The organism is Vreelandella rituensis, assembly GCF_003336665.1.
GTDB lineage: Bacteria > Pseudomonadota > Gammaproteobacteria > Pseudomonadales > Halomonadaceae > Vreelandella > Vreelandella rituensis.
Genome location: NZ_QPIJ01000020.1, coordinates 1 through 57,671 on the forward strand (window position 1 = coordinate 1; position 57,671 = coordinate 57,671).

52 protein-coding genes, 2 tRNA genes and 1 other RNA gene are annotated in these 57,671 nt (G+C 58.0%); 24 read left to right on the plus strand and 31 right to left on the minus strand.

Annotation, left to right across the window (positions count from 1 at the left end; translation table 11 throughout):
- Window positions 1-283 precede the first annotated feature (283 nt).
- The gene (tyrS, locus tag DU506_RS09915; protein WP_114486784.1) at window positions 284-1,483 is read right to left on the minus strand and encodes a tyrosine--tRNA ligase; all 1,200 of its coding nucleotides are present in this window, start codon (window positions 1,481-1,483) and stop codon (window positions 284-286) included.
- Window positions 1,484-1,603: 120 nt separating this feature from the next.
- Here tyrS and DU506_RS09920 point away from each other — a divergent pair, with 120 nt between their 5' ends.
- The gene (locus tag DU506_RS09920; protein ID WP_235825503.1) at window positions 1,604-2,752 is read left to right on the plus strand and encodes an anhydro-N-acetylmuramic acid kinase; all 1,149 of its coding nucleotides are present in this window, start codon (window positions 1,604-1,606) and stop codon (window positions 2,750-2,752) included.
- A 1-nt stretch (window position 2,753) separates the two neighbouring features.
- On the opposite strand, the gene DU506_RS09925 is transcribed toward DU506_RS09920, so the two are convergent.
- Window positions 2,754-3,920 (minus strand): PilT/PilU family type 4a pilus ATPase, encoded by a 1,167-nt coding sequence (locus tag DU506_RS09925; protein WP_114486786.1) that lies wholly within the window; start codon window positions 3,918-3,920, stop codon window positions 2,754-2,756.
- 42 nt (window positions 3,921-3,962) lie between these two features.
- Entirely contained in the window at window positions 3,963-4,997 is a 1,035-nt protein-coding gene (locus DU506_RS09930) for a type IV pilus twitching motility protein PilT (RefSeq protein WP_114486787.1), read from the minus strand.
- 35 nt (window positions 4,998-5,032) lie between these two features.
- Between DU506_RS09930 and DU506_RS09935 the strand changes: the two genes are divergently transcribed.
- The 6 genes from DU506_RS09935 to DU506_RS09960 all read left to right on the plus strand — a co-directional run bounded on the left by DU506_RS09935 (window position 5,033) and on the right by DU506_RS09960 (window position 9,597).
- The gene (locus DU506_RS09935) at window positions 5,033-5,737 is read left to right on the plus strand and encodes a YggS family pyridoxal phosphate-dependent enzyme (protein WP_114486788.1); all 705 of its coding nucleotides are present in this window, start codon (window positions 5,033-5,035) and stop codon (window positions 5,735-5,737) included.
- A 99-nt stretch (window positions 5,738-5,836) separates the two neighbouring features.
- Window positions 5,837-6,661 (plus strand): pyrroline-5-carboxylate reductase, encoded by an 825-nt coding sequence (gene proC / locus DU506_RS09940; protein WP_114486789.1) that lies wholly within the window; start codon window positions 5,837-5,839, stop codon window positions 6,659-6,661.
- A gap of 48 nt (window positions 6,662-6,709) precedes the next feature.
- On the plus strand, window positions 6,710-7,303 hold the full coding sequence (locus DU506_RS09945; RefSeq protein WP_114486790.1) for a YggT family protein: 594 nt from the start codon (window positions 6,710-6,712) through the stop codon (window positions 7,301-7,303).
- A gap of 30 nt (window positions 7,304-7,333) precedes the next feature.
- A complete protein-coding gene (gene metX, locus DU506_RS09950) occupies window positions 7,334-8,518 on the plus strand; it encodes a homoserine O-succinyltransferase MetX (RefSeq protein WP_114486791.1) in 1,185 nt (394 codons plus the stop codon).
- Entirely contained in the window at window positions 8,518-9,114 is a 597-nt protein-coding gene (metW, locus tag DU506_RS09955) for a methionine biosynthesis protein MetW (RefSeq protein WP_114486833.1), read from the plus strand. The genes metX and metW overlap by 1 nt, the downstream gene beginning before the upstream one ends.
- A gap of 27 nt (window positions 9,115-9,141) precedes the next feature.
- Window positions 9,142-9,597, plus strand: a complete 456-nt coding sequence (locus tag DU506_RS09960) for a DUF4426 domain-containing protein (RefSeq protein ID WP_114486792.1) — start codon at window positions 9,142-9,144, stop codon at window positions 9,595-9,597.
- Here DU506_RS09960 and sfsA read toward each other — a convergent pair.
- Window positions 9,569-10,336: a DNA/RNA nuclease SfsA gene (gene sfsA, locus DU506_RS09965; protein ID WP_181870734.1), complete on the minus strand. Its 768-nt coding sequence runs from the start codon at window positions 10,334-10,336 to the stop codon at window positions 9,569-9,571. The two genes, DU506_RS09960 and sfsA, sit on opposite strands and share 29 nt — an antisense overlap.
- Window positions 10,336-11,496: an aminotransferase class I/II-fold pyridoxal phosphate-dependent enzyme gene (locus tag DU506_RS09970; RefSeq protein ID WP_114486794.1), complete on the minus strand. Its 1,161-nt coding sequence runs from the start codon at window positions 11,494-11,496 to the stop codon at window positions 10,336-10,338. The genes sfsA and DU506_RS09970 overlap by 1 nt, the downstream gene beginning before the upstream one ends.
- A gap of 151 nt (window positions 11,497-11,647) precedes the next feature.
- Here DU506_RS09970 and dksA point away from each other — a divergent pair, with 151 nt between their 5' ends.
- From dksA to DU506_RS09990, 5 genes are all read left to right on the plus strand, one after another.
- Window positions 11,648-12,085, plus strand: a complete 438-nt coding sequence (gene dksA / locus DU506_RS09975; RefSeq protein ID WP_114486795.1) for an RNA polymerase-binding protein DksA — start codon at window positions 11,648-11,650, stop codon at window positions 12,083-12,085.
- Between the two features lie 87 nt (window positions 12,086-12,172).
- A complete protein-coding gene (gene gluQRS, locus DU506_RS09980) occupies window positions 12,173-13,072 on the plus strand; it encodes a tRNA glutamyl-Q(34) synthetase GluQRS (RefSeq protein WP_114486796.1) in 900 nt (299 codons plus the stop codon).
- Between the two features lie 6 nt (window positions 13,073-13,078).
- The gene (locus DU506_RS21625) at window positions 13,079-13,255 is read left to right on the plus strand and encodes a hypothetical protein (protein WP_181870735.1); all 177 of its coding nucleotides are present in this window, start codon (window positions 13,079-13,081) and stop codon (window positions 13,253-13,255) included.
- Complete coding sequence (locus DU506_RS09985; RefSeq protein ID WP_114486797.1) at window positions 13,245-16,196, plus strand: ATP-binding protein; 2,952 nt, start codon at window positions 13,245-13,247, stop codon at window positions 16,194-16,196. The genes DU506_RS21625 and DU506_RS09985 overlap by 11 nt, the downstream gene beginning before the upstream one ends.
- Window positions 16,174-17,550, plus strand: a complete 1,377-nt coding sequence (locus DU506_RS09990) for a sigma-54-dependent transcriptional regulator (RefSeq protein WP_114486798.1) — start codon at window positions 16,174-16,176, stop codon at window positions 17,548-17,550. Before DU506_RS09985 ends, DU506_RS09990 begins: the two co-directional genes overlap by 23 nt.
- Before the next feature lie 574 nt (window positions 17,551-18,124).
- Here DU506_RS09990 and DU506_RS21455 read toward each other — a convergent pair.
- Entirely contained in the window at window positions 18,125-18,304 is a 180-nt protein-coding gene (locus tag DU506_RS21455; protein WP_147273747.1) for a hypothetical protein, read from the minus strand.
- A gap of 96 nt (window positions 18,305-18,400) precedes the next feature.
- Between DU506_RS21455 and pcnB the strand changes: the two genes are divergently transcribed.
- The 6 genes from pcnB to DU506_RS10020 all read left to right on the plus strand — a co-directional run bounded on the left by pcnB (window position 18,401) and on the right by DU506_RS10020 (window position 23,947).
- The gene (pcnB, locus tag DU506_RS09995) at window positions 18,401-19,795 is read left to right on the plus strand and encodes a polynucleotide adenylyltransferase PcnB (RefSeq protein ID WP_114486799.1); all 1,395 of its coding nucleotides are present in this window, start codon (window positions 18,401-18,403) and stop codon (window positions 19,793-19,795) included.
- Between the two features lie 14 nt (window positions 19,796-19,809).
- Complete coding sequence (gene folK, locus DU506_RS10000) at window positions 19,810-20,331, plus strand: 2-amino-4-hydroxy-6-hydroxymethyldihydropteridine diphosphokinase (protein WP_114486834.1); 522 nt, start codon at window positions 19,810-19,812, stop codon at window positions 20,329-20,331.
- A gap of 97 nt (window positions 20,332-20,428) precedes the next feature.
- Window positions 20,429-21,220 carry a 3-methyl-2-oxobutanoate hydroxymethyltransferase gene (gene panB / locus DU506_RS10005; protein WP_114486800.1) on the plus strand — a complete coding sequence of 264 codons (792 nt, stop codon included), beginning with the start codon at window positions 20,429-20,431 and terminating at the stop codon, window positions 21,218-21,220.
- 76 nt (window positions 21,221-21,296) lie between these two features.
- Window positions 21,297-22,199 (plus strand): pantoate--beta-alanine ligase, encoded by a 903-nt coding sequence (panC, locus tag DU506_RS10010; protein WP_114486801.1) that lies wholly within the window; start codon window positions 21,297-21,299, stop codon window positions 22,197-22,199.
- An 11-nt stretch (window positions 22,200-22,210) separates the two neighbouring features.
- Window positions 22,211-22,591: an aspartate 1-decarboxylase gene (panD, locus tag DU506_RS10015; RefSeq protein WP_114486802.1), complete on the plus strand. Its 381-nt coding sequence runs from the start codon at window positions 22,211-22,213 to the stop codon at window positions 22,589-22,591.
- Window positions 22,592-22,768: 177 nt separating this feature from the next.
- Window positions 22,769-23,947: an acetyl-CoA C-acetyltransferase gene (locus DU506_RS10020; RefSeq protein ID WP_114486803.1), complete on the plus strand. Its 1,179-nt coding sequence runs from the start codon at window positions 22,769-22,771 to the stop codon at window positions 23,945-23,947.
- Window positions 23,948-24,220: 273 nt separating this feature from the next.
- Here DU506_RS10020 and pnp read toward each other — a convergent pair whose 3' ends face one another.
- The 15 genes from pnp to rlmE all read right to left on the minus strand — a co-directional run bounded on the left by pnp (window position 24,221) and on the right by rlmE (window position 39,928).
- A complete protein-coding gene (gene pnp, locus DU506_RS10025; protein ID WP_114486804.1) occupies window positions 24,221-26,368 on the minus strand; it encodes a polyribonucleotide nucleotidyltransferase in 2,148 nt (715 codons plus the stop codon).
- Window positions 26,369-26,524: 156 nt separating this feature from the next.
- On the minus strand, window positions 26,525-26,794 hold the full coding sequence (gene rpsO, locus DU506_RS10030; RefSeq protein WP_114486805.1) for a 30S ribosomal protein S15: 270 nt from the start codon (window positions 26,792-26,794) through the stop codon (window positions 26,525-26,527).
- 106 nt (window positions 26,795-26,900) lie between these two features.
- Window positions 26,901-27,821, minus strand: a complete 921-nt coding sequence (gene truB, locus DU506_RS10035; RefSeq protein WP_114486806.1) for a tRNA pseudouridine(55) synthase TruB — start codon at window positions 27,819-27,821, stop codon at window positions 26,901-26,903.
- Complete coding sequence (gene rbfA / locus DU506_RS10040) at window positions 27,821-28,237, minus strand: 30S ribosome-binding factor RbfA (protein WP_114486807.1); 417 nt, start codon at window positions 28,235-28,237, stop codon at window positions 27,821-27,823. Before rbfA ends, truB begins: the two co-directional genes overlap by 1 nt.
- A gap of 19 nt (window positions 28,238-28,256) precedes the next feature.
- Window positions 28,257-30,806 (minus strand): translation initiation factor IF-2, encoded by a 2,550-nt coding sequence (gene infB, locus DU506_RS10045; RefSeq protein ID WP_114486808.1) that lies wholly within the window; start codon window positions 30,804-30,806, stop codon window positions 28,257-28,259.
- Window positions 30,807-30,833: 27 nt separating this feature from the next.
- Window positions 30,834-32,348 carry a transcription termination factor NusA gene (gene nusA / locus DU506_RS10050; RefSeq protein ID WP_114486809.1) on the minus strand — a complete coding sequence of 505 codons (1,515 nt, stop codon included), beginning with the start codon at window positions 32,346-32,348 and terminating at the stop codon, window positions 30,834-30,836.
- Between the two features lie 76 nt (window positions 32,349-32,424).
- A complete protein-coding gene (rimP, locus tag DU506_RS10055) occupies window positions 32,425-32,883 on the minus strand; it encodes a ribosome maturation factor RimP (protein ID WP_114486810.1) in 459 nt (152 codons plus the stop codon).
- Window positions 32,884-33,126: 243 nt separating this feature from the next.
- Window positions 33,127-33,203 (minus strand) — tRNA-Met (locus DU506_RS10060).
- A 118-nt stretch (window positions 33,204-33,321) separates the two neighbouring features.
- Window positions 33,322-33,408: transfer RNA gene (locus DU506_RS10065), tRNA-Leu, on the minus strand.
- 21 nt (window positions 33,409-33,429) lie between these two features.
- The gene (gene secG, locus DU506_RS10070) at window positions 33,430-33,789 is read right to left on the minus strand and encodes a preprotein translocase subunit SecG (RefSeq protein WP_114486811.1); all 360 of its coding nucleotides are present in this window, start codon (window positions 33,787-33,789) and stop codon (window positions 33,430-33,432) included.
- Between the two features lie 4 nt (window positions 33,790-33,793).
- Entirely contained in the window at window positions 33,794-34,543 is a 750-nt protein-coding gene (gene tpiA / locus DU506_RS10075) for a triose-phosphate isomerase (protein ID WP_114486812.1), read from the minus strand.
- 81 nt (window positions 34,544-34,624) lie between these two features.
- A complete protein-coding gene (glmM, locus tag DU506_RS10080; RefSeq protein ID WP_114486813.1) occupies window positions 34,625-35,974 on the minus strand; it encodes a phosphoglucosamine mutase in 1,350 nt (449 codons plus the stop codon).
- The gene (folP, locus tag DU506_RS10085; protein ID WP_114486814.1) at window positions 35,971-36,873 is read right to left on the minus strand and encodes a dihydropteroate synthase; all 903 of its coding nucleotides are present in this window, start codon (window positions 36,871-36,873) and stop codon (window positions 35,971-35,973) included. Before folP ends, glmM begins: the two co-directional genes overlap by 4 nt.
- A 115-nt stretch (window positions 36,874-36,988) precedes the next feature.
- Entirely contained in the window at window positions 36,989-38,974 is a 1,986-nt protein-coding gene (ftsH, locus tag DU506_RS10090; protein ID WP_114486815.1) for an ATP-dependent zinc metalloprotease FtsH, read from the minus strand.
- 249 nt (window positions 38,975-39,223) lie between these two features.
- Entirely contained in the window at window positions 39,224-39,928 is a 705-nt protein-coding gene (gene rlmE / locus DU506_RS10095; protein WP_114486816.1) for a 23S rRNA (uridine(2552)-2'-O)-methyltransferase RlmE, read from the minus strand.
- 100 nt (window positions 39,929-40,028) lie between these two features.
- Between rlmE and yhbY the strand changes: the two genes are divergently transcribed.
- Entirely contained in the window at window positions 40,029-40,355 is a 327-nt protein-coding gene (yhbY, locus tag DU506_RS10100) for a ribosome assembly RNA-binding protein YhbY (RefSeq protein WP_114486817.1), read from the plus strand.
- A 111-nt stretch (window positions 40,356-40,466) separates the two neighbouring features.
- On the opposite strand, the gene greA is transcribed toward yhbY, so the two are convergent.
- From greA to dapB, 4 genes are all read right to left on the minus strand, one after another.
- Window positions 40,467-40,943, minus strand: a complete 477-nt coding sequence (greA, locus tag DU506_RS10105; protein WP_114486818.1) for a transcription elongation factor GreA — start codon at window positions 40,941-40,943, stop codon at window positions 40,467-40,469.
- On the minus strand, window positions 40,940-44,170 hold the full coding sequence (carB, locus tag DU506_RS10110) for a carbamoyl-phosphate synthase large subunit (RefSeq protein WP_114486819.1): 3,231 nt from the start codon (window positions 44,168-44,170) through the stop codon (window positions 40,940-40,942). The genes greA and carB overlap by 4 nt, the downstream gene beginning before the upstream one ends.
- 49 nt (window positions 44,171-44,219) lie before the next feature.
- Window positions 44,220-45,365: a glutamine-hydrolyzing carbamoyl-phosphate synthase small subunit gene (gene carA / locus DU506_RS10115; RefSeq protein WP_181870737.1), complete on the minus strand. Its 1,146-nt coding sequence runs from the start codon at window positions 45,363-45,365 to the stop codon at window positions 44,220-44,222.
- Between the two features lie 318 nt (window positions 45,366-45,683).
- Window positions 45,684-46,502, minus strand: coding sequence for a 4-hydroxy-tetrahydrodipicolinate reductase (dapB, locus tag DU506_RS10120; protein WP_114486821.1), 819 nt, complete (start codon window positions 46,500-46,502; stop codon window positions 45,684-45,686).
- A gap of 144 nt (window positions 46,503-46,646) precedes the next feature.
- Between dapB and DU506_RS10125 the strand changes: the two genes are divergently transcribed.
- Window positions 46,647-48,602 carry an MBL fold metallo-hydrolase gene (locus tag DU506_RS10125; protein WP_114486822.1) on the plus strand — a complete coding sequence of 652 codons (1,956 nt, stop codon included), beginning with the start codon at window positions 46,647-46,649 and terminating at the stop codon, window positions 48,600-48,602.
- A gap of 103 nt (window positions 48,603-48,705) precedes the next feature.
- On the opposite strand, the gene dnaJ is transcribed toward DU506_RS10125, so the two are convergent.
- From dnaJ to grpE, 3 genes are all read right to left on the minus strand, one after another.
- A complete protein-coding gene (dnaJ, locus tag DU506_RS10130) occupies window positions 48,706-49,854 on the minus strand; it encodes a molecular chaperone DnaJ (protein ID WP_114486823.1) in 1,149 nt (382 codons plus the stop codon).
- A gap of 108 nt (window positions 49,855-49,962) precedes the next feature.
- The gene (gene dnaK / locus DU506_RS10135) at window positions 49,963-51,885 is read right to left on the minus strand and encodes a molecular chaperone DnaK (protein WP_114486824.1); all 1,923 of its coding nucleotides are present in this window, start codon (window positions 51,883-51,885) and stop codon (window positions 49,963-49,965) included.
- A gap of 137 nt (window positions 51,886-52,022) precedes the next feature.
- Window positions 52,023-52,658 (minus strand): nucleotide exchange factor GrpE, encoded by a 636-nt coding sequence (gene grpE / locus DU506_RS10140; RefSeq protein ID WP_114486825.1) that lies wholly within the window; start codon window positions 52,656-52,658, stop codon window positions 52,023-52,025.
- A 229-nt stretch (window positions 52,659-52,887) separates the two neighbouring features.
- Here grpE and recN point away from each other — a divergent pair, with 229 nt between their 5' ends.
- A complete protein-coding gene (gene recN / locus DU506_RS10145) occupies window positions 52,888-54,561 on the plus strand; it encodes a DNA repair protein RecN (RefSeq protein WP_114486826.1) in 1,674 nt (557 codons plus the stop codon).
- A gap of 124 nt (window positions 54,562-54,685) precedes the next feature.
- Here recN and fur read toward each other — a convergent pair whose 3' ends face one another.
- A complete protein-coding gene (fur, locus tag DU506_RS10150; RefSeq protein ID WP_114486827.1) occupies window positions 54,686-55,138 on the minus strand; it encodes a ferric iron uptake transcriptional regulator in 453 nt (150 codons plus the stop codon).
- A 72-nt stretch (window positions 55,139-55,210) separates the two neighbouring features.
- Between fur and DU506_RS10155 the strand changes: the two genes are divergently transcribed.
- Complete coding sequence (locus DU506_RS10155) at window positions 55,211-55,687, plus strand: outer membrane protein assembly factor BamE (RefSeq protein WP_181870736.1); 477 nt, start codon at window positions 55,211-55,213, stop codon at window positions 55,685-55,687.
- On the opposite strand, the gene DU506_RS10160 is transcribed toward DU506_RS10155, so the two are convergent.
- Window positions 55,666-55,989 carry an RnfH family protein gene (locus DU506_RS10160; RefSeq protein ID WP_114486829.1) on the minus strand — a complete coding sequence of 108 codons (324 nt, stop codon included), beginning with the start codon at window positions 55,987-55,989 and terminating at the stop codon, window positions 55,666-55,668. The genes DU506_RS10155 and DU506_RS10160 overlap by 22 nt on opposite strands.
- Entirely contained in the window at window positions 55,979-56,413 is a 435-nt protein-coding gene (locus DU506_RS10165) for a type II toxin-antitoxin system RatA family toxin (protein ID WP_114486830.1), read from the minus strand. The genes DU506_RS10160 and DU506_RS10165 overlap by 11 nt, the downstream gene beginning before the upstream one ends.
- A gap of 125 nt (window positions 56,414-56,538) precedes the next feature.
- Between DU506_RS10165 and smpB the strand changes: the two genes are divergently transcribed.
- Both smpB and ssrA read left to right on the plus strand, forming a co-directional pair.
- Entirely contained in the window at window positions 56,539-57,030 is a 492-nt protein-coding gene (smpB, locus tag DU506_RS10170; RefSeq protein ID WP_114486831.1) for an SsrA-binding protein SmpB, read from the plus strand.
- A 139-nt stretch (window positions 57,031-57,169) separates the two neighbouring features.
- Window positions 57,170-57,550: a transfer-messenger RNA gene (ssrA, locus tag DU506_RS10175) on the plus strand.
- Window positions 57,551-57,671: the final 121 nt, after the last annotated feature.

A 57,671-nucleotide genomic window follows, 5' to 3' on the forward strand; every position in this document is an offset into this window, starting at 1 on the left:
CCTCATCGGCAAGCGCCCACATGAATTACCTGATCAATTGTTAAAGAGCTGTCGCGAGACCGTAACCGTTTGGCCTCAGCGAGGAAGCGTATTCTACGCCTTCCTGGGTGGTTGTCAATGGTCAATTTCGATGCCGTCTGGCCTGACCTCGAAACCGCTAACCCTATGACAAACCGAGGTTTTTCAACCTCATTCACCGCTGGAAACGCCTAGCGTTCCCGGCAGCGGATGCGTACTCTACCGCCTGGCCGGGACACTGGCAAGCCCTGGGTGTAAAAAAATTTCAGCGGACACTGACACGGGCATAGCGCTTCTTGCCTGCCTGGATCACATAACTGCTTCCCACCTCAAGCATATGATCACGCTCGACCACCTCGCCCTCCACCTTGACTCGGCCATTGCCCAGCATATCCTTGGCTTGAGCACTGTTGTTGGCAAGACCGGCACGGTTGAGTACGGCAGCAATCGGCACCCGATCGATACCCTCGAAGTCCACCTCGACTTCCGGCAAATCTTCCGGCAGCTCACCTTCGGCCAGCTGATTGCCGGAAGACTTATGCGCATTCGCTGCGGCCTCTTCACCGTGATAGCGACCAATCAATTCACGTGCCAGCGTCATCTTGATATCTCGCGGATTCGCTCCGACCTCGACATCACGCTTGAGCCCTTCGATTTCCTCGTTGGATTTCAGCGAAAGCAATTCGAAATAACGCCAGATCAAGCTGTCAGGCATCGACACGAGCTTGTTGAACATAGAGCCCGGCGATTCATCGACGCCCACATAATTGCCCAACGACTTGGACATTTTCTGCACACCGTCGAGACCTTCAAGCAACGGCATGGTAATGACCACCTGCGGCTCTTGACCAAAATGCTTCTGGATCTCGCGTCCCATCAACAAATTGAATTTCTGATCGGTGCCCCCCAGCTCCACATCGGCTTTCAACGCCACGGAGTCGTAGCCCTGGACCAGCGGGTAGAGAAACTCATGGATTGAAATGGATTGCCCCGATTTATAGCGCTTCTCGAAATCATCTCGCTCAAGCATACGCGCCACGGTGGTCTGGCCGGCAAGCTCGATCATATCCGCCGCACTCATCGCCGAGAACCACTCAGCATTGAATCGCACTTCGGTCTTTTCCGGGTCGAGAATCTTGAACACTTGTTCTTTATAGGTCTGGGCGTTGACCTTGACTTCTTCTTCGGTGAGCGGCTTGCGGGTGACGTTCTTGCCGGTGGGGTCGCCGATACGCCCGGTGAAATCCCCAATCAGGAAAATCACTTCATGCCCCAACTCCTGAAACTGGCGCATTTTGGTCAGCAACACACTATGCCCCAGGTGCAGATCGGGTGCCGTAGGATCGAATCCCGCCTTGATACGCAGCTTACGCCCGGACTCAAGCTTTTTTCTTAACTCATCTTCCAGCAAGATTTCTTGCGTACCGCGCTGCAATAGCGCCAAGGCCTGTGCCACCTCACTCATTAGATGCTCTCCAGTTTGACCACGTCGCCCGCCAGGGCGGCTCAAGGGATAAATAGCGCATGATGTTACCATGTCAGACCCCCATGGTTGAGCCTACGGACAGCAGGGATGACACCACCGATGCCACAAGATCCAACTCGCTACTATATAGGACTGATGTCCGGCACCAGTATGGATGGAATTGATGCCGCCCTCGTGGCGATTCGCAACAATGCACCTCCTAAGCTGATTGCCACCCATGACGAAGTTATGCCGGACGCCTTGCGACAATCATTGCTTGAACTCTGCCATGCCGACCAGGCAAGCTTTGCCCAGCTGGCCGAGGCTGAAACCGCTTTTTGCGAGCTTCAAGGCCAGGCGGTACACGGCGTGCTGACCAAAGCCAACATGAAGAGCCAACGCATTACCGCCATCGGCAGCCATGGGCAGACGATCGAACATGCGCCTTACGGTCATGGCGAGGGGCCGCCTTACACCTTGCAGCTGGACAACCCCAGCCTGCTGGCCGAATTGACGCATTGCACGGTAGTCGCCGACTTTCGCCGGCGCGATCTCGCCGCAGGCGGGCAAGCCGCACCCCTGGCTCCCGCCTTTCATCAAGCGGTCTTTGCCGCAAACGAGAAGCATCACCTGGTGCTCAATCTGGGCGGCTTTGCCAACATCACCTGGCTTGCCCCCCGAGACAGCAACATTGCTCCCTTGGGATTTGATACCGGCCCGGCCAACGCCTTGATGGATGCCTGGCACGCCTATCATCACCCTGGCGAGCGCTTCGACAAGGATGGCGCCTGGGCGGCGTCGGGCAGGCTCGATGAAACGCTGCTGGAACGCCTGCTGAGCGAGCCTTTCTTCCATCGGCCACCGCCACGCAGTACCGGCCGCGAAGTGTTCAATATGGACTGGTTGACGACACACCTCAGCGGTAACGAAGCACCGCAAGATGTCCAGGCCACCCTGGCTGAACTGACCGCTGTCAGTGTGGCGCTCGGCGTGGAAATGGCAAGAGAAGAACTGGCCGCCCCGTCGCCTGCAGCCTTAATTGTATGTGGCGGGGGTGCTCACAATTCTCACTTGCTCACTCGCCTGAGCCGGCGAATGCCCGAAACAGCACTGGTCGAGAGCACCGATTGGGGTTGGCCCGCAGACTGGATAGAAGCCGGTGCTTTTGCCTGGCTGGCTCATCAGCGGCTTGCCCAATTGCCCGGAAACCTGCCGTCGGTAACCGGCGCCAAGGGCTTACGCGTATTGGGAGGAATTTATTCAGCCTGAGTCAGAAATCGTCTTCATCACGCAGCGCCAGGCCACTGGGGGCATTATCCACCGAGGAATCCCCTCCTTTCCCCGCTTCGCCATACTTGATCATCATGCGCAGTTCATTGACGGAGTCGGCATGCGATAGCGCAACCTCTGCACTGACTTTTTGCTCGCGGTACAAGTCATACAAGGCTTGGTCGAAGGTCTGCATACCCATATCTCGCGCACCGGCCATGGCTGGCTTGATGTCTCCGGCATTGCCCTTGCTGATCAGATCGGCGATGCGTGGCGATTGCAGCATGATTTCGATTGCTGCACAGCGCCCACCGTCTCGGGAAGGCAACAACTGTTGAGCGATGATCGCACGCAGGTTCAACGACAGATCCATCCAGATCTGCTGGTGACGTTCGTGGGGAAAGAAATTGATAATCCGGTCCAGCGCCTGATTGGCATTGTTGGCATGCAGCGTGGCCAGGCACAGATGCCCTGTCTCGGCAAAGGTCAGCGCATGTTCCATGGTTTCACGGGTACGAATCTCGCCGATCAGAATCACGTCGGGTGCCTGACGCAGGGTATTTTTCAGCGCCACTTCAAAAGACTCGGTATCAATCCCGACTTCACGCTGATTGACGATGGCCTTCTTGTGCGGATGAAGGTATTCGATCGGGTCTTCCACACTGATGATGTGGCCACCTATTGTTTCGTTACGCTGCTGAATCATCGATGCCAGCGTGGTCGATTTACCCGTACCGGTTCCCCCCACGACCAGCACCAGCCCGCGCTTGGCCTGCGCCAGCTCAGCCAATTGCGGCGGCACGCCCAGGGCCTCAAGCTTCGGGATCTCCAGCGAGATACGCCGGACCACCATCGCCAGCTGATTGCGCTGCTGAAAGGCACTGACGCGAAAACGTCCTTTTTCTCCAAAACTCAGCGCAAAATTGGCCTCGCGCTCCTGTTTGAAGCGTTCACGCAACCCTTCGGGAACGGTGACATTGACCAGCTCGTTCACTTGATGACTGGACAAACGCTGCTTGCCCAGCGGCACCACCCCTTCGGCCATCTTGAGACTCGGTGGCGCATCCACCGAAATCAACAGGTCCGAGGCCTGCTGCGTCACCATGATATCCAGCAATTGGTGCAGCCATTGCGTTGGCGTCACACGGCCAGCTTGCGATTCACTCATGCCCTCTCCCTCGCGTTTTCATCGCAGTCAATCAACAGGAATTTACAGCGCAAGCTCACCTTTGGCTCGCGCCTGGGCGGCTTCCACACTCACCAGTCCCTCTTTAGCCAAACGCGCAAGAGACGCATCCAGGGTCTGCATGCCCAAGTTCCCCCCGGTTTGAATGGCGGAATAAATCTGTGCCACCTTGTCTTCACGGATCAAGTTACGCACTGCCGCAGTGGCTATCAGAATTTCGTGAGCCGCCACCCGGCCACCGCCCTGACGCTTGAGCAGCGATTGCGACACTACCGCCTGCAAGGATTCCGAGAGCATCGAGCGCACCATGGCTTTTTCCTCGCCGGGAAACACGTCGATGATTCGGTCAATGGTCTTGGCTGCCGAGGTAGTATGCAGCGTGCCCAGTACCAGGTGGCCGGTTTCGGCTGCGGTCAGCGCCAGACGGATTGTTTCCAGGTCACGTAGCTCACCCACCAGAATCACATCGGGGTCTTCGCGCAAGGCGCTGCGCAGAGCTTCGGCAAACCCATGGGTATCGCGATGCACTTCGCGCTGGTTGATCAAGCAGCGCTTGCTGGTATGCACGAATTCCACCGGGTCTTCGATGGTGAGAATATGCTCGTAGCGATTGTCATTGATGTAGTCGAGCATTGCCGCCAAGGTGGTACTTTTGCCCGAACCGGTAGGGCCGGTTACCAGCACCAGCCCGCGTGGCAGCATGGCGAGCTGTTCAAACGTGGTACCCAGCCCCAACTCCTCCATGCTCAAGACCTTGCTGGGAATGGTACGAAAGACAGCGCCAGCGCCCCGGGCCTGGTTGAAGGCATTGACACGGAAACGCGCCACCCCTGGCACTTCGAAGGAGAAATCGACTTCCAGGTGTTCTTCGTAGTCACGGCGCTGTCGATCGCCCATGATGTCGTAGATCAGTTTCCGGACCTCGGTATTGTCCATGGCGGGCACATTGAGACGGCGAATATCGCCATCAACGCGTATCATCGGAGGCAAACCTGCCGAAAGATGCAAGTCCGAGGCATTCTGCTTTGCCGAGAACGCCAGCAGTTCGGTAATATCCATGTCACTTTCCCAGCTGCGGTAAGGTTGCCTTGAGTATGACAGACATCACACTCCCAGCGTCACTCGCCAGTACCCGCGAACGCCTTCACCTTGCTCTGGAGCAAGCCGGGCGCCCTCTCAATGCAGCGCGACTTCTGGCGGTGAGCAAGACCAAGCCTGCCGAGCTGATCCGCCAGGCCTGGCAACTCGGCCAACGGGAATTCGGTGAGAACTATCTTCAGGAAGCCCTGGAGAAGCAGACGCAACTTGCCGACTTCGACGACATCGTCTGGCATTTTATCGGTCCCTTGCAGTCCAACAAAACGCGTGCCGTGGCCGAAAATTTTGCCTGGGTGCACAGCGTCGACCGTGAAAAGATCGCTCGGCGTCTCAATGAGCAACGCCCGGAAAATCTGCCCCCTCTGAATGTATGCTTACAGGTCAACATCAGTGCGGAGCCCTCGAAGTCCGGGGTCAGCCTTGAGGCGCTTCCCGCCTTGGCTCGGGAAGTCGCTCACTTGCCTAACCTGCGGCTACGCGGCCTGATGGCCATTCCCGCTCCGGCAGACTCCTTGGCGGAACAGCGCCGACCTTTTGCAAGGTTGCGCCATGCTCTGGAGCAGCTACAGCAAGAGCTTCCCGAAACACCCCTGGACACGCTCTCCATGGGCATGAGTGACGACCTGGAAGCTGCGGTTCAAGAAGGTGCCACGCTGGTTCGGCTGGGAACCGCGATTTTCGGAGCGCGCGCGACGCATTAACATAGTTCTTCAAGATCACAACATAGTTCGTCAAGACCACAGCCAAACGCTCGGCTTTGCGCCGACTCGCTAACGACTCGACACAGGACACAGCACTTCATGGCGACCCAGATTACCTTTATCGGTGCCGGCAACATGGCCGGTGCCATCATCGGCGGCTTGATCGACAGCGGCATGGCCCCCACCTCGATTACCGCCACCTCTCCCAGCGATGCTGCGCTGGAACCGGTCAATGAACGCTTCGGCATCAACACCCAGACCGACAACTCAACCGCCGTGGCCAACGCCGATGTGGTGGTGCTGGCGGTCAAGCCGCAAATCATGCGCGACGTATGCGAGAACATGCGCGACAGCATCCAGCATCAGCGGCCCTTGATCATCTCGATTGCCGCCGGGCTCGACGCCACCACCATCGACACCTGGCTGGGCGGCGGCCTGGCCGTGGTACGCTGCATGCCCAACACCCCCTCACTGGTGGGGTGCGGCGCCAGCGGCCTCTACGCCAACGCAGCGGTCAGCGAACAACAGCGTCAGACCGCCACCCAACTGATGGAAGCCGTGGGCCTGGTGGAGTGGGTAGAAGAAGAACGCTTGCTCGACGCCGTCACCGCGGTTTCCGGCAGCGCACCGGCGTATTTTTTCTTGATGTTCGAAGCCATGGAAGCCGCCGGGGTCAAGCTCGGTTTGCCTGCCGCCACGGCTCGCCGGTTAGCGATTCAGACCGCCCTGGGTGCTGCCCGCATGGCACAGCAAAGTGAGCACGACCCCGCCACGCTGAAGAAAAACGTCATGTCCCCCGGTGGCACCACCGAACGGGCCATCGAACATATGGAAAATGCCCAGTTGCGCAAAACCATTCAAGACGCCATGGATGCCTGCGCTCATCGCGCTCAGGAAATGGGCAAAGAGCTTGCTGGTAAATAAGCATCTGGTGCCAAATAAGCCAACGGACGACTGTAACGGAGGAGCCTCATGGGCAACCAATTGGGAAGCGCCGGGTTGATGCTGGTCAATACCCTGATCAATATTTACCTGTTCTTGTTGATGCTGCGCTTTTTGCTGCAAGCCTCACACGCCGATTATTACAACCCGATAAGCCAATCGGTGGTCAAGCTCACACAGCCGGTGGTCGGGCTCTTTCAGGGCTTTCTCGGCCCGGTAGCCGGGCGCTTCGATCTGGCCACGCTTGCCGCCGGTTTCGTACTCAAGGTCATCAGTATCGTGGTGATCTTTCAAGTGATCGGCGTGGGATTTCCGCCAATCGGCGGACTCGCCATCGCCGGTGTGGCAGCCTTGGCCAATGCTATTTTGAAGATCTATTTCTTCGCCTTGATCGTGATGATAATCCTGAGCTGGGTGGCGCCCAATGCCAGTCATCCCGGCGCATTGCTGGTCATGCAATTGGTCGAACCCATCATGGCGCCGGTACGCAAGGTGATTCCACCGCTGGGCATGATCGATCTCTCCCCCATCGTGGTGTTCATCCTCATCAACTTGATTGATGGCCTGGTGGTTGGATCCTTGATTCGCGCCGCTGGCATTTCCGGCTCCTTGGTGGGCCTGTGATTCGACTTATCAGTGGGACATACATTTTCGATGCCTGATTCACACCCAAGCGCCGTCACTGAACCGATACCGGCCGATTCCGTCGGTCTGATAACCCCAGAGGTGGCACACTTCGACACGCCTCTGGCGCTAGCCTGTGGCAAGGTGCTACCGGCTTATGACCTGGTTTATGAGACCTACGGCACCTTGAATGCCCAGCGCAACAATGCGGTATTGATCTGTCACGCGCTGTCCGGCCATCACCATGCCGCCGGCTATCACTCCCTGGAAGACCCTAAACCAGGTTGGTGGGATGCGCATATCGGCCCCGGAAAATCGATCGACACCAACCGATTTTTCGTGGTGTCGCTCAACAACCTGGGCGGTTGCCACGGCAGTACCGGCCCGGTCAGCCATAACCCGGAAACCGGGCGCCAGTGGGGGCCGGACTTTCCCATGGTCACGGTCAGCGACTGGGTAAACAGCCAGGTACGCCTGGCCGACTACCTGGGTATCGAGCGCTTCGCCGCGGCGGTGGGCGGAAGCCTGGGCGGCATGCAGGTCATGCAATGGACCACGGCCTACCCGGAACGGGTAGCCAATGCGGTGGTCATTGCCGCCACACCACGCCTTTCGGCCCAGAACATTGCCTTCAACGAAGTGGCTCGCCAAGCCATTCGCTCGGACCCTGAATTTCACGACGGCTGGTATGCCGAGCATGACACCGTACCCAGGCGCGGCCTCAAACTGGCGCGCATGGTGGGGCATATCACCTACCTTTCCGAAGATGCCATGGGCACCAAGTTCGGGCGTGACTTACGCACCAATGACCTGAACTTCGGCTATGAGGTGGAATTTCAGGTGGAGTCCTACCTGCGCTATCAGGGTGACACTTTTTCCAATTCCTTCGATGCCAACACCTACCTGCTGATGACCAAGGCACTGGATTATTTCGACCCTGCGGCGATCCACGGCGGTGATCTGGCGCGCGCTTTGGCCCCGGCACAGTGCCCGTTTCTAGTGGTCAGTTTCACTACTGACTGGCGCTTCCCCCCTCCGCGTTCGCGCGAGCTGGTCGATGCCATGGTGAGTGCCGGCAAACCCGTGAGTTACGTCAACATCGACTCGCCTCACGGCCATGACGCCTTCCTGCTGCCGGAAGCGCGTTATCAGGCGATTTTCAGTGGCTACATGTCACGTGTGGCCCGTGATCTCGGCATTAGGGAGGCAAGATGATGCGTGCGGACCTGGAATTGATCTACGACTGGGTACCGCAAGGGGCTCATGTTCTCGACCTGGCTTGCGGCGACGGCACACTGCTGGAGACGCTCTCACAACAGAAAAACGTTTCGGGTTACGGTCTGGAGATTGCGCCAGATGGCATTACCGCCTGCATCGCCCGGGGGGTTAGCGTCATCGAGCACAACCTGGACGATGGCCTTGGCGCTTTCGCCGACCAAAGCTACGACCTGGTGATCATGACGCAAGCGCTCCAGGCCCTGCGCCGCCCGGATAAGATGCTCGATGAAATGCTGCGCGTCGGCAAAGAAGGCATTATCACTTTCCCCAACTTCGCCTACTGGCGGCATCGCGTCCATTTGGGAATTCGCGGCTACATGCCGGTGTCCAAATCGCTGCCCCACGCCTGGTACGACACACCCAACATCCATCTCTCCACCTTCAATGATTTTGAACACCTGTGCCGTGACAAGGGTCTGATGATTGTCGATCGCGCCGTGGGAGTGGGAGACCACCGCGGACACTGGACATCGCGACTGTGGCCCAACCTGTTTGGTGAAATCGCCATCTTCCGGGTCTGCCAGCGCACCTAACTCAATCCTTACAGGAGCAATACCACCATGCTGCGACGTTTCATGGCCTACGCCAGCCTTGCCGTTGGCTTGGCACTTGGGCTAGGCAGTCACGCCCTTGCCCAGCAATACACTCAGGTAGGCGATTACGAGATTCATTACAGCGCCGTCAATACCAGTTTCCTGACGCCAGAAGTCGCCCAGGCTAACAACATTCAGCGTAGCCAAGGCATCGCCTTGCTCAATGTCAGCGTACTTGAAACACAACCTGACGGGAGTAGCCGCCCGGTCAACGCTAGCGTTCAAGGCAGTGTCAGCGGCTTGACCGACACACCGCGCAACCTGGCATTTCGCACGGTTCACGACGGCGATTCCACTTATCAGCTGGCAACGTTCCGTATTCAGGAAGACGAACCCATGCGCTTCGACCTGGACGTACGTTACGATCGCAATCAGGCCCCGGCGGAAGTCAGCTTCATTCAGCGATTTTACCTGGATCGCTGAACCCCGGCCCGGCGATCCGCACCGGCAAGGCCCGTTCCAGTGAAATACTGATGGGCCTTGGCCCCTCTCGTGTCACGCTGATGCCATAAGCCAGTATCTCCACGCCGCTGGCTGCCGCCTCGCGTAAAGCCACCGCGTAGGCGGCATCCAGATGCGCTGCCGGCGCCACGTCCTCGATGCCTTCATGGGCCACGCAAAACACCAATACCGCCCGCTCCCCCTGGCGTGCCAGAGCGCTCAATGCCTTTAAGTGTTTGGTGCCGCGCACACTGATGGAATCCGGAAAATAGCCATGATCATCGGTTTCCTTGAGGGTTACCTGCTTGACCTCCACGTAGGCGCTACCGCGCTGCGGATCATCCAGTTTGAAATCCAGCCGTGAATCCGCCACTTTCACTTCCCGATACAAGCTGGCATAGCCACGTAACGGCGCCAAATGTCCGGCAAGCAAGGCTGCTTCGACGATACGATTGGCGCGTCCGGTATGCACCGAGGCGAGCGCCAGGCTGCCGCCGGTTTGCGGCAGCTCGATCAATTCCCAGGTCCAGGCCAGCTTGCGTTTGGGGTTATCGCTGGGCGAGAGCCATACCCGACAACCCGGCACATTGACCGCACGCATCGAGCCGGTATTGGGACAGTGTGCCACCACCTCGCGTCCATCATCCAGGCGCACATCGGCCAGAAACCGCTTATAGCGCTTGAGCAGCACGCCCGGAACCAGTTCAGGATAGACCAGCATTATAGCCGGCCCACGAAGCGGCTTAGACGCGAGACGGCTTCTTCCAGGCGCGCCACCTCATTGGTGAAGGCGATTCGCACATGGTGCTCACCACCCCGCACGGCGAAATCAATGCCCGGGGTAATCGCCACGTTTTCTTCTTCCAGCAAGCGTTCACAGAAAGCTTGGCTGTCGCGGCTGTAACGCGAGATATCCAGCCATAGATAAAACGCCCCCTGAGGCGGCAAGGACGGCGCCAACCCCAGCGGCACCAAACCAGCCAGTAGCGCATCACGGCGAGCTTTCAGCGTTTCTCGGCGGGTTTCGAGAATCGCGCGACACTCTGGGGTAAACGCAGCCAAAGCGGCATACTGCGCCGGTGTGGAAGCTGCCAGGAAGACATTCTGCGCCAGCCGGGTCAACGGCTCGACGGCAGCTTGCGGCGCCACCAACCACCCCAGGCGCCAACCGGTCATGCCGAAATATTTGGAGAAACTGTTGACCACGAAGGCATCCGGCGTCAACGCCGTGGCCGAAAGCGGGGCGTCATCATAATTCAGCCCCTGATAAATCTCGTCGACCACCAACTCCCCACCCTTGGCGAAGACGCCTTCGGCCACGGCGTTGAGCTTAGCGACATCCAGGGTGTGACCGGTGGGGTTGGAGGGGGTGGCCAGCATCGCCAAACGGGTGGAGGTTTGCCAGTGCCGTTGGATAAGCTCGGCATCCAGCTGCCAGCCGCTTTCCGGCCCTACCGAGACGGCATCCACCTCGGCACCGGCCAGTGCCATGAAATGCCGGTTGCAAGGGTAATTGGGGTCGGCCATCAACACCCGGTCGCCAGGACCCGCGAGCAACTGGCTCGCCAGCAGCAAGGCGCCGGAAGCCCCCGGAGTCACCAGGATTCGCTCGGGAGCCACTGTGGCAGCGAAATGCTCGGCATAGTGGTGCGAAATCGCCTCACGCAGGGCAGGAAGGCCGGCTGCCGGCGTGTAACGCGTGCGCCCCTGCGCCAGTGCCTGCTGTCCGGCAGCCATCACCGGTGCCGGTGTGGCGAAATCCGGCTCGCCGACTTCAAGGTGAATCACATCATGCCCCGCCGCTTCTCTGGCCTGGGCTAATTCCAGTAAGTGCATGACCCGAAAAGGGGCGACGAGATTGACGCGGGGGTTCCAGGCCATCACAGCCTCCTTTTTGATAGTAAACTAACGTATTAAATACATCATTAGGCTTGCAAAGCCTGTGTTTTTCAGATAAACAAGCATCCCTTTGGCGTGAGATCATTGACGCGTCGATGATTGATCAGCAGTCACTTACGTAAGAGGCAGTCCCATGCCAGTAGCGGAAAAGCAACAGGAAGCGTCCAAGCCATTCACCCCTTACCAGCCGGCACCGGGTGAAGAATACATGAACGAGCAGCAGCTGGAACACTTCCGGCAGCTCTTGTTGGATTGGAAGCAGGACCTCATGGAAGAAGTGGATCGCACCGTGCGCCACTTGCAGGAAGATGCCAACAATTACGCCGACCCGGCAGACCGCGCGACTCAGGAAGAAGGTTTCAGCCTGGAATTGCGTACCCGGGATCGAGAACGCAAACTACTCAAGAAGATCAACGAAACGCTGGATAAGATCGACGAAGACGATTACGGCTTCTGCGAGGCGTGTGGCGTGGAAATTGGTATTCGACGCTTGGAAGCAAGGCCCACAGCCACGCTGTGTGTCGATTGCAAAACCTTGGCCGAACTCAAGGAAAAGCAGCTAGGCAGCTAAGCTTATCCTTGAATGCTGATCGCTTGCACGGGCACCTCAGGGTGCCCGTTTGCATGTTACCCCGAACACATCAAACGAGGACAGCGCATGCCTCACACCGCCGGTTATCGCGGCCGCTTTGCGCCCACGCCTTCCGGCCCGCTGCACTTCGGTTCGCTGGTAGCCGCCCTTGGCAGTTATCTCGATGCTCGCGCCGTGGGAGGGAAATGGTTTCTGCGTATCGAGGATATCGACCCACCCCGCTGCCCGCCAGGGGCCGCCGACACGATCCTGCGCCAGCTCGAAGCGTTCGGCCTGCACTGGGATGGCGAGGTGAGCTATCAAAGCCTTCATGGCGCGGCGTATGCCGCGTCACTCCTGCGCCTTGAACAGCTTGGTTTGGCCTATCCTTGCAGCTGTTCACGCAAGCAATGGCGCCAGCACGCCATCTACCCCGGCTGGTGCCGTGACGGCGTTCGTGACGTTGGCAAACCGGTGGCCTGGCGCCTGCGCAGTGACCTGGGGTTGCGCCCCGTAGCGTGGCACGACCGCTTATTCGGCCCTCAGTCCTTCGACCCCGAAACCCTGGGCGATGTGGTCCTCAAACGAAAAGACGGCCTCTGGGCTTATCAGCTGGCCGTGGTGGTCGACGATGCCGAGCAGCACATTACCCATGTGGTGCGGGGGCTGGATCTACTCGACAACACGCCCTGGCAGCGTCAGTTGCAAGAGGCGCTGGGGTTTGCCGAACCCCGTTACCTACACTTGCCCTTGATCGTGAGCACCGAGGGACAAAAGCTTTCCAAACAGACCCTGGCGCCGGCATTACCCGAAGAAGGTGACGCCGTTCGCAGCCTGCTGTTTCAAGCCTTGCAGGCCCTGGATCAGGCGCCGCCCAGGGTACTTGCCGGGGCATCGGTTGAAGCCCAGCTTGAATGGGCGATCTCCCATTGGTCGGTCTCTCGCCTAAACGCGACGCCTTCCCGCCCATGGAAACAATCGGAGTAAGCGGCCATGTATGTGTATCGCATCATGTTGTTTCTGGTATTCGGCGGCTATCTGCTCTCGCCGCTGCTGATGAATGGCTGGGGCGACCCGGATATTGCCTGGTACCGCCCCTTTGTTATCTGGGGGGGGTTGATCGCCTTGACGCTGTGGCTGGAACAAAAAAGGAAGCTGGATGAGCGTTGAGTTAGTCGGCCTTTTGTTGCTCGGTTTCGGATACCTTGTCTTACTGTTCGGCTGTGGCTTTATCATCGAACGTGGCTGGGTACCGGTGCGTATTGTCCGTCACCCGATGGTCTACATCCTGGCAGTGGGGGTGTATGCCAGTGCCTGGGCGATTTACGGCAGTCTCGAGCTGGCCGCTCATGCCGGCTTCGGCTACCTGGCGTATTACCTGGGTGCCGCGGGTGCCTTTCTGTTGGCTCCGGTGTTGCTGGTACCCATTCAGCGCATCACTCGCACCTATCAGTTAGCGTCCCTCGCCGACCTCTTTGCCTTTCGCTTTCGCTCACGCTGGGCGGGCTCCCTGGTAACGTTGGTCAGCCTGCTGGCGGTACTGCCCCTTCTGGCCTTGCAGGTGAAAATCCTGGGTGAAGCGACCCACCTCATGACGGGAAGCGACTCACCGGCCCTCGTTGCCCTGTTATTCTGTGCCGCTATCGCTTTGTTCGCCGTGATTTTCGGCGCACGTCACAGCCAGCTTCATGCACGTCACGACACGCTTCTGGCAACGATCGCGCTTGAATCCATCGTCAAGCTTCTGGCCATGTCAGCGTTGGGCGGCATTGCCCTGTTTGGGGTATTCGACGGCCCAGGCGATCTGCAACAGTGGCTGGAAGGGCCGGGGCTGGCCTATCAAGCTGCCACACCTCAGCTGGAACCGGCTCAGTGGCGCACCTTGCTGTTATTGTTCTTTGCCGCAGCCTTTCTGATGCCGCACCTGTTTCACATCACCTTTGCCGAAACGCTTTCCCGGCGCACTTTGCTGCAGGCGAGCTGGACTCTGCCGCTGTTCTTGCTGCTGATGGCGCTGCCGATTCCGCTGATTTTATGGGCCACTCAGGCACGTGGCACTTTCGATGTTTCCATCGCGGCCTATTCAGCTTTCGCCTTGTCGGAAAGTTGGTGGGTGGGAGCGCTGGTGTTCATTGCCGGTCTGGCCGCCGCCAGCGGCACCATGATCATTATTTCCCTGGCACTTTCAGGCATGATTCTCAACCATGTGGTGCTGGTAGCTCACCCGCCTGAAGCCCGTGCCGATCTCTACGGCTGGCTGCGCTGGCTGCGTCGCGCCCTGATCGGTGCGGTGATTTTCGGTGGCTGGCTATTCTATCGCACCGTGGGAATGCACAATGACCTGACCACGCTGGGCCTGGCCGCCTTTGTGGGAATGGCCCAGTGCCTGCCCGGCATGCTGGCGTTGCTGTACTGGCCGGGAGCCAACCGTAAAGGCATGGTCAGTGGATTATTGATAGGCGTAATGATATGGCTGTGGGGGCTGTGGTTACCCTTATTGTTTCCGACAGTCATTCCGGCCTTTCCTCTCACGCCGCTGGCACCTGCCGATGCGCCCCTCTGGTATCACGTCACCTTGCTCGCCCTAGGCTTGAATATCATGGCATTGATCATGGTGTCGCTATTCACCCGGACCTCCACCGGCGAAAAATCCGCCGCGGAAGCCTGTTCGGTGGACGCGGTGATTCGCTCCAAACGATTGCCACTGGATGCCGCCACGGCCGAAGATTTTCCCCGACACCTGGCTCAAGCCCTGGGTGACGAGGCCGCCCAGCGCGAAGTCACCCGTGCATTGAAAGATCTGGGGTTAGCCGTTAATGAGCGCCGCCCTTATGCACTGCGACGCCTGAGGGATCGAATTCAGGCCAATCTCTCCGGGTTGATGGGGCCGTCCGTGGCCCGTGATATCGTCGACCGCTACCTGCCTTATCGCCATGACGACCAACCCGCGACCGACGATATACATTTCGTTGAAAGCCGCCTGGAAGCCTATCGTTCCCGGCTAACCGGCCTGGCTCGGGAACTCGACGGCTTGCGCCGCCACCATCGCCGCACCCTTGCCTACCTGCCTATCGGGCTTTGCGTGTTCGGCGATGATGAGGAATTGCTGATGTGGAACCAGGCCTTGACCGCCCTTTCCGCAATCGAGGGCGACAGTGTCATCGGCGCACGGCGAGATAGTCTCCCTGCCCCCTGGCCGGCGTTGCTGGGTCAGGCCCTGGCACTGGATCATACCCCTCTCTACAAACAGGCCGTCACGCTGCATGGAAAAACCTATTTCCTGACCCTGCATAAAGCCGTACTCAGCGACCATGACAGCCGCGGTGGCAGCGTGATACTCATCGAAGACCATACCGAGATGAAGTGGCTTGAAGATGAACTGGTTCATGCCGCGCGGCTGGCATCAATCGGCCAGTTGGCCGCCGGCGTAGCCCACGAGATCGGCAACCCCATCACCGGGATTTCCTCACTGGCACAGAACCTGCGCTATGACACCGACGACCCGGCATTGCTCGAGACCGCCGATCAGATCCAGCAACTTACTCGGCGAGTGACGCGAATCGTCAATTCCCTGGTAGGATTTGCCCATGGCGGGCGCCAGGCGACGCCCCTGCCGGCAGAACCGGTCACCCTGTCGAACATCACCGAAGACGCCTTGCACTTGATCCATCTGGCCCGGGCAGGCGAGGATGTCACATTCGAAAACAGTTGCCCTGACCAGCTGGTGGTGCGCGGTGATGCACAGCGCCTGACTCAGGTAATGGTCAATTTATTGAGCAATGCCCGTGACGCCTGCCAGACACAAGGCCATATTCATATTGAGGCTGGCACTCAACACGCTCAAGCTTGGTGGCGAGTGACCGATAATGGCCAGGGCATCGACCCCAAGGTACGTGATCGTTTGTTCGAACCGTTCATTACCACCAAGGCCGCCGGCCAAGGCACTGGTTTGGGTCTCGCGCTGGCTTATCAGATCGTGACCGAACACCAAGGCAAGATCGAGATCACCTCACCGCCCCTCGGCCATTCCCGTGGCACCGCCATTACGCTCTGGTTGCCGCTCTACTCACAGGATGATCAGCTCAGCGATGCGTCGAATACTGATTGTTGAAGATGAAGCGATTATTCGCAGTGCGCTCAAGCGATTACTTGAGCGCCACGACTATCATGTCCAGGAAGTGGAAAGCGCGGAGGACGCCCAGGCCCTGGCGCTAAGCCAATTTGACCTGATCATCAGCGACCTGCGCCTGCCCGGCGAACCGGGTACCAGCCTGATTGCAGCCGCCGCTCCCGCACCGGTATTGATAATGACCAGCTACGCCAGCATGCGCTCGGCGGTGGACGCCCTGAAGCAAGGCGCGGTGGATTATATCGCCAAGCCGTTCGATCACGACGAGCTGCTCGAGACGGTTTCACGCATCCTGCGCCAGCAGGCTATCCAGCACAGCGAGCCACCGGACGTGACCGACAAGGGTGGCAGCCGCCAGTCCATGATCGGTGAATGCGTGGCCATGCAGCAGGTATATACCCGTATTCGCAAGACCGCTCCCGCCGATGTCACGGTATTGATCCAGGGCGAATCGGGTACCGGCAAGGAACTGGTGGCTCGGGCGTTACACCAACAAAGCAAACGCGCCCGCGCGGCGCTGATCTGCGTCAATTGCGCTGCGATTCCGGAAACCCTGATCGAATCCGAGCTTTTCGGCCATGAAAAAGGCGCCTTTACCGGGGCCAGCGCCTCCCGTACCGGCCTGGTCGAAGCGGCCGATGGCGGCACCTTGTTTCTGGATGAAATCGGCGAATTGCCACTGGATGCCCAGGCGCGTCTGCTGCGCGTGCTCCAGGAAGGCGAGATCCGCAAGATCGGTTCGGTGGAAACCCGGCATGTGGATGTCCGCCTGATTGCTGCCACCCATCGTGACCTGCGAGCCCTGTCGAAAAGCGGTGAGTTTCGCCTCGACCTCTATTACCGCTTGAACGTCATGCAAATCGACCTCCCCCCCTTGAGGGAACGCGAGGACGACGTCTTGCAGATTGCCGACATCCTGCTGGAAAAAGCGTGCAAGCGCCATTCTCGCGAGGGGCTGCGGCTGTCCAAATCCGCACGCAGTGAACTCAAGGACTACCCTTGGCCGGGTAATGTTCGGGAACTGGAAAACGCCCTGGAGCGGGGTGTCATTCTTGCCGAAGGCCATCTGATTCACACCGATGACCTGGGGCTTGCACCCACCGGGCTAACCATGCGCCCGGCACCGGTTAATGCGACATCCCCCAGCGTAGCTGAGCCTCCCAACGAGGATGACCTCTCGCTGGAGGATTACTTCCAGCATTTTGTGCTGGAACATCAGGACCAAATGAGCGAAACGGAGCTCGCCCAAAAACTGGGGATTAGCCGCAAGAACTTGTGGGAACGCCGCCAACGCCTGGGCATTCCCCGCAAGAAGACAGCTCGAAGGCCCTTGTGATGCTTGTCGTAACAATTTTTGCAATGAAATGCTTAACATTCTTTTATACTAACGTCTAAGCCATTGATCTATAAACGTACTTTTCCTTCGGTGTTACTTTGTAATTGTTACCTTCTCACACATCGATTGGCGAAAAGCAGCGTATCAGCGGTAACACTATCCCCCCTCCTCCTCGCTCGGACTGAACGAAAAAAATTTAAGCCGTTGAAATATATTGACAAAAAAATACATGGCACAGGGTCTGCAGTATTACTAGGTAAGAAAAGCAACCCGGGCATAGCGGCAGTCCTCTCACAATAACAACAGGACGACATCCGCCGGTTTGAACACCAACAATAACAATGCTTCAAGCCTTTTGAGATAGCGGCGCCAACAATAACAACCGCCAATGCCATCTCGACGATCACTTGCCCGCGCCAATGTGTGCGGCTAATAACAACAACAAGCTCAACAAGTGAATGGCCCGATAATCAGAATACGATGTACAACGAGACGTCCAATAACAACAAGCGTCTCAATCAGTACCTCCCGGTAACAAAAACAACTCGCCGGGGAGAAATGCATCGTAGTTGGTTTATTGTTTTGAATACGAGACGGTCGGATCAATAGCAATAATGACCTTTCCTGACTGTGGTGCGTATTCAGGGCGATGCCCATCACAAAGAAAAACACCGGCATGGATGCCGAGCAACCACTTGATAGGGGAGGCCCAAAAGCCTCCCTTTTGTGCGTTTGGCGCCCAGGTTTTTGTCACTGCATGTCTCCTGCACTTTGCAAGGCATTGGGGGTCGGCTACACTCAGCGCCCTGCATCGTTTACTTTTCTGCACTCTGCGAGTCGATAACGCCGCATGTTCAAAGGATTTACCCGTTTCCTACAAAGCCCGAGTGGGCGCCTAAAGTCGCTATTCGAGCCTCAGGAGAGCCCATCCGGCCCCATGGTTCCCCAAGTGATTCCTCGTGACGAGCACCCCGTCTCACGTCAACATTTCAGTGAGGCCGCGCTCAAGGTGCTTTATCGCCTGGATAGCGCAGGCTTCGGCGCCTATTTGGTGGGCGGCTGCATTCGTGACGCCCTCCTAGGTAAAATGCCGAAGGATTTTGATGTTGCCACTAATGCCACACCTGAACAGGTACGGGATTTATTTCGCAACTCACGCTTGATCGGCCGTCGCTTTCGTATTGTGCATGTGCGCTTCGGTCGTGAAGTGATCGAGGTCACTACCTTCCGTGGCAAGCCGAGCGATGATCACGGCAACCACATCGCCCACCAATCCGAGAATGGCTTGCTACTGCGAGACAACGTCTGGGGCGATATCCAGGAAGATGCCATACGGCGCGACTTCACCATAAACGCCCTGTACTACAACATCGCCGATTTCTCGATTCACGATTTCGCTGGCGGCGTGCATGACATCGAGACCCGCACGCTGCGATTGATTGGCGATCCGGCCACACGCTATCGCGAAGATCCGGTACGCATGCTGCGCGCCGTCCGCTTTGCCGCCAAGCTCGACTTTCATATCGCTGCCGATAGTGAAGCGCCTATTCATGAGCTGGCGCCGCTGTTGTTGCAGATTCCCCCGGCACGCTTGTTCGATGAAGTGCTCAAGTTATTCATGGCGGGCCATGGTTTGACCACGTTCCGGTTGCTCAGCCATTACGGCCTGTTTGCCATGCTTTTCCCCGAAGCTGAAGAAGCCATGGTCGACTTGCCTTGGGCGGAGCCCTTGATCGAACAGGCGCTCCAGAACACTGACAAGCGCATTGCCGAAGGCCGACCGGTCACACCGGCGTTTCTGCTTGCCGCCTTTTTATGGGCGCCGGTAGTACAACGTCTCGCCGAGCTGGAAAATAGCGGCATGCCGCCGATCCCGGCCCTGCAAGCGGCCGCGCAACAGGTTATCTCGCGTCAACTGCATCACACTTCGATTCCCAAACGTTTCGGCATGCCGATGCGCGATATCTGGGAGTTGCAACAACGTCTCCCCCTACGCCGGGGCAAGCGCGCCTTTCAGACTCGCGAGCATCCACGCTTTCGTGCCGCCTATGACCTCTTGCTGCTGCGTGAACAAGCCGGCGAGCTGGAACCGGGGCTAGGTGATTGGTGGACGGCATTTCAGCAAGGCGACGAGCATGAGCAGCGCCGGTTACTGCAAAAGGTGGGAGGCGATCCTGCCAGCCAAGGCTCGGGCCAACGTAAACGTCGGCGACGTCGTAAGCCACGCCCCACGCAAGACAGTTGATCGCGGTGAGCCCTATTACTCCTCATCGCGCCTATATCGGCCTGGGCAGCAACCTGGATAACCCTCGCGCTCGGGTTATCCAGGCCTTGGCGGCGTTGAATCGGTTACCCCTCACTTCCCTGGCAAAAGCCTCACAGCTTTACCTCAGCCGCCCGGTTGGCCCACAGGATCAGCCAGATTTCATCAATGCCGTAGCGGCCCTTCACACGCGGCTTTCCCCCTTGGCATTACTGGATCAACTACAGGCGCTGGAGCAACAACATCGGCGTCGGCGTGCGCGCCACTGGGGGCCTCGCACCCTGGATCTCGACCTTTTACTGTTTGATACACAGCAATTAGCCTTGCCGCGGCTTTGCGTCCCCCATCCCCACATCCAGCAGCGCGGTTTTGTTCTGTTACCTCTGCAGGAAATCGCCCCCGGCTTGTTGATCGGCCAGCGCCCTTTACACGCTTGGCTGGCAGCACTCCCTCCCGAAGCGATACCTCAAGCGCTACCCCTGGACACACATCTCGACAGCGGTGGTGAATTCAGGTAACAATTACCGGTTACGCTCCGAGTGTCATATACATTCGGCCGGCGACTTCCATCACGCTCGGCTCCTTGCGCCGGCCTCAGAAAAACGAGAGCACGCCATGAAAACCGTCACCCTGAGCACATTGCAAGCGTTCAAACGCGCTGGCGAGACGTTCAGCTGCCTGACCGCCTACGATGCCTCCTTTGCTCACGCTGCCAGTCATGCCGGCATAGAAGTGCTGCTGGTGGGCGATTCCCTGGGCATGGTGCTGCAGGGCCATACCAGCACCCTGCCGGTCACCCTGGACGATATCTGTTATCACAGCCGTTGCGCCGCCCGTGGCAAAGGGGCGAGCCTGTTGATGGTGGATTTACCGTTCATGAGCAACTCGAGTACCGAACGCTTGCTACAAGATGCGGGCGCATTGATGCGCGCGGGTGCCGAGCTGGTCAAGGTGGAAGGCGAAGCCTGGATGGCCGATGGCATTCGCGAATTGACTCGCCGCGGCGTTCCCGTCTGTGCCCACTTGGGACTGACACCGCAGTCAGTCTATCAACTGGGTGGCTACAAGGTTCAGGGCCGAGAAACCGAGCAAGCCGAGCAAATTCTTGCCGATGCCCGCACCCTGGTAGAGGCCGGTGCTTCGGTGATTCTTCTGGAATGCGTCCCCGCGAGCCTGGGCAAGGCAATCACTGAGGCGCTGGATGTGCCGGTCATCGGTATCGGTGCCGGTCCTGATGTCGACGGCCAGATCCTGGTGATGCACGACGTTCTGGGGGTAACCCACGGCAAGACCCCGCGTTTCGTAAAAAACTTCCTCCAGGAAGGCGGGTCTATTCAGCAAGCGTTCAAGGCCTATCATGAGTCCGTCAAGGCACGAACCTTTCCGGCGCCTGAACATTGTTTTTAAGAGCGTTTTTGAGACTGCTTGCAAGAACGTTGCTGAGCATATGCCTTTTCAAGGTTTTCACTCTTAGGAGCCTTTGATGCGTACCTTGCGAGACATTCAGGCCTTGCGTGACGCCCTCGGCGAATACCGACGCCGCGGGCAACGCATCGCTTTGGTGCCTACCATGGGCAACTTGCATGCTGGACACCTCGCTTTGGTGGAAAGCGCCCGCCAGAATGCGGATGTGGTGGTTTCCAGCCTGTTCGTCAACCCCATGCAGTTTGGGCCGGGCGAAGACCTCGATGCCTACCCGCGTACTTTCGAGGCCGACCAGATTCAACTCGAAGCCGCCAGTTGTGATGTGTTGTTTGCTCCGACGACCACGACTCTCTACCCTGATGGGTTAGAAAATCAGACGCGCGTGCATGTGCCCGATGTTAGCCAAGGGTTGTGCGGCGGTTCACGCCCCGGTCATTTTGACGGTGTCTCGACGGTGGTCACGATGCTTTTCAATCTGGTGCAACCGGATGTGGCTTGCTTCGGTGAAAAGGATTATCAACAGCTTGCGGTGATTCGCAAACTGGTGCGCGACCTGCATCTGCCTATCGAGATTATCGGGGTGCCGATCGTTCGTGCTGAAGACGGCTTGGCATTATCGTCGCGCAATGGTTATTTGAGCCTCGAACAGCGTGAGATCGCCACCCGGCTTTACCGCACCCTGTGCGATATGCGTTCGGCGCTGGAAGCGGGCGAATCATTAAAAAAGGTACTACACCAAGGCTATTGCGCCCTGTATGATGCCGGCCTCACTCCCGATTATCTTGAGCTGCGCGATACCTTGCTCGGCCCTGTCGACGCCGAAACCCGGGAGGCCGTCTTGCTGGCGGCAGTACAGCTGGGGCCCACGCGCCTGATCGACAACCTCAGCCTGCGTTTACCCGAAACGCCTGTCGACACCACTGATACCACCCCAGGCGCAAACCCGCCCGGGTCGCAATAAAGGATATTTTCATGCATACCATTATGCTCAAGGCCAAGCTTCACATGGCCCGCGTAACGCACGCGGTACTCAATTACGAAGGCTCTTGTGCCGTTGACGGCGAGCTGCTCGATATGGCTGGCATTCGTGAAAACGAACAGATCCAGATCTACAACGTGGAAAACGGCGAACGCTTCACCACCTATGCCATTCGCGGTGAAGAAGGCTCACGGATGATTTCCATCAATGGCGCCGCCGCCCACCTGGCCAGCCCCGGCCACCGGGTAATTATTTGCAGTTACGCTCACTACAGTGAAGCGGAGCTGGATGCTCATCAACCTGCATTGGTGTATTTGCAGGAAGGCAATGTGGTCAGCCATACCAGTAACGCAATCCCCATACAGTTAGCATAATACCCCGGTTTTACTCCCCTTTACGGGCCGACATCGTCGGCCCGTTTTGCGTTACCCGATGTAAACGAAAAGCTTATTGTCGCAGCGCACTACCCTCCCCTATGCTGACAGGGTAATGTCATTAATCGGACAGCTGCCCACCGGCTTGTCCAATCTACCCTGTTGAGGAGTTATGTTATGCAAGAAGTGGTAATTGTAGCCGCCCGCCGTACCGCTATCGGCACTTTCGGCGGCTCTCTCGCCGGCATTCCTGCTAGTGACCTGGGTGCCCTCGTAATCAAGGATATCCTGGCTTCTACCGGTGTTGCTCCCGACCAAGTGGATGAGGTCCTGCTGGGCCAGGTATTGACGGCGGGTGTCGGCCAAAACCCGGCACGCCAGGCATCTATCAAGGGCGGTTTGCCTGACGGCGTTCCGGCCATGACCATCAACAAGGTATGCGGCTCCGGCTTGAAAGCATTGCACTTGGCGACTCAGGCGATTCGTTGTGGCGATGCCGAGTTGATTCTAGCGGGGGGTCAGGAAAACATGAGTCTATCGCCCCATGTCCTGCCCAACTCACGCACCGGTCAGCGCATGGGCGACTGGAAAGCCCTCGACACCATGGTGCATGACGGCCTGTGGGATGCTTTCAATAATTACCATATGGGCATTACCGCCGAAAATCTGGCAGAGAAATACGAGATTACCCGTGAGCAGATGGATGAATTTGCCGCGGCGTCTCAACACAAGGCGTCTCAGGCGATCAAGGATGGTCGGTTCAAGAGCCAGATCGTGCCGGTGGAGATTCCCCAGCGCAAAGGCGACCCGATCGTGTTCGATACCGATGAAGGGCCACGCGAAGTAACGGCGGAAAAACTCGGCGGCATGCGCCCGGCTTTCAAGAAAGACGGCACGGTGACTGCAGGTAACGCTTCTTCGATCAATGATGGCGCTGCCGTGGTCATGCTCTGCTCGGCCGAGAAAGCCAAGCAACTGGGCCTTGAGCCGCTGGCGCGCATCGTCGCCTATTCCAATGCCGGCGTCGACCCGGCGATCATGGGCCTGGGACCGGCACCCGCTACCCGCCTGTGCCTGAAAAAAGCCGGCTGGAGCCTGGACGACCTGGACTTGGTCGAAGCCAACGAAGCCTTCGCCGCTCAAGCTCTTTCCGTCAACAAGGAGCTGGGCTGGAATACCGATAAGATCAACGTCAATGGCGGCGCGATTGCCTTGGGTCACCCGATCGGCGCTTCCGGCTGCCGGGTACTGGTCAGCCTGCTGCATGAAATGATTGCACGTGATGCCAAGAAGGGTCTGGCGACACTCTGTATCGGCGGTGGCCAAGGCGTGGCACTCGCCATCGAGCGCAACTGAAGTCCGGCAACTAACTAAAAGCCTCGTATCAGAGCCGGGCTTCACGGCCCGGTTCTAGCATCACACTCAGGCTCGAATAAAACGAAACGCCCGCGACAAGGTTAGTGAAACCTCATCGCGGGCGTTTTCTTATGGCACTTTCTTAAAACGCTTTCATGAACTACCACGCCTAAGCGGCTGCGCCGTTAGACGTGGTTTCACTCGCTCGTTGGCGAGCTTCCAATGTCAACGGGTGTTAAAAGCTGGCTACATCCTAATCCTAACCATTTACAGTTATTCAGTCGTCGCCACGCCTTCCGCTTCGAAAGCCGCCTTCTCTTCTTCGGTAATTTCCTTGATCGAGAGCTTCACCCGGTTACGGTTGTCGATGTCGAGCACCTTGACCACGACATTATCACCCTCGTTAAGGTATTCACGCACATCATTGACCCGTTCCGGCACGATCTGGGAGATATGCACCAAGCCATCGGTACCCGGCATGATGTTGATGAAAGCACCAAAGTCGGCGATACGAACGACCTTGCCCATATAGAGCTTGCCGATTTCCGCTTCCGCGGTGATTTCCAATACCGTGTCGATGGCACGTTGCGCAGCGGCCTTGTCTTCCGCGTAAATACGCACGCTGCCGTCATCGTCGAGGTCGATGGAAGCACCGGTATCTTCACAGATCTTGCGAATGGTCGCGCCACCCTTGCCGATCACATCGCGGATCTTGTCCGGTGCGATCTTGATCGTGGCCATCGAGGGAGCATTGTCGGACACGTCGGTACGGCTCTGGCCGATGACAAGGTTCATCTGGTCGAGAATCTGCAAACGCGCCGTATTAGCCTGTTGCAGCGCGGTTTCCATGATTTCTTCGTTGATGCCTTCGATCTTGATGTCCATCTGCAACGCGGTCACGCCTTCAGCGGAGCCGGCCACCTTGAAGTCCATGTCACCCAGATGGTCTTCATCACCCAGGATATCGGTGAGTACCGCAAAGCCATCGGCATCTTTCACCAACCCCATGGCAATACCGGCTACCGGCGCCTTGAGCGGCACCCCGGCATCCATCAGCGCCAGAGAGGTGCCACACACCGAGGCCATCGAGCTTGAGCCGTTGGATTCGGTGATTTCCGACACTACACGAATGGTATAGGGGAAAGCCTCTTCCGAGGGCAGCATCGCCTGTATGCCCCGACGAGCCAGACGGCCGTGACCGATTTCACGCCGCTTGGGGCCTCCCATGAAGCCCGCTTCGCCCACGCAATAAGGGGGGAAGTTGTAGTGCAGCATGAAGCGATCCTTGCGCTCGCCTTCCAGTGATTCGATCAACTGAGAATCGCGCAAGGTGCCTAGCGTGGCAATCGCAATCGCCTGAGTTTCACCCCGGGTGAAAATGGCTGAGCCATGTGCCTTGGGCAGCGCACCGACTTCAATGGCCAACGGACGAACGGTAACGTTATCACGGCCATCGATGCGCGGTTCGCCTTTGACGACACGCGAGCGCACCACACGCTTTTCCAAGGCGGAGAAGGCGGAGGCAACGTCTTCCGCACTGAAAGCGTTTTCTTCTCCAGCCAGGACTTCGATAGCCTCGGCCTTGAAAGCACTTAACGCATCCTGGCGCGCCATCTTGTCGATAATGCGATAGGCTTCGCCGACCTTGGCTTCAAAGGCATCGGCAACGGCGGCTCTCAGAGCGACGTTCTCTTCCGCCGGCTGCCAATCCCACTTGGGCTTACCCGCTTCAGCGGTCAGTTCCTTGATCGCACTGATAGCAGTCTGCATTTCCTGGTGAGCGTACAGCACGGCGCCCAACATCTCGTCTTCCAGCAGCTCCTGGGCTTCCGACTCCACCATCAGGACGGCTTTTTCAGTACCCGCCACCACCATGTTCAGCTCGGAGGAGGCCAGTTCTTCCACGGTCGGGTTGAGAAAATAACCCTGTTCTTCGTTGAAGCCCACGCGTGCCGCACCGATCGGCCCGTTGAACGGCACACCGGCAATCATCAATGCCGCTGAAGTGCCCAGCAGCGCGGCAATATCGGGATCGTGGTTACGATCCGTCGAAAGTACCGTACAGATTACCTGGACTTCGTTCATGAAACCTTTGGGAAACAACGGACGAATCGGGCGGTCGATCAATCGCGATGTCAGGGTTTCTTTCTCGGTCGGGCGGCCTTCACGCTTGAAGAAACCGCCAGGAATCTTGCCTACCGCGTAGGTTTTTTCCTGATAGTGGACCGACAGGGGAAAGAACGGCTGAGAGGGCTTGGCTTCTTTCTTGGCCACGACCGTACACAACACCACGGTATCATCCATGGTGACCATGACGGCGCCAGTGGCTTGACGGGCGATACGCCCGGTTTCGAGAGTAACGGTGCTACGACCGTACTGGAACGTTTTCTTGACCGGATTCACGGCGACTTCCTTCAGCATTATCGATATCTACTTGTCTATTCTGTTTGGTCGTTTTTGACTCTCGTCATTCTAGGCGCTGTGGCGCCCGAGGGCTACCATCGTTGCTCACCACCCCCACAGCAAAACGGGCAACCCCTTGGGGTTGCCCGTTTCGGTACCTCGACTGCGTGCTGCTTAGCGACGCAGACCCAGACGCTGGATCAACGCTTGATAACGCGCCAGGTCCTTACGCTTGAGGTAATCCAGCAGCTTACGACGCTGGTTAACCATGCGGATCAGGCCACGACGAGAGTGGTGATCCTGCTTGTTGGTCTTGAAGTGATCCTGCAGGCCATTGATGTTGGCGCTCAGGAGTGCGACTTGCACTTCAGGGGAGCCGGTATCGTTGTCGCCGCGCGCGAAATCGTTGACGATTCCGGCTTTCTGTTCAGCGGTCAGTGCCATCTGTTTCTCCAGTAAGCAATATGCCTAATAAATGAATGTGTGAGACCACGCATATTTGCAGTCTCAAGCGTGCTATTCCATTTTACGCTCGTTGCCTGGGCCCATTTCAAGAAATGGCGACCGTACTCAACAAACGCTTGGGCGCTACTTCCTGTGCGCCCTTCACCACACCGAGACCGATAAAGGCCGCATCATGGTAAAGTCTTGCCAGCTCACCCGAGCCTAACGACAAGGCATCAAGCTGGGCACTCTGGCCATGGCTCAATCGAGCCGAGGCTTGAGCATCCACCGTCAATATTGGCAAATGCTCAACCAAGGCATCCACCGAAAGCAGCTGCGCTTCACGCGCGGCCTGATCCGGTAGCGCCTCAAGAGCTTCAAGTGTCCACATGTGTTGCGCCGTGAAGGGGCCTGTCTTGAGCCTGCGCAGTGCGCTGATGTGCGCCCCGCAGCCCAAGGCATGCCCGATATCTTCAGCCAGGGTACGGATGTAAGTGCCCTTGCTGCAGTTGACTTCCAGCTCGAAAGCCAGCGCTTCACATGCCAGCAGCCGCGCATCATACACGCTTACGCGACGCGCTGCACGCTCGACTGTCTTGCCCTCACGGGCCAGTTCGTACAACTTGCGACCCTGGTGCTTCAACGCCGAATACATCGGGGGAACTTGCTCGATTTCACCACGAAAACGCTCAAGCACCGCCTCTATTTCGGCATTTGCCAAGGGAGGCACCTCACACCGTTCGATGACCTCACCTTCGGCATCTCCGGTCTCGGTTATCACCCCTAGCTCGACACGGGTGCGGTAAACCTTGTCGGCTTCCAGCAAGTGTGCAGAAAACTTGGTCGCCTCCCCCAGGCACACCGGCAGCAAGCCAGTCGCCATGGGGTCGAGCGTGCCGGTATGCCCCGCCTTTTGCGCCTGAAACAGACGCCGAACACGTTGCAAGGCATGGTTGCTGGAAAGCCCTTTAGGCTTATCCAGCAGCAGTACGCCATTCACTGGCAAACCGCGACGTTGACGCGCCACTAGCGAGTTTCCTCACTTTGCTCGGCGTCAGTGTCATCCTCATCGCCTTGATAGCGTGCACGGTCAGTGGTGACGGCCTCATCAATCAGCGAAGAGAGATGCTGACCGCGTACCACGCTCTCGTCGTAATGAAAGCGCAATTCCGGCACATGGCGCAACTTGATGCGTTTAGCGACCTGGCTTCTCAGAAATCCGCCGGCACGCTTGAGTGCCTTCAGGTTTTCCTTGATGTCCTCGTCGCTATTCTCACCTAGCAGCGTGATATAGACATCGGCGTAGCCCAGATCGCGGCTTACCGTCACACCACTGACAGTCACCATGCCCAGACGTGGATCTTTCACTTCACGCTGGATGAGTACCGCCAGCTCCTTCTGGAGCTGATCGGCGACTCTGTCGGTACGCTTGAATTCACGCATCGTTATCTCCCGCTAGGCGTTACAGGCTACGCTCGACTCTGATCTGGTCGAAGACTTCGATCTTGTCGCCGGCCTGAACATCGTTGTAGTTCTTCACCCCGATGCCGCACTCCATGCCGCTGCGCACTTCCTGGACATCGTCCTTGAAGCGACGTAGGGATTCGAGCTCGCCTTCGTAGATGACGACGTTTTCACGCAACACGCGGATCTTCTTGTTGCGATGCACGCTGCCTTCGACAACCATGCAGCCTGCCACGGCGCCAATCTTGGGTGCGCGGAACACATCGCGCACTTCGGCGATGCCGACGATATCTTCCCTCCACTCGGGCGCAAGCATACCGCTCATCGCCTGCTTGACCTCGTCGATCAGCTGATAGATGACGCTGTAGTAGCGCAGATCCAGGCCTTCACGTTCGATGATCTCACGGGCCGCGACATCGGCACGCACGTTGAAGCCGACCACGATAGCGTCACTGGCCAAGGCCAGGTTGGCATCGGTACCTGTGATACCACCCACGCCGGATGACACCACCGCCACTTCGACTTCATCGGTGGACAACTCTTCAAGCGCACCCTTGATAGCTTCCAGCGAGCCTTGAACGTCAGCCTTGAGCACGATGTTGACCTTGGCCACTTCATCCTGACCCATCTGGCTGAACATGTTCTCCAGCTTGGATTTCTGCTGGCGTGCCAGGCGTACTTCGCGGTACTTGCCTTGACGGAAGTTGGCGACTTCACGCGCCTTTCTTTCGTCCGCGACGACCATGAAGTCATCACCGGCATCCGGTGTGCCGTCAAGCCCTTGAATTTCCACCGGCATTGCCGGGCCGACTTCCGCAACTTGCTTGCCAAGTTCGTTGGTCAGAGCACGCACGCGGCCGTAATGCAGGCCGGCCAGGACGATATCACCCTTCTTCAAGGTGCCGTTCTGTACCAGTACCGTGGCGACCGGGCCACGGCCCTTGTCCAGGCGTGATTCAACCACCACACCCTTACCCGGCGCTTCCGGCACGGCCTTGAGTTCAAGCACTTCCGAGACCAGCTGAATGGCTTCCAGCAGCTCTTCGATACCCTCACCGGTCTTGGCGGAAACATGCACGAACTGCGTATCGCCGCCCCATTCTTCGGAAATGACGCCGTGTTGCGACAATTCATTACGAATACGATCGAAATCGGCACCCGGCTTATCGATCTTGTTGACCGCCACTACGATCGGGACTTCGGCCGCCTTGGAGTGCTCGATCGCCTCGATCGTTTGCGGCATGACGCCGTCATCGGCCGCGACGACCAGGATGACCACATCGGTCGCCTTGGCACCGCGAGCACGCATGGCGGTAAAGGCCGCGTGGCCGGGCGTATCCAGGAAGGTGACACCACCGTGCTGATCTTCAACATGGTAGGCGCCGATATGCTGGGTAATCCCGCCGGCTTCACCGGTCGCCACCTTGGCGCGACGAATATGATCCAGCAAGGAGGTCTTGCCGTGATCAACGTGACCCATCACCGTGACGACCGGTGAACGGGTGATTTCTTCGCCTTCGTAGGAGATGCCTGCGAGCATTTCGGTCTCGAGCGCATCGTCCTTGACCAGCTTGGCCTTGTGGCCCATCTCTTCGACAACGATCGCAGCAGTGTCCTGATCGATAGTCTGGTTGATGGTGACCGCGGCGCCCATGTTGAACATCGCCTTGATCACTTCATTGGACTTGATCGACATCTTGTCCGCCAGCTCAGCGACGCTGATCGATTCGGGAATCGACACTTCACGCACGATCGGCTGGGTAGGCTTCTGGAAGCCGTGCTTGCCGCCGCCCTGGCTACCACCACCACTGCGACGACCGCCACGACGCTCGGCGCGCTTGACTTTCTTAGCGCCACCGCCACGTTTACGCTCTTCGCGATCGCCACGATCTTCATCATCCCGACGCCCTTTCTTGGCTTTCGCCGCGGTCTTCTTGGGCGGTGCGGTACGACGGTCGCTACGACCTTCCTTGGGCGGTGCCGGGGGCTGCTCTTCGGAAGGCTGATTGTCGTCAAGCTCGGGGACCGGCACTTCAGGTACTTCCTGAGTTTTGGCAGTGGCGAGTCTGACGGCGGCTTCACGCGCTTCTTTCTCAGCGGCACGAACCTTGGCTTGCTCGGCTTCACGCACGCGAGCTTCTTCAGCGTCACGGACGTCCTTTTCAGCCTTGGCTTGCTGGGAGTCCGCCATATCACCGACCAGCTGACGCGGCCCGCTATGCTTGGGTTCCGGTGCCTTGGGCTTCTCTTCCTCGTCACTCTTGACGTAGGTACGCTTCTTGCGCACCTGAACTTCAATCGTCTTGCCACGCTCACCGGTCTTTATCCGGCTGCGCGTCTTGCGCGTCAGTGTGATCCGATTCTTGCTGGCGTCATCTTCATCACCATGGCTCTTCTTCAGAAAACTCAGCAGCTTATGCTTGTCTTCCTCGGATACCACGGCGTTTTCAGACGCATGGTCCAATCCGGCTTCTTTCATTTGTTCCAGCAGGCGGGGCACATCGCGGCCCACCTTTGCTGCAAAATCTTTTACTGTCATATCTGACATCTCGACCCTCCTCAGCCCGTGACCTGTTTACTGTGTGTTTGATTCCGACATGGCATCGTCTTCAAACCAGGGCGCACGGGCAGTCATGATCAGTGCCGCTGCGCGCGCTTCGTCCAACTCCTCGATATCGACCAGATCATCGACAGCCTGCTCGGCAAGATCTTCCATTGTGACAATACCGCGACTGGCAAGAATGAACGCCAGATGACGTTCCATGCCTTCCATTCCCAGCAAGTCTTCTGCCGGCTGAGCCCCGTCGAGTGCTTCTTCCGAAGCAATCGCCATGGTCAGCAGTTCATCTTTGGCGCGCGCTCTGAGCTCTTCCACCGAGTCTTCGTCCAGCTCCTCGATTTCAAGCATTTCTTCCAGCGGCACGTAGGCAATTTCTTCCAGGGTAGTGAAGCCTTCTTCCACCAGCAGCCGAGCAATATCGTCATCGATGCCCAGATGCTGAATAAAGGAATCCACTAGCGTATCAATTTCCTGATCACGCTTTGACTCGGCTTCACCCTCGGTCATGACGTTGATCCGCCAACCGGTAAGCTCCGACGCCAAGCGCACGTTCTGACCACTGCGACCAATCGCTTGAGCCAGGTTATCTTCCGCCACCGCGACGTCCATGGCGTGGGCATCTTCATCCACCAGGATGGAGCCGACATCCGCCGGGGCCATGGCATTGATCACCAGTTGCGCCGGGTTGTCGTCCCACAGCACGATGTCCACACGCTCATTTTGCAGCTCACTGGACACCGCCTGCACCCGCGAACCACGCATGCCGACGCAGGCGCCGACCGGATCGATGCGGCGGTCGTTGGTCTTGACCGCGATCTTGGCTCTTGAGCCTGGGTCGCGGGCAGCACCCTTGATTTCGATAAGTTGCTCGGCAATTTCCGGCACTTCGATCTTGAATAGTTCAATGATCAATTCAGGGCAAGTGCGTGACAGCAGTAATTGTGCACCACGTGCCTCCGGATCCACCTTGACCAGCAGCGCCCGCACCCGCTCATTCATGCGGTAGCGTTCGCCGTGGATCATTTCCTGGCGCGGCAGGAACGCTTCCGCGTTATCGCCAAGATCGATGATCAAACCATCACGGGTCGTCTTCTTGACGATACCCGCCACCAGTTCGCCTTCGCGATCGGTATATTGCCGCACGACTTCAGCTCGCTCGGCTTCACGCACTTTCTGCACGATGACCTGCTTCGCGGTTTGCGCCGCAATGCGTCCGAACACAGCATTGTCGATCAGTTTTTCAACCACATCGCCACGCTTGAGCGGCGGATCACGCTGCTCGGCAATGCTTTCCTTGATTTCGTAATCCGGGGTTTCGAACTCATCGTCTTCCACCACCGTCCAGAAACGGAACGTTTGATAGTCGCCAGTGCGACGATCGATATGGACGCGCACGCTGGCTTCTTCACTCTCGAACCGCTTACGCGACGCGCTAGCCAATGCCGCCTCAACCGCTTCGAAGATTACATCTCGCGGGACGCCTTTTTCATTGGAGATCGCGTCGACGACCATTAAAATTTCTTTACTCATGCGTTTGCCTCGCCAGAAAACCTGTCCTTATGTGCATCAGCCCGGCTGCCTGCCGACGGCGTCACCCCATCGAGTGCTACTCGAACTGCGGTACGATATGCGCCTGGTCAATGCTTTCTATGGGAAAACAGTACTCTTCACCTTCGAACTGGAGCAGCACGTCATCCCCTTCAACACCGGCTAGCAGCCCTTGAAACTTGCGTCGCCCATCGAAAGGAAGACGTAGTTTCAAGGCTATCTGGTGTCCCTGAAAGCGGATGTAATGGTCCAAGGTGTAAAGTGGGCGCGCCATGCCCGGAGAAGAGACTTCAAGCCGATACTCACCGGCGATGGGGTCTTCCACATCGAAGACAGCGCTTACTTGACGACTGACATCGGCGCAGTCTTCTACGCTGACGCCGCTATCGCGCTCAATGTAAACTACCAGTCGCGAGTGCTTGCCTTGGGACAGATGGTCGATACCCCATAGTTCAAACCCCATGGCAGCAACGACAGGCTCGATCAGCGCGTAAAGCGCAGCGTGTTTAATGGCCACAGACAAAGCTCCTATAGCCGTTGCATCAGGCACCTGGCCAGGAGTTGAAAGAGAAGCTAGGTGGCTGATTGGCGTTACCCGGAAACGTGTCTCCGGCAAACCGGTAGACATCCGCTATTGAGACGGCTTGCTAACAAAAAGCCCCTTCACAGGAAGGGGCTTTTTGAAAGAAACCTGTTGTACCACTTAGGCTTTTCTCACATGTTTCCACTTAAGAGGACTAACAAGTGACTGCCTAAAAAATGGTAGCGGGGACCGGATTTGAACCGATGACCTTCGGGTTATGAGCCCGACGAGCTACCAGACTGCTCCACCCCGCATCAATCTAGGTTGACGATAATAGACCTACTTGCCACTTACGTCAAGTTAATCTTTTTTCGTCTCAGGTACCAAACCTGAATTCTGGAACACTGACGATAGGGCTGCCAGTAAATCAGATGGTGCCGAAGGCGGGACTTGAACCCGCACGACCATACGGTCACTACCCCCTCAAGATAGCGTGTCTACCAATTCCACCACTTCGGCATCAGGGGAGGCTCAAGAAAGCTAGTCGCTGCTTTCCTCAAGCACTGGCGCGGTATTATCCACACTTGGGGCATCGTCGTCAAGCGTTGGCAAACTGCGCTGTTGATCGATCAAACGTGCGTCCGGCACACCGGCATCCGGCGCCTGGCCGGCCTGGGTGGCGAAATACGCCAAGGTCATTGACGTCACGAAGAACGCCGCTGCCAGGAAGGCGGTAAAACGCGCAAGAAAACTTCCGCTACCGCGTGAGCCAAATACGGTTTGCGAGGCACCACCACCAAAAGCGGCACCAGCTTCTGCGCCCTTGCCCTGCTGTAACAGGATCAAGACGACCAGGGCGATCGCGATCACCACATGAATCATGAGAATTGCAACTTGCATGGAATTATCCTGCTGACTGACAAATGGCGTAAAAGTCTTCGGCCTTGAGCGAGGCTCCCCCCACCAGACCGCCGTCGATATCCGGCTGAGCAAGCAGCTCAGCCGCATTTTTGGCGTTCATGCTACCGCCATAAAGCAAGCGCAACTGCTGCGCCAGTTCTTCATCATAACCCGCTTGATAGTGGCGAATTCCAGCCATGACCTCCTGAGCCTGCTCAGGCGTTGCCGTACGACCGGTACCAATGGCCCATACCGGCTCATAGGCAATTGCCAACCGGGCACGCTGCGCGGGTTCCAGAGGCGCCATCACGTGCCCCACCTGCTGCAACACCACTTCCATGGTACGCCCGGCATCACGCTCTTCAAGCGTTTCTCCGACACACAAGATAGGCTTTATACCCGCGCTCAAGGCGGCCAATACACGGTCGCAAACGTGGTCATCACTTTCACGATACAGCTTGCGTCGCTCGGAATGGCCGATGAGTACATATTCGACACCCAGCTCCTTGAGCATGCCGCCGCTCACTTCGCCAGTATGCGCTCCGGAGTGCAACGGGTTCAGCGTTTGCGCGCCCAGAGTGAGCCGTGTATCGGCGAAGGCTCGCCGCGCCGCTTCAAGATAAGGAAAAGGCGGATGAATCGTAACGTCCACGTTCACCGGCAACCCTGGCTGTGAGAATACCTTACCAAAAGCTTCCACCAACGCAGTGGAGCCATTCATTTTCCAATTGCCGGCAATCAAGGGCGTACGCATCGTACTTTCCTAACTCAAGGTGGAGCGAAATGGTATAGGAGCGGCCTTGTCAAGACAACCGCTGACGCAAGCACAGCTGGACTAATCGAGCAAGGCTTGTACCTTTCGGGCCAGTGTCTGCGCCAGCGCCTCGACATCCAGATGCGCCCTGCCTTCGACCATCACGCGGATCAAAGGCTCGGTGCCCGAGGCCCGCAGCAAGACACGCCCCTGTTCGCCGAGCTCGGTTTCCAGCGCTATCACCGCCTGCTGCAACGGCTCCGATGCCATTACCGTCTTGGCATGAGTGCCGGTCGGCAAACGTACATTAACCAGCACCTGAGGCACTTTCTCCAAACCGGCGAGCAGTTTCGACAAGGGTTTGCCCTCGCGCATCATTATCGCCACCACCTGCAGCGCAGAGACGATCCCGTCACCGGTAGACTGTACATGGCCGCAAACAATGTGCCCGGAGGATTCCCCACCCAAATACCAGCCATTGGCCGCCATGCGCTCCACCACATAGCGGTCGCCAACCTTGGCCCTCTCGAAAGGAATGTCCAACTGCTCCATGGCCATGGCCAATCCAAAGTTGGACATCAGGGTGCCCACCACCCCGCCGTTGAGATTGCCTTGCGCGTGACGGTCCGTGGCAATCAGATACAGAATGTCGTCGCCATCGATCTCACGGCCTTCGGCATCCACCAGCAAGACACGATCGCCATCGCCGTCAAAGGCGATACCTAACTGCGCGCCCTGCTGAATCACTGCGGCGCGCAAAGCCGCCGGATGAGTGGTTCCCACTTCGTGATTGATGTTCAGGCCATCCGGACTGGCCCCGATGACACTGACATCGGCACCCAACTCCCTGAATACATTAGGAGCGATGTGATACGTCGCCCCATGCGCGCAATCGAGCACGATCTTCAACCCGTGCAGGCTCAAGCGATCCGCTAGCGTTGATTTACAAAACTCGATATAGCGCCCGGCCGCATCGTCGATACGCGCCACCTTGCCCAGCTGTGATGCAGCCACCGTGGTCAATGGCTTTTCGAGCTCGGCTTCGATCTGCTCTTCTATCCCGTCGGCAAGTTTGGTGCCTTCCGAAGAGAAAAACTTGATGCCATTATCGGCAAAGGGATTATGCGAAGCGGAAATCACGATGCCGGCATCGGCACGAAATGTACGCGTCAGATAGGCAATCCCCGGCGTCGGCATTGGCCCAAGCAGAGACACATCCACACCCGCCGCCGACAACCCTGCCTCCAGCGCGGATTCGAACATATACCCCGATATCCGCGTATCCTTGCCGATCAAGACCCGGGCACGACCACGTTCGCGATTCAACACGCGGCCTGTCGCCCAGCCCAGCTTGAGCATGAAGTCAGCGGTGATCGGGGCTTGCCCGACCGTCCCTCGAATACCATCGGTACCAAAATAACGTCGTGTCATGAGCCGATTCCCTCTGTTGCCCGTTGTTCATTTCCTTCCTGGAGCACCGCCCACGCCATGTTGATGGCATCCATCGTCGGGGCGACGTCATGTACCCGCAGAATTCTGGCGCCGCGCTCCACCGCCATGGCGCTTAACACCAATCCACCGGCCAAGCGCTCTTCGACGGGACGTCCGAGCACTTTTCCGATCATGCTTTTGCGTGACATACCCACCAACAGCGGCAATCCTAGCCGGGTCAACCCCTGCATACGGTTGAGCAGGCGCAGATTGTGTTCCACGCTCTTGCCAAAACCAAAGCCTGGGTCAAGAAGCAAGCGCTCCCGACGCAGTCCGGCGGCTTCGCATTGTGCGACTCGCCGGGCCAGGTAGTCCGCCACTTCTTCTTCAATCGGTAAGGTGTAGTGCGGCGCCTGCTGCATGTCCTGCGGCTCACCCTGGCGATGCATCAAGCATACCGGCAAGCCACTTCCCATGGCCGCCGCCAAAGCCCCTTCACGCTCCAGCGCTCGCACATCATTGATCATGCCACCCCCCAGGGCGGCAACCTCACGCATCACTTCCGGGCAACTGGTATCCACGGATACCAACGCATCCAGCTCGCATACCAACCGCTCGACAATCGGCGCAACGCGGTCCAGCTCCTCCTGGGCACTGACGGGTGAGGCACCCGGGCGGGTCGACTCCCCGCCTACATCGATAATCGCCGCCCCTTCGGCCAACATCGTCTCGGCATGGCGCAGGGCATCCTCCTGAGCCAGATGCTTGCCGCCATCGGAAAAGGAGTCTGGCGTTACATTAAGAATTCCCATCACGCGAGGAAAGGAGAGATCCAGAAGGTGTCGCCCACAGCGCAAATGGGGCTCGTGGTCGGTATGGGTATCAACCGTGGATTGCATGTTGTCGCCTGGTTAAAAAAGAAGAAATGTTACTGACTCTCTCCAGAATAGCAAAAAAAGGCGCCCCGCTAGGGACGCCCATCAGTATAAAAGCAGACATCGAGTAAATCAGCGACTAGGAGCCTGCCGGCCCACCCAAGGGGTCAGAGGGACGACGACTCGGTTCGTCATCTCCTTCCCCATCGCTATCGTCACTTGGCTCGGATGCTTTTGTATCATTTCGAACATCGTCCTCGACCTTGGCACCTCCACTGGAATCACCTTCATCCCAGTCCTTGGGTGGCCGAGGAGCACGCCCTTCCATAATATCCTTGAGCTGGTCGGCATCGATGGTTTCATACTTCATCAACGCTTCGGCCATGGCATCAAGTTTGTCACGGTTATCTTCCAGGATCTGCTTGGCCTGGTGGTAACAACCATCGATGATCTTGCGCACTTCCTTGTCGAGCCGTGTGGTCGTGTCACCGGACTTCATCTTGGAGCCACCCTGACCCGGGCCGCCGAGAAACTGATGTGACTCGTCCTCGTCGTACATGATCGGGCCCATCTCGTCGGAGAGTCCCCACTTGGCCACCATGTTATGGGCCAATTCGGTAGCACGCTTGATGTCGTTGGAGGCCCCGGTGGTCACGCCATTCGGCCCCAAGGTCATCTCTTCGGCAATGCGACCGCCGAACAGTGAACATATCTGGCTGATGATCTGCTGACGCGACAGGCTATAGCGATCCTCTTCCGGCAAGAACATGGTCACACCCAGCGCTCGACCGCGTGGAATGATAGTCACCTTGTAGACCGGATCGTGCTCCGGCATCACCAGACCGATCACCGCATGACCGGATTCATGATAGGCGGTATTGAGCTTTTCCTTGTCGGTCATGACCATGGATTTGCGCTCGGCGCCCATCATGATCTTGTCCTTGGCAAGCTCCAGCTCTTCCATACCCACCAGACGCCGATTACGCCGTGCGGCGAACAGTGCCGCCTCGTTGACCAGGTTGGCCAGGTCGGCACCGGAAAAGCCCGGCGTACCCCGTGCGATAAGCTGCGGCTTGACGTCATCCGCCAGCGGCACCTTGCGCAGGTGAACGCCCAGAATATGCTCACGACCACGAATATCGGGCAGACCCACCGTTACCTGGCGATCGAAACGGCCCGGACGCATCAGTGCCGGATCCAGAACATCGGGACGGTTGGTGGCAGCGATGACGATAACGCCTTCATTGGCCTCGAAACCGTCCATTTCCACCAGCAGCTGGTTCAGCGTCTGCTCACGCTCATCATTGCCGCCACCCATGCCTGCACCACGCGAACGGCCCACCGCATCGATCTCATCGATGAAAATGATACAGGGCGCTTGCTTTTTAGCCTGTTCGAACATGTCGCGCACACGTGATGCACCGACACCCACGAACATCTCGACGAAATCGGAACCCGAGATCGAGAAGAACGGCACCTTGGCCTCACCGGCAATGGATTTGGCCAGCAGCGTCTTACCGGTACCCGGCGGCCCCACCATCAACACGCCACGGGGAATGGTACCGCCGAGGCGCTGAAACTTGGTGGGTTCGCGCAGGAAGTCGACCAGTTCTTCAACTTCTTCCTTGGCTTCATCGCAACCGGCTACATCGGCAAACGTCGTCTTTATCTGGTCCTGGGAAAGCAGCTTGGCCTTGGACTTGCCAAAGCTCATGGGGCCACCCTTGCCGCCCCCAGCACCGCCCTGCATCTGGCGCATGAAGAACATGAAGATCGCCAGGATCAGCAGGATCGGGAAGCTCGCGATCAAGAGTCGCGTCCAGATACTTTGCTGCTCGGGTTCCTTGCCTACCACGGTGACGTCGTTGGCCAGCAAATCATCCATCAGTTTGGGATCTTCCGCCGCTGGACGGATGGTCTGGAACTGCGAGCCGTCCGCACGCTCACCGCTGATGGTGTAACCATCGATGGTGACGCTGCGTACCTGCTGATTCTGCACCTGTTCCACGAACTGGGAATAGTTCATGGTCTGAGGAGCGGTTTCAGTCGTGAAATTATTGAACACTGTCAGCAGAACGGCCGCGATGACCAACCACAGAATCAGGTTCTTCGCCATATCATTCAAGGGAGTACCCTCATTGCAAGAATCTGTCAGTTAAACGTTGATGGTTTGACCTACTCCAACATCAAGCGTTCAACCATTACCGAAACCATCCGGCTTCGGGCCATCTGTGTCACGCCTATCAATTAGGTCTAATGTGACACATTTTGCGTCTGCCTGTCCGGCAATCGCTTCGATTGATTCAGTCTATTACAGCTTCAATCCATTCAAGAGAAAACACCCACCTTGGCATTGATACAGCTAATATCGAGTTTAGCCACGAAAGCCTTCCGCCAATAGATAAACTTCACGCGAACGAGCACGAGAGGCCTCCGGCTTGCGCGTCACCACACGTTTGAAGTGGACACGCAACATTTTCAGGTAGGCATCGAATCCTTCCCCCTGAAACACCTTAGCCAAAAAACGGCTTTGCGGAGAAAGCGTTTCTTTCGCCAATTCCAGCGCCAACTCGACCAAGTACATCGCTTGAGGCTGATCAATGGCCGCCATACCACTCATATTGGGGGCCATATCCGACAACACAAGGTCAACCGGCCGATTTCCCAACGTTGCGAGGATAGCTTCCAGCACCTTCTGCTCGGTAAAGTCGCCTTGTATGAACTCAACACCTGCCAAGGCATCCATTTCCAGAATATCCGAGGCAATCACAACCCCTTCGGGCCCTACCTTTTCCGCGGCCACTTGACTCCAGCCACCGGGTGCCGCCCCCAGGTCGATTACCGTCATGCCGGGACGAAACAGCATATCCTTGGCATCCAGCTCCAACAGTTTGTAACTGGCCCGCGAGCGGTAACCATCTTCCCAACTGCGCTGTACATAGTGGTCGTCAAAATGCTCTTTCATCCAGGTGGAACTGGTTTTGGTCTTGCTGGTTTTTTTGTGGCTACCAGCAGCCTCATTGCTACCGGGCTTTTTACTGACATTGGAACGCTTGCGACTTGAAGGCTTTTGTTGCATGAGGGATCTAGGCACGTCGGAAAGATAAGAGCGCTTTCACCTCAAGGCGTTTCACCGTAAGATGGAGCGTTAAGCGCTAACTGGGATACCGCAAGATACCATGAGCTTGTCACAGGCACAAAAGAAAGCATTTCGCAGCATCGGCCACCACCTCAGCCCCGTCGTCACCGTTTCCGAGAATGGTGTTTCGGAGAATCTGCTGGCGGAACTCGATCGCGCCCTCAACGATCACGAGCTCATCAAGGTCAAGCTAGCCTTGCCGGAGCGCGATGATCGGGCAGTGATGATCAGCGAGCTTCTGGCTGATAGTCGCGCCGAACTGATCCAGACCATCGGCAAGATGGCGCTGCTGTATCGTCACAACCCTCAGGTCAATCCGAAGCTTTCCAACATCAAACGCTTCGAGAATCATCACGGCCGTCACTGAACGCACTGCTTGCGCTCCTCAACCGGGGCTAGCCGTACGCAAAAGCCCGCGACCTGGTCGCGGGCTTTTTTATGCCGGCAAGTTTATGCCGACAGTTTTACAGACAAGACGCTAGATATGTTCGACGTTGCCAATCTCGTACTCGACTTCACCGCCCGGGGTTTTCACCACGACGACGTCACCTTCTTCCTTACCGATCATGGCTCGCGCAATGGGTGACGTCACGGAAATACGTCCTTCTTTGATATTGGCTTCGTCTTCACCCACGATCCGATAGGTGACTTCCTCATCGGTATTCAGGTTGATCAACTCGACGGTGACCCCGAAGATCACCTTGCCCGTCCTGGGCAGCTTGGTCACGTCGATCACCTGAGCGGTGGAAAGTTTGCTTTCGATCTCCTGAATCCGCCCTTCGATGAATCCTTGCTGCTCACGGGCGGCATGGTATTCAGCATTTTCCTTGAGGTCGCCATGTTCGCGGGCTTCGGCAATCGCGGCGATCACCCGAGGGCGCGCTTCACTCTTGAGATGATTCAGCTCATCGCGCAGATTTTTCTCACCAGCGACGGTCATTGGGACCTTATTCATTGCGTTGCTCCTGCATGCAGTTCCTGTAATCGCCGTACGGTAATGTCATTGCCGTATTCCAGTGCCATGCACACCGCATTAGCGCCCGCCAAGGTGGTGGCATAGGGCACCTTGCGCGCAAGTGCGGTACGGCGGATAACCGAAGAGTCGTTGATCGCCTGACGACCTTCGGTAGTATTAACGATATAGGCTATCTCGTCGTTCTTGAGCAAATCGACGATATGCGGGCGGCCTTCAAAGACTTTATTGACACGTTCCACAGCAAGCCCGGCCGCCTCAAGGGCTGCCGCCGTACCGCTTGTGGCACACAACGTGAACCCTAATGCTAGCAGAGAACGACCCACTTCGATAACACCCGCCTTGTCCGGCTCACGCACCGAAAGAAATGCCTTGCGCTCGCCGCTAAGCGCCGGAATAGCTTCACCCGCCCCCAGCTGCGCCTTATAGAAAGCTTCAGCGAAGGTATCCCCGCTTCCCATGACTTCCCCGGTAGACTTCATTTCCGGCGACAGAATGGGGTCGACGCCGGGGAACTTGTTGAACGGGAAGACCGCCTCCTTGACACTGTAGAAATGCGGTACGATTTCACGCTCGAAGCCCTGGTCGGCCAAGGATTTTCCTGCCATGCAACGTGCGGCGATCTTGGCCAGCGACGTGCCGATGCACTTGGAGACGAAGGGCACGGTGCGCGAGGCGCGCGGATTGACCTCGATCACGTAGATCTCGCCATCCTGCCAGGCCAGCTGGACGTTCATCAGCCCCACCACACCCAACTCCACGGCCATGCGCTTGACCTGGGCGCGCATTTCATCCTGCACCTCGGCAGGCAGCGAATACGGCGGCAAAGCGCAGGCAGAGTCGCCGGAGTGAACGCCCGCTTGCTCTACGTGCTGCATGATGCCGCCGATCACCACCTGCTTACCGTCGCTGACCGCATCGATATCGATCTCGATGGCCGCGCTCAGGAAATAATCCAACAGTACCGGCGAATCGTTGGACACCTTGACCGCGTTGGTCATGTAGTTTTCAAGTTCGGAGGCGTCGTAGACGATCTCCATGGCCCGACCGCCCAGCACATAGCTTGGACGTACCACTAGCGGGTAGCCAATCGCTTCCGCCTTGGCAAAGGCTTCTTCAAAGCTACGCGCCGTGGCATTGGGCGGCTGCTTGAGACCCAGCTTTTCGATCATCACCTGAAAGCGCTCGCGATCTTCGGCGCGGTCGATGGCATCCGGTGTGGTACCGATGATCGGCACGCCGGCGGCTTCCAGCTCACGGGCAAGTTTGAGCGGGGTCTGGCCGCCGAACTGCACGATCACGCCGACCGGTTTTTCCTTGTCGGCGATCTCTAAAACGTCTTCCAGCGTCACCGGCTCGAAATAGAGACGGTCCGAGGTATCGTAATCGGTGGAGACGGTTTCCGGATTACAGTTGACCATGATGGTCTCGTAACCATCCTCGCGCATCGCCAGCGCCGCATGCACGCAGCAATAATCGAATTCGATCCCCTGACCGATACGGTTGGGCCCGCCGCCCAGCACCATGATTTTCTGGCGATCGGAAACCTCAGCCTCGCATTCTTCCTCATAAGTGGAATACATGTAGGCAGTATCGGAGGCAAATTCGGCGGCACAGGTATCCACACGCTTGTAGACCGGGCGAATGCCATGCTTCTGACGTGTCTTGCGGAACTCTTTATCCGAGACGCCCAACAGGCTTGCCAGACGCGCATCGGAAAAGCCCTTGCGCTTGATGGCATACAGCTCGCTTGCGCTGAAGTCGGATAGAGAGCGTTTGGCGACTCCCTGCTCGGTGCGCACCAGGTCTTCGATCTGCACCAGATACCAGGGGTCGATATTGGTCAGCTCGAAAATCTCCTCGACGCTCATGCCGGCACGCATGGCATCGGCGATATAAAAGATGCGCTCGGCGCCAGCGGCCTGAAGCTCACCCTTGATATGCGCCATGGCATCCGGTGTGAAATCGGTAATGATCGGGTCGAGTCCGTCGTTGCCGGTTTCCAGGCCACGCAATGCCTTATGCAAGGACTCCTGAAAAGTGCGCCCGATGGCCATCACCTCGCCCACCGACTTCATTTGCGTGGTCAGACGGTCATTGGCCTGAGGAAACTTCTCGAAGGTGAAACGCGGAATCTTGGTGACCACGTAGTCGATCGAAGGCTCGAACGACGCCGGGGTGCGGCCGCCAGTAATGTCGTTTTGCAGCTCATCCAGGGTGTAACCGATGGCAAGCTTGGCGGCGATCTTGGCAATCGGGAAGCCGGTCGCCTTGGACGCCAGCGCAGACGAGCGGCTGACACGGGGGTTCATCTCGATGACCACCATGCGCCCGGTCTTGGGATCGACACCGAACTGGACGTTGGAGCCCCCGGTCTCGACACCGATTTCACGCAGCACTGCCAGGGAGGCATCGCGCATGATCTGGTATTCTTTATCGGTCAGCGTCTGGGCCGGGGCCACGGTGATCGAGTCGCCGGTGTGCACGCCCATGGGGTCGAAGTTTTCAATCGCACAGACGATGATGCAGTTGTCGTTCCTGTCGCGAACGACCTCCATCTCGTATTCCTTCCAACCCAGCAGCGATTCATCGATCAGCAGCTCATGGTTGTTGGAAAGCTCGAACCCACGCCCGCAGATTTCCTCGAACTCCTCCTTGTTGTACGCCACCCCGCCACCGGAGCCGCCCATGGTGTAGGAGGGACGCACGATGGTCGGAAAGCCGAGCTCGGCCTGGATTTCCCAGGCCTCGGCCATGGAGTGAGCCACCTTGGCCTTGGGGCACGCCAAACCGATGTTTTTCATCGCCTTGTCGAAGAGGTCACGATCCTCGGCCTTGTTGATCGCCTCGGCATTGGCACCGATCATCTCCACGCCGTATTTCTCGAGCACGCCATGCTCGTCCAGTTCCAGGGCGCAGTTGAGCGCGGTCTGGCCACCCATGGTGGGTAAAATCGCATCGGGACGCTCGGCTTCGATGATCTTCTCCACCGTCTGCCAGGTAATCGGCTCGATATAGGTGGCATCGGCCATGGCCGGGTCGGTCATGATGGTGGCCGGATTGGAGTTGACCAGAATGACTCGGTAGCCTTCCTCGCGCAGCGCCTTGCACGCCTGGGCGCCGGAGTAGTCGAATTCACAGGCCTGGCCGATCACGATCGGGCCGGCGCCAATGATAAGAATGCTGTTGATATCGGTACGCTTGGGCATGACGGTTCCCGCAAAAAAGTGACGAATGACGACGGATTTCGGGCTCGCGTTAGCGACGCGCCTGCATCATCGCGACAAAACGATCGAACAAGGGTGCGACATCACGCGGGCCGGGGCTGGCTTCCGGATGGCCTTGAAAACTGAAGGCCGGGCGATCGGTACGCTCGATTCCCTGCAAGGTGCCGTCGAACAGCGAGCGATGCGTGGCGCGCAGTGTCGCGGGCAGCGTCGACTCATCGGCAGCGAAACCGTGGTTCTGGCTGGTGATCATTACCTTGCCAGTATCCAGGTCTTGCACCGGGTGGTTGGCACCATGATGGCCATGGCTCATTTTCACTGTCTTGGCGCCACTGGCCAGGGCCAGCAATTGATGGCCCAGGCAAATACCGAACATGGGAATATCGGTTTCCAGAAGCTGCTCAATCGCCTTGATGGCGTAATCACAGGGCTCCGGGTCGCCCGGGCCGTTGGCCAGGAAAATCCCGTCGGGGTTCATCGCCAGCACCTCGGCGGCCGGGGTTTGCGCCGGCACCACACTCAAGCGGCAACCGCGTGACGCGAGCATACGCATGATGTTGCGCTTGATCCCGAAATCGAAGGCCACCACATGGAAGGGGCGTTCGCCCTGGGTGGTATCGGCATAGCCCTCGCCCAGGGTCCACTCGCCTTCACTCCACTCGTAAGGGGTCTGGCAAGAGACCACCTTGGCCAGGTCCATGCCTTTCAGGCCAGGAAATGCCTTGGCTGCTTCAAGCGCACGCTCGACGGCGCCTTCACCTTCGGCATCCGGCCCCGCCAGAATCGCCCCTTTCTGAGCCCCCTTGTCGCGCAGAATCCGCGTCAGACGGCGAGTGTCGATATCGGCAATGCCCAGGACGTTCTGGCTTTTCAGGTAGTCGGAAAGTGTCTGTTCACTGCGAAAATTGCTGGCGATCAAGGGGAGATCACGGATCACCAGACCGGCCGCGGCGATACCGTCGGACTCCACATCTTCAGCGTTAACCCCGGTGTTGCCGATATGCGGGTAGGTCAGGGTAACGATCTGCCGGGTATAGGAGGGGTCGGTCAGAATCTCCTGGTAACCGGTCATGGCCGTATTGAACACCACCTCACCGCTGGTTTGTCCATCGGCACCGATGGCCGTGCCATGAAATACACTGCCATCTTCCAGAGCCAGTATCGCGGGTTTGTTCAATGCGGGTTTGTTCAAGACAAGATCCTCCCATGCTGGTGGAGCCCGTGGGCGCAGGCTCGGCAATCCTGCGGATGCGAGAAAGTTCGCACCCACGATCAACGAATTTCGGGTCGTAAAAAAGCGGGACAAAGCCGATGGAAAAATCGGTTTCATCCCGCTTGTTGTTCGATGCTCGGGTTGGCCAACGCAACAAGCGCGCCGTCTTATGACTACTTTTATAACTACTCTATAATTTTAGTCACTATTCTGCTTCAGGCACCCGGCCAAATTTTTGCAATTTTACAGGATTTAGCGCCCCTCGACTACCCCCAAGGAGCCTCAGTTCAATGCCAGCACATCCTGCATGTCGTAACGGCCGATTTCCTTGTCCGCCACCCAACGCGCGGCACGCACTGCGCCTTTGGCGAATGTCATGCGGCTACTGGCTTTGTGAGTGATTTCGATTCGCTCACCTTCTGTCGCGAACATCACCGTATGCTCCCCCACGATGTCGCCGGCCCGCACCGTGGCAAAGCCGATTTCCTTATCGGTGCGCGGCCCGCACTGCCCTTCGCGAGTGAATACCCCGTGTTCATCGAGGCTACGCCCCAGGGATTCAGCCACCACTTCCCCCATCTTGAGCGCGGTACCCGAAGGCGCGTCCACCTTGTGGCGATGGTGAGCTTCGATCACTTCGATATCGTAACCTTCGTCGCCCAGCGCTTTGGCGGCGGTTTCCAATAGCTTAAGCGTCAAGTTGACCCCCACGCTCATGTTGGGCGCGAATACCATGGGCAACTTGGCGCGATAGCCGTCCAGCTCGGCAAGTTCGGCATCGTTCATGCCGGTGGTGCCGACCACCATGCGCTTGCCGTGCTCGGCACAAAATGCCAGGTTGGAAAGCGTCACCTGGGGGGCGGTGAAATCGATCAGGACATCGAAGTCATCGACGATCGCGGCCAGCGAGTCCACTGCGGTCACACCCAGCTTGCCCTGCCCGGCCAGCTCACCGATATCCGTCCCGACAAGCGAACTTCCCGGCTCGACAATACCGCCGGCCAGGGTGGCGCCAGCCTCTTGTTCAACAGCGTTTACCAAGGTGCGGCCCATGCGGCCGGCGACACCGACGATGGCAATACGGGGGGCGTGACGACTCATGCGGACTCCTGCAAAGTTCAATGACATCAACAATGGCGTCGAGTATACCAGAGCCGGGCCTTCCTCGGGCAGCAGGCGGCTGGGCAGTCACCGCCGAATCAACCACACTGGAGATACCCCTGCCAACCCACGCAAGGAGCCGCCATGCTGCAGGAAACCGGCCGCCTTTCGATAGACCACCCTATAGTTCTACGGCTGAAGCGACACTCGCGGGCACTGCTGACCGGCCCATCCGGCAGCGGCAAGACCACGCTTGCCCGAGCCGCTGCGGCGAGCCTCGCCGCGCACAATCTACCTTGTTATTGCCTGGGCGCCGACCCCGGCCTGCCCGGCTTCGGCCCGCCCGGCGCGCTGTGCCTGGGGAAGTGGCAGCAGGACGAACATGGCGCAGGCGACTGGCAGCTCAAGAAAGTGGCGGCCTTGGCGACCCTCGACGCTTCGCGCTTCCGGTTGCCGCTGGTCGAGGCGCTACGTCACCTCTGTGCCTCCTTGGCAGAAACGCCCTTGATCGTGGATGCACCCGGCGTGGTACGCGGCATTGGTGGCGCCGAGCTGCTGCCGGCCCTTGTCAGCTCGGGGCGCATCGATACCCTGGTCAAGTTGGCACCCAGTGATGCTCCCGATGCACTCAGCCAGGAGTATCGCGCCCTGGGGGTCGAACAGTTGACGCTCACCCCCGACCCTCAGGCTCAGCATCCGGGCAAGCAATTGCGTACCCAACGCCGCACCCAGGCCTGGGACGCTTACCTGGCCAGTGCCACCGAGCAGAGCATCGGGCTTTCACGCCTGGCCGTGATTGGTACGCCACCGCCACGCAGGGCCACCGACGCTTGGCGTGGCCGCCAGCTTGGCTTACTCGATGCACAAGGCAATACGCTGGCGCTGGGTGAGATCATCGAGCTTCGCGGCGACAGACTGCACTTTCTGGCCCCCACCCTTGAACAGCCGCCCCATACTCTGGTGATTCGCGATGCGCAGCGCCGTCGCAATGGCCAGCTAGGTACCGCTCGGCCTTATCGAGCCCCTGAGGCAGCCCCTGCCGTCGAACCGGCCATTGCGCTTCCCCCGCTTGACGCACAGAACGGGCCGCGTCCGACGCTTCGTCTCAATGACGGTATGGTGACATTGATGAATGGGGTTTTCGGCGACCCTCTTTTGCATTTACGCATGCGGCACCAGAAGCGCAGCCTGCTTTTCGATCTGGGCGACCCCGGCCGCCTGACATCGCGCCTCGCCCATCAGGTGAGCGATGTGTTTATCAGCCATGCGCACATCGATCACATTGGTGGCTTTCTCTGGCTGCTGCGCTCGCGAATTGGGGACTTTCCCGCCTGCCGGTTTTACGGCCCTCCCGGCCTTGCCGAGCACTTGGCCGGTCTGGTGCGCGGGATACTTTGGGACCGGGTGGCGGACAGGGCACCACGCTTTGAAATCCAGGAACTTCATGGGGACACCCTCAAACATTATTTGCTGACTGCCGGTCAAGCGCTGACAGCCCTTCCCGCCTGCCCGGTCCAAGCTGGCATATTGCTCGAAGAACAGGAACTTCGGGTACGCGCCACGACGCTCGATCACGGCACGCCGGTGCTGGCGTTCGCTTTTGAGCCTCAGGCCCAGATAAAAGTGCGCAAAGAGCGGCTTGAAGCCCATGGCCTGACGCCGGGCCCTTGGCTGGGCGAACTCAAGCACTGCGTTCGAACGGGTAATAGCGACGCCCGGATGACCCTGCCCAATGGCGAGTCTGCGCCGGTGGCGACGCTATCCCGGGCCTTGCTGTTTACCGAGCCAGGCAAACGGTTGGTGTATGCCACCGACCTGGGCGACACCCAAGACAACCGCAAGCGCTTGATCACTCTGGCCCGGGATGCCCATGTGCTGTTCTGCGAAGCGCCTTTTCGTGAAGATGAGGCCGACCAGGCCAGACGCACCGGCCACCTGACCGCCCGCGCCTGCGGCGAAATAGCCACCGCCGCAAATGTCGGCCAGCTGGTGCCCTTTCATTTCTCGCGGCGCCACGCCAACGATGCCGAAACGCTTTATGCCGAGATTCGGCCGTATTTTCCCCGCCTGGCCGAGGCTCCCGGCAACAAGCAGGGCTGAACTGAATGCGTTAAAAACCCCGGCTTCTTGCGAAGGCCGGGGTTTTGTTCAACATCCAGAGCACGTTACTTTGAAACACGTGATCTCAGAGCACATCGGTCGGTTACGGCTTCATATCTTCGAAGAAGCTCTTCACGCTGTCGAAGAAACCGCTCTTCTTGGGCGAATGGCTGTGCCTGCTGGTGCTGCTCTCCAGGCTTTCATGGAACTGGCGCAGCAGGTCTTTCTGCTCTTCATTGAGCTTGACCGGGGTTTCCACCACCACCTTGCACAGCAGATCTCCAGGCGGGCCGCCACGTACCGGCTTGACACCCTTGCCACGCAAGCGGAACAGCTTGCCTGTCTGGGTTTCGGGTGGGATTTTCAGCTTCAACCGACCGTCCAAGGTTGGCACTTCCAGCTCGCCGCCCAGCGCCGCGTCAACGAAGTTGATCGGCACCTCGCAGTGCAGATGACGTCCTTCCCGCTGGAAGATATGGTGCGGCTTGATGGCCACCTGGACATACAGATCCCCGGGTGGGCCACCATTGATTCCCGCTTCACCTTCGGCGTTCAGGCGAATCCGGTCGCCGGTATCCACGCCGGGCGGAATCTTGACCGACAGAGTGCGTGTCTCGCGTACACGGCCTTCGCCATTACACTTGTGGCACGGCACCTTGATGTGCTGGCCGCTGCCATGACAGGTCGGGCAGGTCTGCTGTACGGCAAAGAAGCCTTGCTGCATGCGCACCTGGCCATGCCCGGCACAGGTCGGGCAGGTTTCCACGCTGGAACCCGGCTCGGCGCCGTTACCATCGCAGCGGTCACATGCCACATGACGCGGCACGCGGATATCCACCGTGGTGCCGGACACCGCGCTTTCCAGGTCGAGCTCCAGGTTGTAGCGCAGGTCCGAACCGCGTGCGGGGGCGTTGGGACCACGCCGACGGCCTCCGCCACCACCACCGAAGATGTCGCCGAAAACATCGCCGAAGATGTCGCTGAAGTCGCCGGCGCCACCTCCACCGAAGCCGCCTCCGCCCTGGCCATCAACGCCTGCATGACCGAACTGGTCATAGGCAGCCCGTTTTTCGTTGTCGCTCAGCACTTCGTAGGCTTCGGAAACCTCACGAAATTTTCCGGCGGCAGTATTATCTTCGGGGTTACGGTCAGGGTGGAATTTTTGCGCCAGTCGGCGATAGGCCTTCTTGATCTCTTTCTGATCGGCCCCTTTTTCCACACCCAGGACTTCGTAATAATCGCGTTTGGACATGGGTCCTTTGCGCCTCCTGGTTTAAGCAAAGAGTCTTGACCACGGATACAACGACGCGGGGGTTAGCCCCCGCGTCACTGCATTCCTTGGCAGAAGCAGAAAGAGTGGTTACTGCTTTTTCTTGTCGTCGTTGACTTCTTCGTACTCAGCGTCAACCACGTCTTCTTCCGGCTTGGCTTCGCCTTCACCGCCCTCTTGCTGAGCGGCATCGGCTTGCTCGGCGTAGAGTTTCTGCGCCAGCTTGCCGGAGGCTTCGGTCAAGGCGTCGAGTTTGGTCTGGATCGCCTCGCGGTCATCGCTCTTGATCGCTTCTTCAAGCTCGGTAATCGCAGTTTCAATCGCCTGTTTCTCGTCATCCGTGGCCTTGTCACCGGCTTCTTCCAACGTCTTGCGCGTGGCATGAATCATGCCGTCAGCCTGGTTACGCAGCTGCACCAACTCTTCGAACTTCTTGTCCTCGTCGGCATGCGCTTCGGCATCGCGTACCATTTGATCGATTTCTTCATCGGTCAGGCCGCTGGACGCCTTGATGACGATGGACTGTTCTTTATTGGTGGCCTTGTCTTTCGCCGAGACGTTAAGAATACCGTTGGCATCCAGGTCGAAGGCAACCTCGATCTGCGGCACGCCACGCGGCGCCGGCGGAATATCGGCCAGGTCGAAACGACCCAGTGACTTGTTGCCGGTGGACTGCTTGCGCTCACCCTGCAGAACGTGAATGGTCACGGCTGTCTGGTTGTCATCCGCAGTCGAGAAGGTTTGGGTCTTCTTGGTCGGGATGGTGGTGTTCTTTTCGATCAGCGGTGTCATCACCCCGCCCATGGTTTCGATACCCAGGGTCAGCGGTGTGACGTCAAGCAGCAGGACATCTTTCACGTCGCCGCCCAGGACACCGCCTTGAATGGCGGCACCCACAGCCACGGCTTCGTCCGGGTTGACGTCTTTACGCGCTTCTTTACCGAAGAATTCAGCCGCTTTCTTCTGCACCATCGGCATGCGCGTCTGGCCACCGACCAGAATCACTTCGTCGATTTCGGAAGTGGAAAGGCCGGAATCCTTGAGCGCCACCTTGCACGGCTCAAGTGAGCGCTGAACCAGGTCTTCCACCAGGGCTTCAAGCTTGGCGCGGGTCACCTTGACGTTAAGGTGCTTCGGACCGGTGTTGTCAGCCGTGATATAAGGCAGGTTGACGTCGGTCTGCTGGGCACTGGAAAGCTCGATCTTGGCTTTTTCCGCGGCTTCTTTCAGGCGCTGCATGGCAAGGTTGTCGCCGGACAGATTGATACCGCTATCCGCCTTGAACTGGTCGACCAGATAGTTGATCAACGCCAAGTCGAAGTCTTCACCACCCAGGAAGGTGTCACCGTTGGTGGCCAGCACTTCGAACTGAGTCTCGCCGTCGACATCGGCCACTTCGATGATGGAAATATCGAAGGTACCGCCACCCAGGTCATATACCGCGATGGTCTTGTCGCCACGCGACTTGTCCATGCCGTAGGCCAGTGCGGCTGCAGTCGGCTCGTTGATGATGCGTTTGACGTCCAGACCGGCAATGCGCCCGGCATCCTTGGTCGCCTGACGCTGGCTGTCGTTGAAGTAGGCCGGAACGGTAATGACAGCCTCGGTGACGGTTTCACCCAGGTAATCTTCCGCGGTCTTCTTCATCTTCTTCAGCACTTCGGCACTGACCTGCGGCGGGGCCATCTTCTTGTCTTTCACCTGCACCCAGGCATCGCCGTTGTCGGCTTCGGTGATGGTGTAAGGCACCATCTTGATGTCTTTCTGGACCACGTCATCCTTGAAGCGACGACCGATCAGACGCTTGATGGCGTAGAGGGTGTTTTCCGGATTGGTGACCGCCTGGCGCTTGGCCGCTTGGCCCACCAGGATTTCACCGTCTTCGGTGTAAGCGATAATGGAAGGTGTCGTACGACCGCCTTCAGCGTTTTCGATGACCTTGGCGCTGTCGCCGTCAAGTACGGCAACACAGGAGTTAGTGGTGCCCAGGTCGATACCAATGATGCGTCCCATAGCAAAAACCTCAAAATTAGTTGTGACAAAAAATATAAAAATGTTAGATGCGGCATTTACCGCAGGTTGCCCTCTATCTGGGGGCCGCCGGCAGCTTTTCAAGGGCTTTTTTGCCGATTGTGCGTCTGCCCTGCGTCTTAACCGGCCTTCTGGCTGACCACTACCATGGCAGGGCGAACCAGGCGTCCATTGAGCAGGTAGCCCTTTTGCATCACTTCCATCACAGTGTTGGGCTCAAGCTCAGGGTTGGGCACCATGGCCATGGCTTCATGCACCTGGGGGTCGAACGGCTCACCTTGCGGCTCAATGCTTTCCACGCCGAACTTGCCCAATACGTCCATCTGCATCTTCAGGGTCATCGACACGCCTTCGCGGTGAACGTCGGAGGCGTCTTCGCCCATGGATTCCAGGGCTTTTTCCAGACTGTCGACCACCGGCAGCAACTCCTTCACGAAGCGCTCCAAGGCGAACTTGCGCGCCTTCTCAGCTTCCTGCTCGGCACGCCGACGTACGTTCTGGGCCTCGGCGGCGGCACGCAAGGCCTGGTCATTGGCTTGTTCCAAACTTTGCTCCAGCTCTTCCACACGGGCCGCCAGCACATCGGCTTCCGCGTCACTGCCCGGGGCCGGCTCCACCAGCGGCTCTTCATCTTCGATCAAGCCTTCCAGCTCCCCTTCCGCCAGGCGCTCTTCGGCTTGCTGCTCCGGCGTTCCCGGCTTTGCGTCGCGCTGCTTCAGCTCTTCATCAAGTGGGGTCTGTGGATCTTTAGCCATGCGAATCTCCTGAAAATTTGAGTGACACCGTGCCGACATGAACCGTGGCATCGCGAGCAACTATCTAGAAATTATCGTGGGCGCTATAAATTATCGTCTGCGGGGCTATATGGGGGCCATGCGCTTGAAGTCAAGAGGACGTTGCAGCGACTTTTCGACTACTGTATAAATCAACAATCCATGTATACCTATCCAGCTGCTTCTATCAGTCTTGGTGCCAGGAGGAAACATGCTCACGCAGCTTGCCATTCAGGATTACGCCATCGTCGACCGACTTGAGCTCGACTTCATGAGCGGCATGACGGCCATTACCGGCGAAACCGGCGCAGGAAAATCCATCCTGCTGGGTGCCTTGGGGCTATGCCTGGGTGAGCGCGCCGATGCCGGCAGCGTGCGTCATGGCTGCGCCCGGACGGATATCAGCGCACGCTTTGACATTGCACATTTGCCTGCGGCACAGGCATGGCTGGAAACCCGCGAGCTGCCCACGGATGACTGCCTGCTGCGCCGCGCGGTAACCGCCAGTGGGCGCTCCAAAGCCTGGATCAACGGCCAGCCCGCCACTATCAGCGACCTCAAGGCACTCGGCGAATGCCTGGTCCAAGTGCATGGTCAGCACGCGCACCAGGCGTTGCTGCGTGAAGACACCCACCTGACACTGCTCGACGACTATGCAGGTTTGAGCAAGGACGTTGAGCAACTCGCCGAGACATACCGGCAGTGGCAAGCCGCGCGACGGCGGCTCAAACGCCTCACTCAGGACGACGGCGAACTGGAAGCCAAACGTCAGCTGCTGCGCTATCAGGTCGAAGAACTCGATCAACTGGCTCTAACAAGCGGTGAATTGGACAGCCTTGAAGAAGAACAGCACACCTTGGCGCATGCCGAAGAAACCTTGCGCGAAACACAGCTTGCGGCGGATTGCTGTGCCGGCGAAGAAGGCGGCGCGCTGTTTCTGCTTAACCAGGCATTCACACATTTAAGCGCCTTGCCCGGCGCCGACAAGGGCACCCTGGCTAACACCCTTGCCATGCTGCGCGATGCCCGCATTCAGGTGGAAGAAGCCGCCAGTGAGCTTAACCATCTGGCCGCCGCCACCGAGCTCGACCCCGAGCGCCTAGCCTGGGTGGAAGAACGCCTGGGCGATATTCATCGCATCGCACGCAAGCATCATATGGCACCGGAAGAGCTCTGCGAGCTGCACGCTCGACTTCAGGCACAATACAATCAACTCGATAGCGGTGAGCAAGATCTGGAAGCGCTGGGCACTGAAATCGCCGCGTTACGCGAGCACTGGCGTGCCCAGGCCAAAAAGGTCAGCACAGAGCGCCAACAGGCCGCAAAGCGTTTCGGCAAGGACGTTCAGCAGCAACTCGCTTTTCTAGCCATGGACAAGGCCCGCTTCGAGGTCGCGGTCAGCCAACGCGACGCCGCCTGTGCCGAAGGCTTGGATCACGTTCAGTTTCTTATCAGCGCCAACCCCGGCCAGCCGGCACGCCCACTGGCAAAAGTCGCCTCCGGGGGGGAACTTTCACGCCTGAGCCTGGCCATTCAAGTGGTAGCCGCCACGCATTCGACCATTCCCAGCCTGATATTCGATGAAGTCGATGTTGGCGTTTCGGGGGCCACGGCGGAAATCGTCGGCAAGCTGTTGCGTCGACTAGGTGATACCGGCCAAGTGATGACCGTCACTCACTTGCCCCAGGTCGCGGCACAGGCCCACCAGCATGTGCATATCGAAAAACAAGCCAAGCGCGACACGACGCTTACGCGCATGGAGGTACTTGATGAAGGGGGGCGGATCAGTGAACTGGCGCGCATGCTGGGCGGGGTGACGCTTTCCGAGCAAACCTTGGCTCACGCCCGCGAAATGCTCCACGCCAGCCAGCGGGCACCTCACTAAGGTGCTTGGTCTGACCTACTTGGCCTGATTGGACTGGTCTCAAATACCGACACCACAAGCGCCCCGGCAGGATTGACCTGCCGGGGCGCTTGCCAAGTAAATGCAGCCATTTACTTTCCGTTAATTACTTCTTGTTGACCGGGCCGCTGTCCTGGCGAGTCACGCGGGAGCCTCGCGGACGCACATACAATACCAGCGCATGGTCGACCAGTTCATAGCCATGTTCTTCGGCAATTTCCTGCTGACGGCGCTCGATGATGGGGTCCACGAACTCGATGATCTCGCCACTCTCCAGGCACACCATGTGGTCGTGATGATCTTCCTGGGTCATTTCGAAAACCGCATGACCGCCATCAAAATTATGACGAATCACCAGTCCTGCCGACTCGAACTGAGTCAGCACCCGGTAAACGGTTGCAAGACCTACGTCTTCACCCGTATCGATGAGTGTTTTATACACTTCTTCGGCACTCAGATGGTGCTGGCCGGAAGCATTTTCGAGGATTTGCAGGATCTTAACGCGCGGCAGGGTGACTTTCAGCCCGGCTTTGCGTAATTCATGGTTCTGATGGGCCATGGTTGCTCTTCGCAGTGACAGGTTAGGTCGGGTATGATCAACCGAAACCACGATAGTGAAGAACAGGCCCAAATGCAAAAGTTGACTAGAATAGTAGCGCTTTCCGTTACCCTTTCCGCCACCGTGCTGGTAGCCAGTGGCTGTAGCTATGTAGGGGTATACAAGCGGGATTTACCTCAAGGCAACTTGGTGACCCAAGGGATGGTCAGCCAATTACAACCCGGCATGACTCAGGAGCAAGTCACCTACCTTATGGGCAGTCCCCTGCTGCAGGCTCCTTTCGACAGCAACGAATGGGACTACGTCTTTCGGCTCGATAAAGCCTATGAAGGTGTAGAGCAGCGTCGTGTCACCTTGGTATTCGGGGAGGACGGCCGCCTGGAGCAGATTCAGCGCGAGGGGAACATGACCGGGGATCTCGACCTTCCCACGGCTGAAGATCGCGCACCCGCAAGACAGCGCGGCGTTCTGGATGAACCCTTGCCGGAGACACCACGCACAGCGCCTGACCCGGAGCCAGTGCCGATCTATGTCCCCGACGAAGGGTAAACAGTCGCCTGGCGGCGTGCGCGCGCCAGGCGGGCCTGCTTAGGGTCAATCAACAGAGGGCGATACACCTCAACCCGCTCGCCTTCGCGCAATGGCTGCGTATCAGGGTCGCGCAGCGCCTTGCCGAAAATCCCCAAGGTTGCCTGACTAAAGGTTTCCACCGGTAGTTCCGGGAAGAAATGCGGCAATTGCGCAAGATTCACCGCCTCGCGGGCGGTGGTACCCTCCGTCACGTACAAGGCAACAATCCGCTGCTTGTGAGGCAGTGCAAAAGCGACTTCCACTCGCAGCTCAGCGGCCATACAGCTCATCGGCCCGCTGATGGAAAGCGTCGACCAACTGCCCGGCGATCTGCTGAAAAATCTTGCCGAATGCCATACTCAGCAAGCGGTTGGAAAACTCGAACTCCATCTCCAGGCTGATCTTGCACACGCCCTCGCCCACCGGCATGAACCGCCAATGGCCTTTCAAATGCTTGAAAGGGCCCTTGACCAGCATCATGTCGATTCGCTCGGGTGACTCCAGGTCATTGCGTGTGGTGATGGTCTGCTCGACGCCTGCGCGCCCCAGGGTCATTTCTCCTATCAGGTGTGTCTCGTCGCGCTCAAGCAAACGCGCTCGCCGACAGCCGGGCAGGAACTCTGGATAATGCTCGAAGTCATTAACCAGTTCGAACATTTGTTTAGGAGTGTGCCGCACCAAGGCGGAACGATTGACGGTTGGCATTGACCTCTCCGCTGACTTCACAGTGCCCAAGGCGTATCATGGGAATTATTTTCCAGGCCTTGAATGGTATCACGCCTTCCTATTCAACCAAGGATAGGCAATCGACAGAGCAAACATGAGGTTCCATGGCCACAAAGAAAGGTAAAAACAAGGGTACCGGCACCAGCGTCATTGCCCAGAACAAGAAAGCGCGCTTTGAATATCATATCGACGAGACATTCGAAGCGGGATTGGTTCTGGCGGGCTGGGAAGTCAAAAGCCTGCGTGCCGGCAAGGCACAATTGACCGACACCTACATTCTGATTCGTAATGGCGAGGCCTGGCTGCTGGGCTGTCATATCATGCCGCTGAATACTGCCAGCACCCATGAACTCGCCGACCCTACCCGTACGCGTAAGCTTCTGTTGCATAAAAAGGAAATTGCCAAGCTCTTTTCGATCACCCAGGACAAGGGGCATACCTGCGTGCCGCTCAAACTGTTCTGGAAACGCAACAAGGTAAAGTGCGACCTGGCGTTGGTCACCGGCAAGAAGCTGCACGACAAACGTGCCACGGAGAAAGACCGCGACTGGACGCGTCAAAAAGGGCGCATCATGCGGGAACAAAACAAGGCATGATGGGTCTATCTTCTCAAGAAACGACACTTCTGGTAGAAAGAAAAAGATCGGGAGTCGACAAAAAAGTCGCAGCATGCGGAACCGAATACAGCATCGCTGGTCAATGTGATACAAGCGCGTTAGAATGGCGCTTGATTAAGGGGGCGACATGGTTTCGACGCCGGTGACAACCCCTGCGGTGCATGCCGAGAGCGTGATGTATCTCGTAAATCCAACATCACGACAAATAGTCGCAAACGACGACAACTACGCTCAGGGCGCGCTGGCAGCTTAATAGCTGTTAGCTTCTTGTCCGGCCCCGAAGTGCTGTGCCCATTCAGCACGGACGGGATACGAGCTAAAAATAATGGGATCGCAGTTGGTGGTGTCTTCGCGCCAATTGCTAAACCTTAAGAAGGCTCGCGTTACTGGATCCTGATCGTCGGAGCCGGTAGCGTTAAAATAAATGACGTAATCTAAGCATGTAGAGCCAATGGGCGAGTGCTGGCGGACGCGGGTTCAATTCCCGCCGCCTCCACCAAACAAGTCGACAAATCAAGCACCTACGGGTGCTTTTTTTGTTTATTAGCCAACCTATTAGCCTGTCCTGTCCTGCAAGCAGGCAGCCATTGATCTTGCCCAGCAGCAGTGGACATCCCGTT

Bases quoted from the DNA above. Each gene is read 5' to 3' on its own strand.
- tyrS (WP_114486784.1), bottom strand. From the start codon at position 1,483: ATGAGTGAGGTGGCACAGGCCTTGGCGCTATTGCAGCGCGGTACGCAA.
- DU506_RS09920 (WP_235825503.1), top strand. From the start codon at position 1,604: ATGCCACAAGATCCAACTCGCTACTATATAGGACTGATGTCCGGCACC.
- DU506_RS09925 (WP_114486786.1), bottom strand. From the start codon at position 3,920: ATGAGTGAATCGCAAGCTGGCCGTGTGACGCCAACGCAATGGCTGCAC.
- DU506_RS09930 (WP_114486787.1), bottom strand. From the start codon at position 4,997: ATGGATATTACCGAACTGCTGGCGTTCTCGGCAAAGCAGAATGCCTCG.
- DU506_RS09935 (WP_114486788.1), top strand. From the start codon at position 5,033: ATGACAGACATCACACTCCCAGCGTCACTCGCCAGTACCCGCGAACGC.
- proC (WP_114486789.1), top strand. From the start codon at position 5,837: ATGGCGACCCAGATTACCTTTATCGGTGCCGGCAACATGGCCGGTGCC.
- DU506_RS09945 (WP_114486790.1), top strand. From the start codon at position 6,710: ATGGGCAACCAATTGGGAAGCGCCGGGTTGATGCTGGTCAATACCCTG.
- metX (WP_114486791.1), top strand. From the start codon at position 7,334: ATGCCTGATTCACACCCAAGCGCCGTCACTGAACCGATACCGGCCGAT.
- metW (WP_114486833.1), top strand. From the start codon at position 8,518: ATGCGTGCGGACCTGGAATTGATCTACGACTGGGTACCGCAAGGGGCT.
- DU506_RS09960 (WP_114486792.1), top strand. From the start codon at position 9,142: ATGCTGCGACGTTTCATGGCCTACGCCAGCCTTGCCGTTGGCTTGGCA.
- sfsA (WP_181870734.1), bottom strand. From the start codon at position 10,336: ATGCTGGTCTATCCTGAACTGGTTCCGGGCGTGCTGCTCAAGCGCTAT.
- DU506_RS09970 (WP_114486794.1), bottom strand. From the start codon at position 11,496: ATGGCCTGGAACCCCCGCGTCAATCTCGTCGCCCCTTTTCGGGTCATG.
- dksA (WP_114486795.1), top strand. From the start codon at position 11,648: ATGCCAGTAGCGGAAAAGCAACAGGAAGCGTCCAAGCCATTCACCCCT.
- gluQRS (WP_114486796.1), top strand. From the start codon at position 12,173: ATGCCTCACACCGCCGGTTATCGCGGCCGCTTTGCGCCCACGCCTTCC.
- DU506_RS21625 (WP_181870735.1), top strand. From the start codon at position 13,079: ATGTATGTGTATCGCATCATGTTGTTTCTGGTATTCGGCGGCTATCTG.
- DU506_RS09985 (WP_114486797.1), top strand. From the start codon at position 13,245: ATGAGCGTTGAGTTAGTCGGCCTTTTGTTGCTCGGTTTCGGATACCTT.
- DU506_RS09990 (WP_114486798.1), top strand. From the start codon at position 16,174: ATGCGTCGAATACTGATTGTTGAAGATGAAGCGATTATTCGCAGTGCG.
- pcnB (WP_114486799.1), top strand. From the start codon at position 18,401: ATGTTCAAAGGATTTACCCGTTTCCTACAAAGCCCGAGTGGGCGCCTA.
- panB (WP_114486800.1), top strand. From the start codon at position 20,429: ATGAAAACCGTCACCCTGAGCACATTGCAAGCGTTCAAACGCGCTGGC.
- panC (WP_114486801.1), top strand. From the start codon at position 21,297: ATGCGTACCTTGCGAGACATTCAGGCCTTGCGTGACGCCCTCGGCGAA.
- panD (WP_114486802.1), top strand. From the start codon at position 22,211: ATGCATACCATTATGCTCAAGGCCAAGCTTCACATGGCCCGCGTAACG.
- DU506_RS10020 (WP_114486803.1), top strand. From the start codon at position 22,769: ATGCAAGAAGTGGTAATTGTAGCCGCCCGCCGTACCGCTATCGGCACT.
- pnp (WP_114486804.1), bottom strand. From the start codon at position 26,368: ATGCTGAAGGAAGTCGCCGTGAATCCGGTCAAGAAAACGTTCCAGTAC.
- rpsO (WP_114486805.1), bottom strand. From the start codon at position 26,794: ATGGCACTGACCGCTGAACAGAAAGCCGGAATCGTCAACGATTTCGCG.
- rbfA (WP_114486807.1), bottom strand. From the start codon at position 28,237: ATGCGTGAATTCAAGCGTACCGACAGAGTCGCCGATCAGCTCCAGAAG.
- infB (WP_114486808.1), bottom strand. From the start codon at position 30,806: ATGTCAGATATGACAGTAAAAGATTTTGCAGCAAAGGTGGGCCGCGAT.
- nusA (WP_114486809.1), bottom strand. From the start codon at position 32,348: ATGAGTAAAGAAATTTTAATGGTCGTCGACGCGATCTCCAATGAAAAA.
- secG (WP_114486811.1), bottom strand. From the start codon at position 33,789: ATGCAAGTTGCAATTCTCATGATTCATGTGGTGATCGCGATCGCCCTG.
- tpiA (WP_114486812.1), bottom strand. From the start codon at position 34,543: ATGCGTACGCCCTTGATTGCCGGCAATTGGAAAATGAATGGCTCCACT.
- glmM (WP_114486813.1), bottom strand. From the start codon at position 35,974: ATGACACGACGTTATTTTGGTACCGATGGTATTCGAGGGACGGTCGGG.
- folP (WP_114486814.1), bottom strand. From the start codon at position 36,873: ATGCAATCCACGGTTGATACCCATACCGACCACGAGCCCCATTTGCGC.
- rlmE (WP_114486816.1), bottom strand. From the start codon at position 39,928: ATGCAACAAAAGCCTTCAAGTCGCAAGCGTTCCAATGTCAGTAAAAAG.
- yhbY (WP_114486817.1), top strand. From the start codon at position 40,029: ATGAGCTTGTCACAGGCACAAAAGAAAGCATTTCGCAGCATCGGCCAC.
- greA (WP_114486818.1), bottom strand. From the start codon at position 40,943: ATGAATAAGGTCCCAATGACCGTCGCTGGTGAGAAAAATCTGCGCGAT.
- carB (WP_114486819.1), bottom strand. From the start codon at position 44,170: ATGCCCAAGCGTACCGATATCAACAGCATTCTTATCATTGGCGCCGGC.
- dapB (WP_114486821.1), bottom strand. From the start codon at position 46,502: ATGAGTCGTCACGCCCCCCGTATTGCCATCGTCGGTGTCGCCGGCCGC.
- DU506_RS10125 (WP_114486822.1), top strand. From the start codon at position 46,647: ATGCTGCAGGAAACCGGCCGCCTTTCGATAGACCACCCTATAGTTCTA.
- dnaJ (WP_114486823.1), bottom strand. From the start codon at position 49,854: ATGTCCAAACGCGATTATTACGAAGTCCTGGGTGTGGAAAAAGGGGCC.
- dnaK (WP_114486824.1), bottom strand. From the start codon at position 51,885: ATGGGACGCATCATTGGTATCGACCTGGGCACCACTAACTCCTGTGTT.
- grpE (WP_114486825.1), bottom strand. From the start codon at position 52,658: ATGGCTAAAGATCCACAGACCCCACTTGATGAAGAGCTGAAGCAGCGC.
- recN (WP_114486826.1), top strand. From the start codon at position 52,888: ATGCTCACGCAGCTTGCCATTCAGGATTACGCCATCGTCGACCGACTT.
- fur (WP_114486827.1), bottom strand. From the start codon at position 55,138: ATGGCCCATCAGAACCATGAATTACGCAAAGCCGGGCTGAAAGTCACC.
- DU506_RS10155 (WP_181870736.1), top strand. From the start codon at position 55,211: ATGCAAAAGTTGACTAGAATAGTAGCGCTTTCCGTTACCCTTTCCGCC.
- DU506_RS10160 (WP_114486829.1), bottom strand. From the start codon at position 55,989: ATGGCCGCTGAGCTGCGAGTGGAAGTCGCTTTTGCACTGCCTCACAAG.
- DU506_RS10165 (WP_114486830.1), bottom strand. From the start codon at position 56,413: ATGCCAACCGTCAATCGTTCCGCCTTGGTGCGGCACACTCCTAAACAA.
- smpB (WP_114486831.1), top strand. From the start codon at position 56,539: ATGGCCACAAAGAAAGGTAAAAACAAGGGTACCGGCACCAGCGTCATT.